The organism is Bacillus sp. RZ2MS9 (assembly GCF_001816185.2).
Taxonomy (GTDB): Bacteria; Bacillota; Bacilli; order Bacillales; family Bacillaceae_G; genus Bacillus_A; species Bacillus_A cereus.
Map to the genome: position 1 here is coordinate 4,269,408 of NZ_CP049978.1, position 57,671 is coordinate 4,327,078.

Below are 57,671 nucleotides of genomic sequence, written 5' to 3' on the forward strand. Positions count from 1 at the left end.
TCTCTATAGCTTTTTGTCCATTGTAATGAAAATGCACAACATTACCTGAAGGGTGCACTCGCACAACGCACCCTGTATTCGGCAATGGATAGCTATTCACTTCTTGCATATAATTTACTTCTTTCCAACCGCGCCTGTCGTCCTTAACCGTTACATATGTATAGAATTCATATCCTTCTTTTGTATATTTTTTCAAGAACGCATTTGCAATCTCTCTTGCCTTCTTCTCCTCTATCGCTTCCTTGCCACTTGAAAAAGGATTTTCATCATCTATCCTAAATTCAATTAAATTACCAGTATGTCTATTCAATGTAATTTGTATCGTTCTCTCCTGATCCTCTTTATGCTCCCACCATAATAGATGATACGGGTCATCAACCCCTTCTTGATCATCTACAACAAGACTATATTCATCTGGAATATTAATAATATGAGCCACTTGCTCTTTTCTTTCTTTATCTTTTTGATTCATCATACCGCTCCCTTTATTACAATTTAAGGTAATTATAACAAACAAAACCAAAGAACTATAAAAAAAGACTAGAGATATCTCTAGTCTTCTACTTCGTTTCACGATGTAACGTTACTCGCTTTAACCGTGGACAATATTTTTTTAATTCGATGCGTTCTGGATTGTTTCGTTTATTTTTTTTAGAAATGTAATTACGATCACCGCACTCCGTACAAGCTAATGTAATATTTACACGCATATTTAATTCTCCTTTCTTTCAAAAATCGCAACTAAAACGTAATGATTACGATTTATATATTATAAAACTTCATTCTATTTGTCAATTGCAAAAACAAGAAGATTCCATTTAGAATCCCCTTGTTTTTATAGTTAAATAAATTTTCTCCCGCATTAACGGGCAGTAAGACCCCCACTGATTAAAAGCTTCACTTTATTAAAACGATTCGTATGTAACAAACTCACTAATCGGCTTTCGATATCCTCGTGGGCGAGTTTTAGTCGTATCACTTTTTCCTATCGTAATCATTAAAACAGGTACTATATGCTCCGGCATATTCAATTCACTTTGTACTGCTTTTTCATCGAAACCAATCATTGGACATGTATCATAGCCATAATATTTAGCTGCGTACATAAAAGTCATCGCGCTTAACGAAGCATTTCTAATCGCTTCATCCTCCATGAAACGCTCTCCTTTTCCTTCATATAAACCTTTCGTTTGCCTAATTGTATCTTCATATTCACATTCATCAATCATTTTTAAAACTTTCATACCGAAGTAAATATTTTCAACATTTTGGTATGCTTTTTTATCACCACAAACGAGCACTACCGCTGATGCACTCGATATTTTATATTGACCAAAAGCTAATTCTTTTAATCTTTCTTTTCGCTCTTGATCACGAATTACAACATAATGTGTGTGCTGCAAATTATAGCAAGATGGAGAAAGCTTAGTTAACTCAAATATTTTTTTAAAATCCTCATCAGGGATTTCTATACCTTGTATAAATTTCATTGCAGAACGTCTAGCAATTGCTAATTCTTCAAAGTTCACCATATATCCTCCTCGATAACTGTAAATTTAAATATACATTAATTTATACAAATAGATAAATCAAATAAAAACACTTTAAATCCGAATAATAATTATGATTAACAGCAAAAAAGACAAAAAGCTGAAACAATTAGTTCATACGAAATTCACACGAATCTATTACTATAGAAACTGTACATAGTGAACTTATTAACAATCACGTTTATTTATATAAAATCTTACTCGAAAGGAGTTGAAAGTATGAAAACTAAATATCGCTTTATGATCTCATCATTTGCTGCTTGCGCTTATATGATTTGGTATTTAGTATAATAACGACCTCACTTGCAAATAGGAAAAGGTGTGTATATAAATGGAATATAATCAATCAACAGTTAACTACTGGAAAGCTTTTGTATTACCATATACATTTGCTTTAGAAGAGTTAAAAACTAAATTTGAAATTATGAACCGGGAAGCTCAATTTCTAGAGGATTACAACCCGTTTGAACATATAAAAACAAGACTAAAACAACCTGAAAGTATTATTAAAAAACTAGAGCGCAAAAGCTTATTACCAACAGTTGAAAATGCTCAAACACATTTACAAGATATTATTGGTATTCGTATTACATGTTGCTTCGTAGAAGATATCTATCATTTGAAAGAAGTCATTCAAAAACGCGAGGATATGGAAGTCATAGAAGTAAAAGATTATATCGCTAACCCAAAACGAAACGGATATAAAAGTTTACACATGATCATTAAATACCCTTTGTCACTAAATTCTGGTACAAAAGATGTATTTGCAGAAATTCAGTTACGTACACTGGCAATGGACTTTTGGGCAAGTTTAGAACACAAACTTTATTATAAATATGAAGGAAAAATACCGGAGTATTTAAAAGATGAACTACATGATGCAGCAATGAAAGCTGAAGATCTGGATAATAAAATGGCCACAATTCGTCAAGATATTGATGATATTGAGGCATGTTCAAATCAAATTATGCTACCACTATAAAAAAAGGTTCTCGCCAATGAGAACCTTTTTTATATCATTTTTTGGAAGTACGACTCCACACTTATTAAAGTTTCACGTTATTTTTTCTCTATTGTTCGAACCTCTTCAATCTTCCATTTACCCTCTTCTTTTCCAAGGGCATACTGTACTTTCTTTTGAAGAGTAATACTGTCGGCTACTTCCTTTTCTTTCGTTTCAACAATAACATACCCTACTTTACTAACTTTCATATCTATATGTTCCAATTCAATTTTCTTATTTCCCTTTTGAAATGCGGCTTCTTTTTGTGTTTTTAAGTCCTCAGCACTAGGCATCTTCTTTGAAAATAACTCCATATGTTCTGCAAGATTTTTTTCATTGGTCGTTCGCACAAATGTATGAATAACATCTTGAATAGATTTCTCTTCTTCTTTTGTTATTTGTACCTTTTCCTCAGTTTTTTTAGTAGTAGATTTTTGTGCTACATTATTCTCTTCTTGTTGACATCCAACTAGTAATACTACAAATGCTAGAAGGAATCTTAATTTCGCAAATATTTTTTTCATATTTCCAACTCCTAAAAAGAAAAGCGAGGCAGTTCGCCTCACTTTCGCTCTTAATTAGCGTCTTCCTTTATTCGGATCACCACCGCCAACAATATCAAAGACACGTTTCGCTATATTTGTATTCTCTTGAACGCCAGAGAACAAGTATTTACCTGGACCAAATGCATACACGTTCACATCTTCCCCTGTATGTCCACCTGTTGTCCAGCCTGTAACCGAGCGCTTATTGAAAATATCTTCAATTGCATTATCAATCTTTGTTACATCTTTTGACGGAGCTATATCATTTACAGCTTGAATTTCTTCTGGAGTTAATTGTAAATCAATATACTTTTTCAATGTTTCTTCTACATTTGCACCTTTTGCAATCTCATTTGCCATAAAGTCTGGTGTGCGTTTTGCAGCTTTAATTGGATCTACTTTAAAGTTATACTCGCCATTGGCACCTAAAGATAAGCCACCCGTAGCGTGATCTGCCGTTGCAACAACTAACGTATTTTTATCTTTTTTCGCAAACTCAATCGCTGCTTTGAAAGCTTTTTCGAAGTCTTCCATTTCACTCATTGCACCAACAATATCATTATCATGTCCAGCCCAGTCGATTTGACTTCCTTCCACCATTAAGAAGAAACCATTTTTATTTTTGTTCAAACGCTCAATTGCTGCATTAGTCATTTCTTCTAATGAAGGTGTTTTCTCATTGCGGTCAATCATTTTATCTAATCCACCTGGTGCAAATAAACCAAGAATTTGATCATTTTTATCATTTAACAATTGATCTCGATCCGTTACATAGCTATAACCAGATTTCTTAAACTCTTCTGTAAGATTACGATCTTTTCTAACAAAGTTCTTTACGCCGCCGCCAAGCATAACATCTACCTTATGCTTCCCTTTAATTTTCTCATCAAAATAATCATTTGCAATTGCGTCCATATTTTTACGGCTAATGTCATGCGCACCGAAAGCAGCTGGTGTTGCATGTGTAATTTCAGAAGTTGCAACGAGTCCCGTTGATTTCCCTTTTTCTTTCGCTTGCTCAAGAACTGTTTTCACTTCCGCTTTATCATTATCAACTGCAATTGCAGCATTATATGTTTTAATTCCTGCTGACATAGCTGTTGCTGCCGATGCAGAGTCTGTAATATTTTCATGTTCATCTTCTGGGTATGTTTTTTGTGTTCCTACAAGATGCTTATCAAATTCTGTAGATTCCATTTCAAAGGTTTTTGGATTATCTTTCATATAACGGTGAGCCGTCATATATGAAGGGCCCATACCATCCCCAATTAATACGATAACATTTTTAATCTTTGCATTGCTTCCGTTCTCATCTGCATTAACCTCACTAGAACGAGTAAAATTCCATGTTGCTACCGAAGTAACTGCTAATGATGCCACAACTGCAAATGGCCATGCTTTTTTCACAAACTTTTTCACTGTCTTGTCCCCCTAATTAGGTTATTCATTTCCCACTATCAAATTTAATGGAAGACTATTAAGAGAAAATTAGCTGTATGTAAATTTTTTGTTAACTTATGTAAATATCAGTTATAATTTGTATAAGTTTGTCTTTTTGTATCAATCATTCCGCCCTTTACAATTTAAATATAAACAAGTTGGATTTCATTTAACGTAAATCTCTTTTTTTACATTTTGACTCTATGTTTATGAAAATAAATAGAAATGCGGTGAGCCTTTATGAAAATAGTAAAGCTAAATGAATCTTTTATTTTTGAATTACTTAATCTTTGCAAATCTGTTGGATGGTTACACGATGAAATTTTTATGAAAAAACAATTCGAAATGTATCTTTCTATCGGCACACTTGTAGGTTACATTCATGAAAACAAACTCATTGCGACTGGAGGAGTATTTCCCTTTACAAGTAACTTCGCTTCCATTGGTATGTTAATCGTTCACCCTAATTTTCAAGGACGCGGAATAGGGCGTATGTTGCTAAATCATTGCTTGGAACAAATTCATCCAAAACAACCCATTGCACTTATTGCGACAAAAGCTGGCGAACCTCTATACACATCATGCGGATTTCAAACAGCAACAACGATTCATCGTTTTGAAAAGCAAACTATTAAGACGTACCCTTCTCACTTACAACAAGTACAAGAAGAAGACCTTATATCTGTTACTTCTCTGGATCAAATTGCAACTGGTATGAATCGTTCTCTACTTTACTCTTTGCTATTACCAAGGGCCGTACACTCTTTTAAAATTGAAAGAAATAACTGTATAGAAGCTTTTTCATTATGCATACAAAAGGGCAATATATTATGTATCAATCCACTTATCGCCAAGCAAGAAGAAGATGCTATCCAATTATTAAAAAAGATATGTGAATGTTGGAATGGTATAGTACGAATTGATGTTCCACACTCACAATTTACATTTCGTCAATTTCTTCAAACAGAAAATTTCCAAGAAACGCTCCTTTCACCTCTTATGATAAAAAATGGTAGCCAACTTCCTGGAAATCGTAATATGCTATTTGCTATGATAGATACAGCGTTATGTTAGAAAGGAGACACCTAATTGAAGCGATTTAGCTATTTTATGGTAGGTTGTCTTACTCTTACACTATTAGTAGGATGTAGTGCAGCAGAAAAGCCAGTAGAACAAGTAAAACAAGTTAAAAATACAATTACAGCGAAACTAGCTACCGAGGAAAAAATGGTAGAAATAGATGGTCAAACCATTTACTTTAAAAAGATTGGTAATGAAAAACCACCTTTACTTATGATTCATGGCTTTGGAGGGTCATCAGATGGTTTTCAAAAGATTTACTCCGATTTAGCAAAAGATCATACAATTATTTCTGTAGATGCTTTAGGATTCGGGCGCTCATCTAAGCCAATGGATTTTTATTATTCTTTTCCAACTCATGCAAATTTGTATTATAAATTAATGAAAAAACTAGGGTATGATTCATTCGCAATACTGGGGCATTCCATGGGGGGAGAAATTTCTCTAAATTTAACATATTTATATCCTGAAGCAGTTACTCACCTTATTTTAACTGATGCTACAGGTGGCCCTCATACATTCGTTAATAAACAAGGCTCACCAAAACCACAATTGTCGACTGATTTAAATGCCGTTTCTTCTATTACAGATTATGATGAAAGCAAAGTGAAATTCAAACGTAATGATGAAGAGCATTATAATAAAATGAAATTATGGCCTAGACGTCTTAAAATTAATGCAAATGAAATAAAACAGCCAACTTTAATTATATGGGGCAGAAATGATAGTAGCGTTTCCTGGAAAGAAGGAGAAACGTATCATCAATTCTTAAAAAATAGCACTTTACATATTATTGAAAAAGGTTATCATGCACCATTTCGCCAAGAACCACAAGAATTTGTCGGGTATGTAAAAGATTTCTTTAAGAACAATCCGATTAAAGTTGAAAAATAACATAAACGGGTATCTCAAAATGAGATACCCGTTTTCATATATTAAGCAGCTTGCTTTTGGCGTTTTGGAGTTTTTGATCCTAATACTTTCGGGATAACGAAGCCATCCATTCCAAATTTCCCAGCGTTCATACCGGAAACAAGAACAAACATAGATAAGATAACCATCTCAGGGTTCACACCAATTGACCCACTAAACATATAGGAAAAGTTCATTACAAGACCAAAAAAGACCGCTGTTTTTGTTAAACAGCCTACAATTAAACCAATTCCGACTAAAATTTCTCCCCATGTTACAAGTGTATTAAACAAATCTACATTTGGAATTGCAAATTCTTGTAAGAATGATGCCCACCAAGATTGAACAGCCGGTTGTGCACCTTTAGATTTTTCAATTGCCCCTTGCAAATAACCTGTTGCATCGAATCCTTTTCCTTGTAGTTTACCGATTCCAGCCATTAACCATGTGTAACCAAGATATACTCGAATTACTGCTAATGCAAAAGAAACTGCTTTGTTTTCTCTTAAAAATTGAATAACCATATCTTCCTCCTAAAGTTGTAATTAAGTTAGTTACAGATAATATAATAACATTAGTTACTTATTTTTCAAACGTTAATTATGAATAATCTGTGACATGCGTATGAAACATTAAAAACTAACGTTTATATAGTAACTTTTATTACCTGTAAAAACTTGAACATATCATACCACAAGTGATAACCATTTTCATTGAAAAAAATGTAAAAAAAATGTGAGTTAAATGTGAAACACGTTTATTCGAATATAGAATAAACGTGTTTCACACTAATTATAGAATCGAAATGTATGTGTCTCCTCATCAATTAAACTCGCTTCTTGAAACGCTTCTTCTAACGTTTTCCCATGGTTAATAACCCCATAAAATAAGCGTATAGTAAACATAAGTGCTGCATTTCCATCTACATAATCAATCGATCCAATATATGATTTCGCACCACTATGTAAAAAAGATTTTGCTAGATTTTGCTCCCCTAACGTACACCCGCTATTTACAATATGTGTATTATGCAATTTTGCATATTTATAAATTTCTTCTGTACCAAAATACCCTCTCGGTTCATCTTGTTCATATACTTCTTCGCCTAACTCTTCCATGACAAACTTCCCTTCTTCACCATGAAAGCAAAAAATAATATAATTAATATTGTTAAATAAGTTCTTTCCAGAAAGAACTTCCACAAAATCTTTCGGTCTACCAATCCAATATGTCACAACCCTTGCACCAAAATATTCAAGAGATGCTCGAATTGATTGCGCTTCTAAATCCGAATTAAAACCAACTACTAATGCAATATTCAACATACAACCCCCATCCTATAATCAGCCCTTATCAATCAGAATTTTATGGGATAAATCCATTTCATATATGCCCGTTTCTTTCAAAAAATCTGATCTAGTTAAAACGACTTTCTGTAAATATTGCCTATATGCTGTAATTGTTCCATCGTGAGATACAATGCAAATTCTTTCAGCACCCAGTTCATAACACCAAAGAAGAAATTCATCTACTATTTGCTGAAAACTATTCTCTGAAATAGTGTTTATACCTTCCTTCCATAACTGATTATTTGAGCTTTTCTCTATCGAAAAATGCGGAAATAACTTTGTTATCATTCCCTGATCTACTATATAATCGCACGGTAATGTTTTCGCTCCTTCTCGATAAGGAAAAATACGTGGGGATACATATGGATGGACTAGTTTTTGACAAGCAACTTTCGCACTCCATATTGTCGCCGTTTGCAAAGTTCTAAGTGTAGGACTAACAATTAATATATCCGCTTCTTGTAATGATATATCACGTTGAAGTAATTTAGCTTGAGCCTTTCCTACTCTCGTCAATGGTGGGTCAAACACTTGTAAACTTTCTGGTAAATCCGTTGTATGTTCACCTTCACCATGCCGAACAAAAACGATTTTCATATTCAGCCTCCTCTTACTATAAAATCCTCACACATATTTCTTCCCTATTGCATTCTTTATTCCTGCTGTATAAAAACCGATATGTAAAAAACATTTGACACTAATCTTTGTAAAATATTACAATATTACATGTAAAATACTTTTTACACCGAAAGGAGAATTACATATATGAAATGGATAATTGTCTTTATTGGAATGATTGTATGGGGATATATAAACGGCTTCTTTAGTAGTGATCAAACTGCTAATCCCTGGATTACAGATGATGAACGTGAAACAAAAATTAAACAAAAAGCAATTACGGCAAGCTGGTCCGGTGTTTTTATGTTTTGTACCATTAGCCTCTTAAATAAATGGTTAGGTTTAAGCACAAACGATAAATCACCGTACTTACCAGACCCTATCGCAGCTATTTTAAAGGAAAATGTAGAGTTACAAGTTTTACTCATGCTATTTGTTATGTATGGAATATTTTACTTACATTATCGAAGAAAATTAAGTGCCTAACTTCTAACTCATGATTATCCTCCTAAATGGTTATAGTAATTAGGACGAAATGAAAGGAGCGATAGAAAAATGAGTAACTCGAATGAATTTTTAGATACACTACATGAAAAACAAGCAAAAGATGAACAAAATAGAAAGCGCCAAGGGAACGGAAACCCAGCGAAAAAAAAGCCAAATAAAACGCATAAATAACAATAAAAAACTGCCTAAAATGATCTTTTAGGCAGTTTTTTATTGTTATTTCACCGAGATGACATTTTCCCAATTCCATTTCTCATAATACCACGCTGGTACATCTATATTTTCAATCCACTTCTTTTCCTGTTTCCCATCTTTATGAGCAAGCCATACATCCGCTTTCTTACGGTCTGAACGTATCCAAATTAATTGATTACTCTTCTTCATGAAGATCGGGTGGTAATCCCCTTGCTTGTTCTTTTTCTTTGTGATTTGATGCTGTGCATTACTTGTACTATCGACCTCATACAAAGATGGTAGTGGCCTTTTTTCTGGTGGAGTTTCTATCCCTGCCTCCTTTGCTCGTGAAACGATAATTACTCTATCGTTCTTCCATACAAAATCCCAATCAACATATCCTTTCGGCGTAAATATGTTCTGCTGAAGTGCTGGCAATTCCTTTACTTTTAAATGCTTATTTTCTAATGCAACTCTTCCGCTCCCTTCAATATAAGCTAATATATTTTTTGATGGTGCCCATTGAAACCATTGTGCGTTTAGTAACATTTGATCTACTTTTTCAAACCGACTGCCATCTGCACGAACTAAGCAAAGCGTATTACTATCAGCTGACCATGAAGCTGTCGGTACTGCTAAAAATGAAATCCACTTTTGATCTGGTGACCACTTAAAGCCACTTGCTACTAGGGCTAGGAAATCATCATGTTCATTTGGCAATGCATACAAATGCTTCATTTTGTGAGGATTCATATGTGCATCTTTTTGCACTTCATATAGCTGAGCCCCTGTCCATCCTGTTGGAAGTAAGTGCGCTTCAGAGGATACAAGAAAGTTCTTTCCATCGGGGTACCATGCATAATCCCCTACACCAGCCGATACATTTTCAAAATCTGCATTCTTTTTTTCTACATCAAATGTATTTAATGTACCTGTAAATATAAATGCAATTATATTTTCTGTTGGTGACCATTGATAATTCGATGCTTCTGAGTGAAACGGCGTAACTTTCTTTCCATCTTTCAGCCGATATAACTCAAGAATATTTTGTTTCTTCCCTTTTACATATGCCAGCCATTCTCCATCATGTGACCACTTTGGCCCTGTTATGTTCTCTCCTTTTGTAAGTTGTTTTTCTTTCCCCTCAACTTTAATCCAAAGGTTATGATGACGAATAAAAGCAACTTTCACACTATTATTTTCTGCGCTAGTAATAGTGATAGAACACAAAAACATAAACAACACTACACTACCACTTACTATTAGCCTTTTCATACCATCACTCCATTTCCCTCATAGCATTCCTCACTTTCTTCCTACAATATGTGAAAAATATCGATTCGACATAATCAGAAAAAATTTCCCAAGAAATTTTCAATTCATAGAGGATTGGTATGAATTATGTCGAAAGTATAGTTTAGCCAACATTTATATTTATAAGTTATAACTAAAATGTAAGATTTAATTTCTGAATATTAGCACTTTTTATTAGGGGGAGTATCAATGAAAAAAACTACATCTACACTATTAAGCATGGCGCTTGTCTTTTCTAGTTTTGGAGCTTTAAGCGCTCATGCTGAATCACTACAAAAGGAGAAGCAATTTAGTCCACAATTAAAAACAACGATTGAACAGTGGGGAGAACATAAAATTGCTCAAAATGTTGAAACGAAAACAACAAAAGAAATATCAGTAATTGTAGAATTGCAACATGCACCTCTCGCTGCTCAAAGTAATATTCAGCATGCTCCAGATTTACAAAATAGTAATGCTCAGTCTTATCATGCTGAGCTAAAAAAAGCACAAGAAGATACGACTAAGAAAATAAAAGAAAAAGCACCTGGTGCAAAAATTAAAGAAGTGTATAATACGTTATTTTCCGGATTCTCTATTTCAGTTCCTGGAGATCAAATTACCTCTCTTGCCTCTTTACCTGAAGTAAAAGCAGTCTATCCGAACTTAACATATAAATTGCATGAAACATCAAAAAGTACTACTAACGAAGAAGCACCAAATATCGGTGGACCGACAATTGGTGCACCTGAAGCGTGGAATTTAAAAGATTCATCTGGCAAACCGCTTGATGGAAAAGGCATGAAAGTAGCCATTATCGACTCTGGCGTAGACTATACACACCCTGACTTAAAGGCAAATTATATCGGTGGATATGACACGGTTGATGAAGATAGCGATCCAATGGATGGTAACGTACATGGTACTCATGTAGCTGGAATTATTGCGGGTAATGGAAAAATTAAAGGCGTTGCTCCAAACGCTTCTATTCTAGCCTATCGTGTAATGAATGACGGTGGAACTGGTACAACAGATGATATTATCCAAGGGATTGAGCGAGCGATTCAAGATGGTGCGGATGTGTTAAACCTCTCCCTTGGGCAAGATTTAAATGTACCTGATCAGCCTGTAACATTAACGTTAGAACGAGCAGCGAAACTTGGTGTTACTACTGTCGTTTCAAATGGAAATGACGGACCAAAACCTTGGTCTGTTGATGCTCCCGGTAACGCAAGTAGTGTCATTTCTGTTGGAGCATCTACGGTTTCTATCCCGTTTCCAACATTCCAAGTAGCTGGTTCCAGCAAAACATATCAAGGGTTACCGTTATCAAAATCCGATTTTCCAATAGGAAATGATTCCCCTCTTGTATATGTTGGTTATGGCAATCCAAGTGATTATGCAAAACAAGATGTGAAAGGGAAATTCGCACTTATTTTACAAGGTACTTCTAGTACATTAGTAAAAGCAGAACAAGCGAAGCAAGCTGGGGCACTTGGTGTGTTATTAATCTCTAACGAAAAAGAAATTAATATGATGCCGGAATATTTTTCACGTGAACATCTGGCTATCCCAGTAATGCAATTATCAAATACAAATGGGGAAGAATTAAAAACTTTAATCACAAAACGAAAGAAAAATATAAAAATTGGACAACCAAAGCAAACAGAACTTATCGGTAACTTTAGTTCAAGAGGACCATCACAAGGAAGTTGGCTAATAAAGCCTGATGTTGTTGCACCTGGAGTACAAATTACTAGTACAGTACCGCGAGGCGGCTATGAATCGCATAACGGAACAAGTATGGCTGCTCCGCAAGTAGCTGGAGCGGTTGCCCTCTTGCGTCAAATGCATCCGGATTGGACGACAGAACAATTGAAAGCGGCTCTTGCTAACAATGCAAAAACATTACATGATGTCAATGAAAATACATACCCTGTTATGGCACAAGGATCTGGTTTAATTAACATTCCGAAAGCAGCTCAAACAAATGTATTAGTAAAACCTAACAATGTCAGCTTTGGTCTTATTAAGCCAAATAGCGGAAAAGTAAAACTGACGCAAAATGTTACATTACAAAACCTTTCTAGTAAAAAGAAAAGTTTTTCAACTCGTGTGGAATTACTAGATGCCAACACAAAAACAAAAGTAAAAGCTTCTGTCCCTTCATCGATTAGCATACAACCGAATAGTAGTACCGAAAAACCATTTACTATCACGGTAGATAGCTCACTACCACAAGGTGTGTATACTGGAAATGTATATGTAAAAGAACAAGGGGCAAAAGAAGAAATTCGAATTCCATTCACATTTAGTATCGATCCTAAAGATTATAAACGTATCGATGGACTTGAAATTATTAATTCTACTTTTAGCCCAAATGGCGACCACGTACTAGATGATAATCTCATCAACTACTATTTAGTTGCGCCTGTGGATGATGTAACATTACATGCAAATTTAGTTACGAAAGAACGTGTAACGTATCAAGGGATTATCCATCAAGCTAAAAATGCAACTCCTGGATACAAACCTTTCAAATGGAATGGTACAAAAGCAGATGGCACTCCTTTAGCTGACGGGCTATATCAAATCGAAGCAGTTGCTTCTAATTCTGGTGGAGAAACAAAACAAACAGCTGCTGTATTTCTTGATCGAACTGCACCTAAGTTAACACACGAAGTTGACCAAGAAAATCTCGTAATTAGAGGAAAAGTTGATGATATTCTACTAGATTGGATGTCAGAATCTGGTTGGATAGCACCCGGTATTCCAGTGAGAATGCAATATGAAATTAACGGAAATGGTGTATGGGAACAGGCATTCCTGAACCCTTGGGAGAAAAGCTATGACATTTATTTCGATCGCACTCAATTACACGAAGAAAAAAATACTATTCACATTGTAGCAACTGATGCAGCTGGCAATACCTCTAATTTAACTGTTAATTTAGAAGTGAAATAAAGTGAAGCCTTAATCAGTAGAGATTTTGTTCATCCCCACTGATTATTAGCCTTCACCAATCGGGGGTTACGGGCAGTTATTCTCCCACCGAATTTTGAGGTAGGAATTTTACTGCTCATTAACACGGGATAAAAAATTTTTGTTGACAATTTTTTTAATATAGTTTTATAATACAAAACATAGTTTAGTTTAACGAATTATATATCGGCTTTGAAGGAATGCTAGTAGCGACTTATATCACTGTCCCAGAGAACTGATGGTTGGTGCGAATCAGTACATATACAAGCGTGAATTACAATTCTGGAGCTTCTTTCCCGTAATGCTTTTTATGCATGAAGAGAAAGACGGATCTTTCCGTTATCGTAAAGTGAGTGGTAAACAATTAGTTGTTTACAAATAGGGTGGTACCGCGATTTTTATCGTCCCTATCGGATTTTCCGATAGGGACTTTTTTGCATCCATCCTCTTACACAATTTCATATATACGCGTTGAAAGAATCGCAGTAGTATCTTATATCCCTGTTACAGAGAGCTAATGGTCGGTGGAAATTAGCACATATATAAGTATGAATTACAATTCTGGAGCTTCTTTTTCGTAGTGCTTTTATGCATGAAGGAAAAGACGGAATTTTTCCGTTATCATTAATTGAGATGTAAGTATATTTTCACTTACAAATAGGGTGGTACCGCGATTCTTTCGCCCCTATCGGATTTTCCGATAGGGGCTTTTTCTATTTATCACAGAAACATATGTTAAATAATTCCGAATCTTATGATAAAATTTTATAAGCGCTTACAAAAAATGAAAGGGGGTGATACAAGCTATACGAAATCGATATTCAATTTTATTGAAAAAAAGGAGGATGTCTAAATGACAAAGAAAACAGAAATTCCATCGCATTTAAAACCATTTGTATCCACACAACATTATGATCAATACACACCGGTGAATCACGCTGTGTGGCGTTACATTATGAGACAAAATCATAGCTTCTTAAAAGACGTTGCTCATCCAGCCTATGTGAACGGACTACAATCATCTGGTATTAATATAGATGCAATTCCAAAAGTAGAAGAAATGAATAAGTGTTTGGCACCAAGCGGCTGGGGCGCTGTAACAATTGACGGACTTATTCCTGGCGTAGCATTCTTCGATTTTCAAGGACACGGATTACTACCGATTGCAACAGATATCCGGAAAGTAGAAAATATCGAGTACACACCAGCTCCAGATATCGTACATGAAGCCGCAGGACACGCACCGATTTTACTTGATCCTACATATGCAAAATATGTGAAACGTTTTGGGCAAATTGGTGCAAAAGCTTTCTCTACAAAAGAAGAACATGATGCATTTGAAGCTGTTCGTACATTAACGATAGTAAAAGAAAGCCCTACTTCTACTCCTGATGAAGTTAAGGCTGCTGAAAATGCTGTAATTGAAAAACAAAAGTTAGTTTCTGGTTTATCGGAAGCTGAACAAATTTCACGTCTTTTCTGGTGGACAGTAGAATATGGATTGATCGGAAATATAGATGATCCAAAGATATATGGTGCTGGTCTCCTTTCTTCTGTTGGCGAAAGCAAACATTGCTTAACAGACGCTGTAGAAAAGGTTCCATTTTCTATCGAAGCATGTACAGGGACAACTTATGACGTAACAAAAATGCAACCACAACTATTTGTTTGTGAATCCTTTGAAGAATTAACAGATGCGCTTGAAACATTTTCTAAAACAATGGCCTTTAAAACAGGTGGAAAAGAAGGTTTAGAAAAAGCAATTCGCTCTGAGAACTATGCAACAGCTGAGCTAAATAGTGGATTACAAATTACAGGTACATTTAGCGAGACAATTGAAAACGATGCAGGTGAATTAATTTACATGCGAACAAATTCGCCAACGGCATTAGCGCTTCATAATAAACAGTTAGCGAATCATTCTACTTCTGTACACAGTGACGGATTTGGAACACCGATTGGATTACTTACTGAAAATATTGCATTAGAAAATTGTACAGACGAACAACTACAATCATTAGGAATTAAAATTGGAACTATCGCTGATTTTACTTTTGCAAGTGGTATTCATGTAAAAGGAACAGTAACAGATATTGTGAAAAATGATAAAAAAATTGCTCTTATTTCCTTTATCGATTGCACAGTTACTTATAACGCCCGCGTTTTATTTGATGCTTCATGGGGCGCATTTGATATGGCTGTTGGCTCACAAATCACTTCAGTATTCCCAGGTGCCGCAGATGCAGCAGCATTTTTCCCAATGGATGAAGAAGTTCAAGAAATTCCTGCTCCGCTTGTACTGAATGAACTCGAGCGTATGTATCAAACAGTTCGAGATATTCGAAGTGAGGGGATTTTACACGACGCGCATATCGATCAATTAGTAGCAATCCAAGAAGTATTAAATAAATTTTATGCGAAAGAATGGTTGCTGCGCCTTGAAGTATTAGAGTTACTTTTAGAGCATAACAAAGGGCATGAAACATCTGCAGCATTACTACATCAACTTTCTACTTTCACAACTGACGAAGCTGTAACACGCCTTATTAACAATGGTCTTGCGTTACTTCCAATAAAGGATGTGAAAAATGATGCTAAGATTAACTGAAGAAGAAGTTCACGAGGAATTATTGAAGGTAGATAAATGGATGGTAAAAGATGAGAAATGGATTGAACGAAAATATATGTTTTCCGACTACTTAAAAGGAGTCGAATTTGTCTCTGAAGCCGCCAAACTATCAGAAGAACATAATCACCATCCATTTATCCTTATCCAGTATAAAGCAGTTATTATTACTTTGTCATCTTGGAATGCAAAAGGTTTAACGAAACTAGATTTTGAGCTTGCAAAACAATTTGATGAACTATTTTTACAAAACGAAAATGCAATTATAAGAAAATAAAAAAGAGAAGCCTTTTTAGGCTTCTCCTTTTATTTGGAAATGGATACAATGTCCAAATGGATCCTCGACTTGTAATATTCCATCTTTGTACGTAGCAATCTTACCAATATTTTTTAAGCTTTCACATACTTGCTCTTTTTGTTTTTCATCCGCTAATACAATTGTGAAATATTTCAAACCAACAGAACCTGGCATTTGCGGTGGTACCCCTTCACCTTGCCATGTATTTAAACCGATATGGTGATGATAGCCACCTGCTGATACGAACAACGCTCCATTACGAGCTGGGATTGTTACTTCAAAACCAAGACCATCAACATAGAAACGTTTCGCTTCCTCTAAATCAGCTACATGGAAATGAATATGCCCCATCACAGTACCAGCTGGAAATCCACTCCATGTACTTCCTTGCTGCAATAATTCTTCACCAGCTAACGGGTTACTAACAAATGGGAGCTCTCCATTCTCATCACGCCAAACTTCTTTTTGTCGATCATGATAAATTTCAATCCCGTTTCCATCTGGATCAGCTAAATAAAGAGCTTCACTAAAGTAATGATCGGCCCCGCCATGTAGTGGATATACCATTTCTACAAGATGACGAAGAACATTCGCTAAATCCTGCCTACTTGGTAATAAAATTGCGTAATGATATAACCCTGTTCTTCCTCTTTGCTTCGGAAAAGCTTCTTTCTTTTCTTCAATGATAAGAAGTGGTTCATCATTTTCATTCCCAAATGTAACGACTGCTTTTTCTTCTTTTAGCACCTTCATACTTAGTACTTCCGTATAAAACTCTAGTGATTTCTTTACATTAGATACGTATAAATGAACAACATCCAGTGTTGTATCGGGATGAAGTTGAAAACTCATCTTGTTAGCCCCCCATTTAAATTAGTTCTTCTTTGACATTTTTTCTTTTAAGAAATTATCTACAAAACCATCAGCTTTTGCAACAAATAAGTATGCACCCATTGCTAATAATGCAAGTTCTAATTCGAAACCAGGATTTTTTCCATCTCCCAATAAACCAGCTGACCATTTCACTTTTACGATTGCTCCAACCATAACAAGTGCAAATAATAATCCAATATATCTTACACCTAAACCTAGAATTAATAATAGGCCTCCAACTAATTCAAATGTTGCTACACCGTATGCAAGTCCTCCTGGTAAACCAATGCTTGTAAACCACCCTGCAATATTGTCAATTCCTGATTGGAATTTTGTTAAACCGTGCATGAAGAATGTTACCCCTAACACGATACGAATAATTAAGTTACCAATATGTTGATTCATTTCTTTCTCTCCTTTATAGTTTTCTTATACAAAACTTTTATTCACATTACAAAACATACACTAATTTTTTTTATTCGTCAATTCATTTTCACTGGGAAAAAATATATTTTTTTTGCTATGATACAAATAGTTGTTTACAAAAAGGAGCTTGATTTTATGAATATTGGTTCTGCAATACGTGAAATTCGTCAACGTAGAGGCATAACAATCGCACAAATTTGTGAGGGAACAGGTCTTTCTAAAGGATTTATGAGTCAGGTTGAAAATAATAAAACATCACCATCTATCTCAACTTTAGAAACGATCTCCAATTTTTTAAACGTTCCCCTTCCCTATTTATTGTTAGAGCAAAAAGATCGATTAAAAATTGTCAAAAAAGAAGAACGGAAATACAGTGTATACGGCAAAGATGAGCAAAGAATTGAACATGTTGCGGAGCAAGGGGGCCTTCGCCTATCTTTAGTAGAAATCCCTACTGGATTCCCGAAAGAAAACTCACCAAATGCCCATGAAGGGGAAGAATGTCACCTTGTATTACGCGGAAAACTAGAAGTTCAGCACGGTGAAGATATTGCAATTGTAGAAGAAGGTGATTCTTTCTCATGGAATGCATGCGTTCCTCATATTGTTCGTAATATAGGAGAAGAAACTGCATTACTACTCATCTCTAGTTATGCGGAAAATCGAAAACGTGTTTACTAAATAATAAAAAAGAAGCCTGCTAAACAGGCTTCTTTTTTATCCCCTTATAATTCCATAACTTGTCCCCACTAGTACAGTCTTTTCGTGTTGATTGCGATAAACTGACTCGATTGAAACTTTTTTATAGCCTTCCATTTGCTCAACATTTGTTAAAGTTAATTCACAAGTGATTGTATCTCCTGTGAAAACTGGTCTAATAAACTCACTTACTAATTCTCTTGCTATGTAATGTAATTCTTCGCCTACTTTCGTTCCAATGCTAGCAGTCAATAAACCATGGACCATTAATCTTCCATTTTCATCATATTCCACATGGTGTCTACCTTTATCTCCGGTAATATTTGCAAATTCAAACACCTCTTCCTCAGTAAATCTTCTTTCATATTTAAATACATCCCCAACTTTTATACTCATTTTTATCCCCCTAATAATAAACAGAATTTTCTTTTATTTTATCATAAAATGTGCCTCAATCCATTCTCTATTATCAAATCCTCAAAATTACCTCGCTAAACTTTTACTTTTCATTCATTTATCGGTGACCATCTCTTTTCGCGACTTGATATCCATAATACGCACATGTTCCATTTCTCGATAGCTCTCTAACTTCAAATCCACAGCTTCTATAAAAATCAAAATTGTTCGCAGAAGTATGTGCAAACCAGTCACCATGTGGTAGCTTTTGCAAACAAAGAGCGACAAGTTTCTTACCTAATCCCTTCCCTCTATATTCACATTTCACAACTAAATTTACTATGTTCGCGACCATGATTCCATCAGAAATGACTCTAACCATGGCAATCATCTCTTCTTCATCCCAAATTGTGAATGCCCATGTTGAATTTTCAAATGCTATCGTGAATTTTTCAATTTGCCAAGAAGGGATATTATCATTGCTCCAACCGGCATCTTCGAATAAAGTCTTAATTGCATATGCAGGTACACCCTTCGTCCCCTCACGAATAATAAGTCCATTATGATAAATGTACATGTAATCCCCCCTTTATTTTTATATACCATTCTTCAAAAAATGCAATTAACCTTTTTTCATCCAACGCGCCTAATGGAATAAACGAGAACATCCATCCCATGAAATGAAGTTGTTTTCTCATAACTAAGCCCCGTTTTTCTAGCAACAAAGATTGAGGCGGGGTGGTCCGGATTAATAAGAGAAATCAATTTATTCATTCGTAACGCTTGGAAGCCATAGTCTCGAAATGCTGCCGCTGCTTCTCTCGCATAGCCTTTTCCCCAATACTGAGGTAATAACCAATAACCAATCTCAATTTCCTCTTTTCCATCTATCTGCTGCTTTACTAATCCTGCATGACCAATCCGTATCCCCGTTTCCTTTTCAATTAATACAAATAAACCGAGGCCGTTTTTATAGCTAGGAATTACCCACTCTTCCAAACTTTTTTTACATTGCATATATGTTTTTAAATTCCCATTTCCAATATAGCGCATTACTTTTTCGTTTCCCCATAGTGAAGCGTAGAACTGTAAATCATCCATTGTATATTTACGAATTTGTAAACGGTCTGTATGAAACATTCCTTCACTCCTTTCTACTAATTTCTTCTTAATTTCACAATCATATTTTGTATGCACAATAAGTGTTACCATTTATTATAAATGAATCAACCACATAACACAGAATATTCAATCTTATAGAAACAAAAAAAGCAGTAGACAAATATTGTCCACTGCATCCATATCATAACTAGCATAAAGAAAACTACAATTGAGGGGGGTGTAGGATTTTCAAATATACTAGATACTTATCCCGTTCTAACGGGCGGTAAACTTTCCAATTGTTTCAAGTGAAAAGTTTACCGCACATAAGAACTTCCTTCGTTCATTAAGATAGTATTGCTAAATAATCATATACACGCTTAGATTTCTCTCCACCCATTCGTGCATGTTGAAGAAGAGAAATACCATGAGGACCAGATGCGCGCAATGCTTCTGGTTGAGCTACTAAAATAGCTTGTACAACTTCTAATTCACCAAGCATAGCTGCTGCAAAAATATCCATCCGAGCACCCTTTTCTAGTAAATAAAGAGCAATATCTTTACGACCTACATGTGCCGATGCGCCTAACGCACTTTCCCAATCTGATCCACCCCAATTATAAGAGGCGTGAAGTAAGCTTGGTGATTCAAGCAATAGCTCTTGTACTTTCTCTAAATCCCCGTGAGCTGCCATAACAAATTCTCTTACTAATTCAATGGTAATACGCTCTTCTGTTTGCATCGCTCTTCTCCCCTTTTAGAAATTCGTTTCGGTGTAAAAAAAGGCTTGTCACTTCCCTGAAAAATATCTACATCTATGCCAAATACATGTTGAAACATTTCATGGCATAGTACTTCTTCTGGTATACCATCATACTGAATTTTTCCTCGCTTTAATACAAGTAAACGATCGCTATATTGAGCAGCTTGGTTAATGTCATGTAAAACCATTATAATTGTCATTCCAAACTCCTCATTTAATCGTTTCACAAGTTCCATTACTTCCAACTGGTGAACGATATCTAAAAAGGTTGTTGGTTCATCCAATAATAAGACATTTGTACGTTGCGCTAGCGTCATCGCAATCCAAGCACGTTGCCGTTCCCCTCCTGATAAAGAATGTAAAAGACGATATTCATACCCTTCAAGATTTGTAACAGACAATGCCCAATCAACAATTTCTTCATCTTCTTTATTTAAGTGGCTACTCCATGATTTATGTGGACCTCTTCCGAACTCAATTAGTTCTTTCACTGTTAAATCTAATTGATGATCATGCATTTGTGGTAACATTGCTAATTGCTTCGCTACATCAGCACTCTTCATCATATGAATATTTTTCCCATCTAAAATGATGTCCCCTTCGCTTTGTTTCAGTAGCCTTGCTATTAAACGAAGCAAAGTAGATTTTCCCGATCCATTCGGACCAATTAAACTAACGATTTCTCCAGCCTTAATATGTACATTCATATTTTGCATTTGAAATCTTTCAGAGTGTGCGTAAAACACTTTGTTAACGGAAATCACTTTGTTTTCCTCCTCTATGAATTAAATATAAGAAGAACGGACCACCTAAGAAGGACAGTAAAATACCAACAGGCAATTCGATTGGGTCAAACCAACTTCGAGCTATTGCATCCGCAAAAACAAGTAATACCCCGCCGCCAAGGCATGATAAAGGTAGCAAATATCTATAATCATTTCCAACTAATAAACGTAGCATATGTGGTACGACAAGACCGACAAATCCAATAAGACCAGACACACTTACTGCAATTCCAGCTAATAATGTACTTACTACGATTAAATAAAACCGACTTTTTTCCACGTTATGTCCTAATAACTTTGCCATTTCATCTCCAAGCATTAACACTCGAATATGCTTAATACCAAAGAAAGCTAATATAATGGCGAATATTGCATAATAAATAATCATATTTAAATGTGCCCAACTTACACCACCAATACCACCTGCTAGCCACGGTAACACCGATTGTACTTTGTCACTATGTAATAACATTAATGCTGACGTTGCTGCACCAATTAATGCATTGATCGACACCCCTACTAAGACGATTTTTGAAGGTGGTGCCCCTTTTTGCCATGATAAAGCATAAATAACCATCGCTGTTATGAAAGATCCTAAAAACGCCCCTAGTGGTAAAAAAGCTAGATGCTGTGGGAATAAAATCATGATGACAATTGCTACAAGGCCTGCCCCAGATGAAACTCCGATAATACCAGGATCTGCAAGAGGGTTTCTCATAACTCCTTGTAGCAGTGTACCAGATGCAGCTAAACATGTTCCTACTATAAACCCAATGAGCACTCTCGGTATGCGAAGATCCCATACAATTCGATGAACTGTCGAACCTTCATCTTGTATACCCGTTAGAATATCTCGTACAGAAAAGGATAAACTTCCTGCGAAAAGACCGTAAAAGAGACCTAGGATTGTTAATACAACTAAAGTAACTGCTATTATCCATCTTTTTTTCGCAAAAGGATGTTCCTTTTCTCTTACTACTTCACTACTTTCCATAGTATCATTTCCTTACATCTTGTATACTTTTATACATAAAGTCCATTGCTTCTGTAACTTTTGTACCAGGATTAGATCCAAATAAATCAGGTGGCAAAATAACTACGCGGTTTTGTTTTACTGCCTCTAAATTTTTCCACGCTTCATTTTTCATCATTTCGCCTTCGAATGCTTTTTTCACACTTTTTGGATCTCCGTGTGTAATTAAATAAATCACATCTGGATTCGCCTCAATAATACGTTCTACACTTAGCTGTGCATATTGCGGATATTCTTTCGTTTCTGGAAAATCAGAAGCAATATTTTTTCCGCCTGTTTTTTCTAAAATATCACCTGATAAAGATGTTGGTAATGCCGCTAAATAAGTTCCTGGTGCGCCATACACTAGCAATGCTTTCGCATCGCTCTTTTTCTCATATTTCTTCATTTGATCATTCATTTTTTGATTAATTTCTTTTGCTTTATCTTCTTTCTTCATTACCGTTCCATATAATTCAATATTTTTTTGAATATCTTGTACAGAATTCGCAGAAGAAATGATAACTTGCGTTCCTTGTCCTTCAACCGTTGGCACATTCTTTTGGAATCCATTGTTAGCAACAAGTACATCGGGCTTTAAACTAGCAATTTGCTCAAAATTCGGTTGATGTGCATTCCCAATTACTTGTGCTTTCTTTAGCTCATCTGGAAGAGTTAATTTCGTATCCGGGCGACCTACTATTTTTCCACCTAAAGCATGAATAATATCCATGTCCCCCATACTTAATGTTGCAAAACTTTCTGGTACTTTATCGAATGTTACCTTTCTTCCTGATAGGTCGGTAATTTCGATTTTCTCTTTTCCTTTTTCTGTTTTGGTTGCAGACGCTTTTTCGTCCCCTTTGGCACTGCAACCTATTAACAAGAAAAAAATAGATAAAATCGCTGTAAATAGCGTAATAGATTTTTTCATTCCTTCACCTCTAATTGATAATGATAATCATTAACTACTATTCTACTTTAATTGATAAGGATTATCATTGTCAACACGAAACGCATATATTTTCCTACAAAAAAACAAAAAGCGCGACAAAAAGATTTTTTCTTTTCGCTGCGCTCTAGTTAACAATATTATTCACATTCATTTTCCTCTAGCTGGTCACGCATCACTTTCACACGCTGAAAGAAAAAGAACGATAAGCTTAAAAATATAACGATGCTCCCCATCATAACAAAAAATTGGATTGTCTCTTTTGCTCCACTCGGAATCAATAAGCCAACCATTAACAATGTACTTACAGCGAGAAGCATTTGTCCAAACCGAGTATAATCTTCTATTTTTCCTTTTAATTCTTTCATTATATTCTCACTCCTCCATTTCACTGTATCATATTCTATGAAACTGAAAGACCAGTAAATACAGCCATTCTGGGAGATGTTTTCCAATAAAAAAAGAGCCGCTTTTACTGCGGCTCTTTTTTTATCATTATTCACCTTTATATGCTTCCATATAAATTTCTTTCAGCTCTGAAATAAGCGGTAACTTTGGATTAGCAGTTGTACATTGATCTTCAAAAGCTCTTTCTGCTAATACTCCAACAACCTCTTCAAATTGCTCTTTATCGACTCCTTGTCCCGCAATACTCATATTAATATTTAAGCTTTTTCCAAGCTCAATAATTGCTTGGACGAGTGATTCCACCCCTTCTGCTGCCGAACTTGCTGGAAGCCCGAGCATTCTCGCTATATGTGCATATCTTTCATCTGCCACAAAGTGCTCATATTTTGGGAACAATGCGTGTTTTCTTGGCTTAATAGCATTATAGCGGACTACGTGCGGCATTAGAATGGCATTTGCGCGTCCGTGCGGAATATGGAATTCTGGTCCAATCTTATGTGCTAAGCTGTGATTAATACCGAGGAAAGCATTTGCAAATGCCATCCCTGCAATTGCAGAAGCGTTATGCATTTTTTCTCTTGCTTCTTCATCATTTCCATCTTTATATGCTCTCGGTAAATATTTGAATACGAGATCAATAGCTTTTAATGCTAATCCATCTGTATAGTCATTTGCCATAACAGATACATACGCCTCAATTGCATGTGTTAAAACATCCATACCAGTATCTGCTGTTACATGTGGTGGTACTGTCATTACAAATTGTGGATCAACAATTGCTACATCTGGTGTTAATTCATAATCTGCGAGCGGATACTTTATATTATTTTTCTTATCTGTAATAACCGCAAATGGTGTCACTTCTGATCCCGTTCCTGATGTCGTTGGAATCGCAACAAACTGCGCCTTATTTCCTAATTCCGGATATTTACATGTACGTTTTCTTATATCTAAAAATTTCTGTTTAATACCATAGAATGTCGTTTCTGGATGCTCATAGAATAACCACATTCCTTTTGCTGCATCCATAGCTGAACCACCACCAAGTGCGATAATTACATCTGGCTTAAAACTTTTCATCATTTCCGCACCTTTGAAAACAGTTTCATCTGATGGATCTGGTTCGACCTCAAAGAAAACTTCAACTTTCACATCATTTGCATGCTTGTTTAAATAGTGCGCGACTGTATCGACATAGCCATGTTCAACCATTCCGGGGTCCGTTACAATAAATGCACGTGAAATGTTAGGCATATTTGCTAAATAAGCTGTAGCATGTTTTTCAAAATAAATTTTTGGTGGCAGTTTGAACCACTGCATATTCTTTTTTCTATTTGCCAGCCTTTTTATATTTAATAAATGAGTCGCTGTTACATTTTGGGAAACTGAATTCTTTCCGTATGAACCACAACCAAGTGTAAGTGATGGAATAAATCCATTATATATATCCCCTATTCCACCTTGTGATGAAGGTGCATTTACAATGAGACGGCAAGCTTTCATACGTAACCCAAATTGCTTTTGCACATCTTTATTTGTAGAATGGATAACTGCTGAATGTCCTAAACCACCGAGGTTCAACATTTCTTCGCAATATGTAAATCCTTCTTCTAATGAATTTGCCTTCACACAAGCTAATACTGGACTCAGTTTCTCACGGGATAACTGATATGCTGCTCCGATACCTTGAATTTCAGCTACAAGCATTTTTGTATGTCCAGGAACAGTGATCCCAACTAAATCGGCAATATACTGTGCTGATTTCCCTACAATATCACTATTTACTGCACATGTATTTTCATTTATAACGAGCTTTTCTAATTTTTTTCTTTCTTCTTCTGTTACAAAGTAACAACTGTTTTCAATCATTTCTGTTTTAACATCATCATAAATTTCTTTATCGACAATGATTGCTTGTTCCGATGCACAAATCATACCGTTATCAAATGTTTTTGATAAAATCAAATCATTAACAGCTCGTTTTACATGTGCTGATTTTTCTATATAACACGGTACATTACCAGGACCAACGCCTAACGCTGGTTTTCCAGTAGAGTAAGCTGATTTCACCATACCAGCGCCTCCAGTTGCTAGAACGAGTGCTACACCATCATGGTTCATCAATTGTTTCGTCGCTTCAACAGACGGTCTTTCAATCCATTGAATACAGTGTTTTGGTGCACCAGCTTTCATCGCTGCATCATATACGGTTTTCGCTGCTGCCACAGAACATTTTTGTGCGGAAGGATGAAATGCGAAAATAATTGGATTTCTTGTTTTTATCGCAATTAACGCTTTAAACATTGTTGTCGACGTTGGATTCGTTACTGGTGTTACTCCAGCTACTACACCGACAGGTTCCGCGATTTCTATTATTTCTTCATGAGGATCTTCGTGAATAATCCCTACCGTTTTATCTTGCTTTATACTATGCCAAATATATTCAGTGGCAAAAATATTTTTAATGCATTTGTCTTCATATACACCACGGCCAGTTTCTTCAACTGCCAATTTCGCTAGCGGCATATGTTGATCAACACCTGCTAATGCCATTTCATGAACAATGTTGTCAATTTCCTCTTGTGTAAAACTTTCTAATGCTTGTAAAGCTTGTTGACCATTATTTACTAGCGTATCAATCATCTTTTTTACTTCCTGCATTTCATTTACAACTTTCTCTTTGACTACCATGTGAATTTCCTCCTATTCTACTATTACGGTCCTTATATGTCCCTATAGGTCAAAATAAGTCCCAATTAACACAAAAAAATAGAGATGCTTTCCTACATGAATTTCATTGTTTGTGAAAAGTTTCACAAGTTTGTTCGTGAGTAACGTTTCCTGAATTCAATATACATGAAATCATTTCGTTTGTGTATGTCTATTTTGTGAAATGTTTCACAAAATAGACGTAATAAAAAAACGCACTGCTAATATAGAGCAGTGCATTTTTTATTATGCTAGCGCTTGTGCTAAATCTTCAATTAAATCTTCACCATCTTCAATACCGACAGAAATACGAATTAATGTATCTGTAATTCCTAATTCTTTGCGGCGATCAGCCGGGATTGATGCATGTGTCATTTGAGATGGAATAGAAATTAAACTTTCTACCGCTCCTAAGCTTTCAGCAAGTGTAAAGTATTGTAGTTTCTCAAGTACTTTATTTAATGTTTCTTCACTATCTACATCAAATGAGATAATAGCACCAAACCCGTTTGCTTGTTCTGTTGCTAATTCGTGATTTTGATGTGATTCAAGACCTGGGTAATATACTTTATTTACTTTTGGATGATTATTTAAGAACTCAGCAATAGCACGTGAATTCGTTTCATGTTCTTCCATACGAATTCCTAATGTTTTTAAACCGCGAAGTAGTAAGAAGCTATCTTGTGGCCCAAGAATACCTCCTGTTGAGTTTTGTACAAAGTGAAGATCTTCTGCTAGTTGTGGGCTATTTACAACTACTAAACCTGCAACTACATCACTATGACCTCCTAAATATTTCGTTGCACTATGAAGCACAATATCTGCTCCTAAAGAAATCGGCGACTGCCAATATGGCGTCATGAATGTGTTATCAATAATTGTTAATAGGTCTTTCTCTTTAGCAAGAGTAGATATTTTCTTAATATCAGTAATTTTTAGTAGTGGGTTCGTTGGTGTTTCCACATAAATTGCTTTCGTATTTGGACGAATCGCTTCTTCAACTTCCTCTAAGTTTGTTGTATCTACAAATGTATGCTCAATACCGAAACGGTTTAATACTTTCGTAATAACGCGGTATGTTCCGCCATAAACATCATCTGTTAAAATAACGTGGTCACCTTTTGAGAACAACATAATTGTCGCTGTAATAGCAGCCATTCCTGAACCAAATGCAAATCCAGCATGCCCATTTTCTAATACAGCAATCATTTCTTCTAAAGCTGCACGTGTTGGGTTACCTGTACGTGAATATTCATATCCTTGATGCTTACCAACTGCTTCTTGTTTGTACGTACTTGTTTGATAAATCGGTACGTTTACAGATCCAGTTGAAGGTTCTCCTATGCGAATACCATGAATTAACTTTGTCTTTGCTCTCATTTTTTATTCCCATCCTTTGTATATGTCTTTACTTAAATAGCGCTCACTGCTATCAGGAAAAATCGTTACAATATTTGTACCTGGTGCTGCCTTCTCGGCCTCAAGTAAGCTCGCATGAAATGCTGCTCCTGAAGAGCTCCCAACGAGAAGTCCTTCTTTTTTCGCTAATTCTTTCACTCGTAAAAATGCATTTCGATCAGAAATCGTATGAATTTCATCAAAATAAGATGTCTTCAAAAATGGCGGGATAAATTCCAGTCCAATTCCTTCGGTCTCATGTGAACCAGCCTTACCACCATTTAAAATAGATCCTTCTGGCTCTACGATAACTGTTTTAATATCTATATTTTTTTCTTTCAAATAAGATGCAGTCCCCATAAACGTACCGCCAGTTCCTGCTCCAGCAACAAATATGTTAATCTCTCCATTCAATGCGTCCCACAGTTCAGGTCCTAGTGTTTTAAAATATGCACGAGGATTTGCCTCATTTGCGAACTGACTTGGAGAGTATGAATTCGGTAGTTCATTTACTAACTCTTTTGCTTTAGCAATTGCACCGGTCATTCCTTGCTCAGTCGGTGTATGCACGACCGTTGCACCTAGTGCTTTCATTAATTCTTGTTTTTCAATACTAAATTTCTCTGGTACACAAACAATAACACGTAAATCATGTTCTAATGCTGCAAGTGCCAGTCCAATACCAGTATTCCCAGCAGTCGGTTCAATAATTGTTCCACCCTGGGTCACAAGCCCTTTTTCTAGCGCATCTTCGATTAATTCTCTTCCTAAACGATCCTTAACGCTTCCGCCTGGGTTATAAAATTCAAGCTTTGCAAATAAACGGACTCCTTTCGGAAGTGAAAAACGAGTAATTTCTACAATTGGTGTATGACCAATTAACTCATGAACTCCACGATATACATTCATCGTGTTCTCCCCCTTGTTTGCCAATAAAGAAAAGGCAACTGTATGTATTTTCTTTATATGAGACAGTTGCCTTTTTGTTACATTACTTTAACTCTTCTAACACTTTTACGATAAAGTTTGTAGAATGAAGAGCTGCTTGATCTAAAAACTGATCAAATGAAACATTTGATTCTTTACCAGCAATATCAGAAAGTGCGCGAATGATAACAAACGGAATTTCATATTGGTGGCATACTTGTGCAACAGCTGCTGCTTCCATTTCTACCGCATAAAGATTTTCAAATTTATCACGGATGGCTGCAACGCGGTTCGGATCACTCATAAATGAATCACCTGTTGCAATCATACCTTTTACAACTTGAATATTTTCTTCAGCCTGCATACATTTCTCAGCTAATGCAACTAACGCCTCATCAGCTTTAAATCCAGGCGGCATTCCTGGTACTTGACCATATTCATAGTTAAATGCTGTTACATCTACGTCATGGTGACGAACTTCAGTGGAAATAACTACATCACCAACGTTTAGAGAATGATGGAATCCACCAGCTGAACCAGTATTAATTACTTTTTCAGGCTTATATTTTTCTAATAAAATTGTCGTTGACATCGCTGCGTTTACTTTACCAATACCAGACTTTAACAAGATTACTTCATGCCCTGCTAATAGCCCTTTCGTAAATTCACAACCTGCAACCGTTTCTGTCTCTGCTTGTTCTAATTTGTCACGTAAAATACGTACTTCTTCTTCCATTGCTCCAATTACAGCAATTCTCAATCTAATCCCTCTTTCTATTGCTTAGTTGCCTCCATTACCCAAACGAAATGATTTAATCTCGTGAACGTTACATGGAAGCCATTGTTTTCAAAAATAGTCTGCATAACTGGAATACGTGTATAGTATTCCGTTTGCAAATCGTTTGCTAACTGGTGGAAACCTCTTTGTTTTGCTGTTTCAACAGTTTTATCATATGCATCTTGATCTGCAAATATCGTATCAGCAAACACTATTTTACCACCTTTGTTTAGCAATTGACTATACTTCGCAATCGCTACATTTTTTTCATCATCTGTTAAATGATGAAATGCATAGGTGCTTACAATGGTATCAATTGAATTTGGAACTTCAAACGAAAGAAAATCACCGTCTGTAATTGAAAATTCTTTTGGCAATTTCTCTTTTGCAATCATGCGCATTTCACGCGACGGTTCTATACCGTAAACTGTGCGGCCAGCAAGTAATAATTTATTTGTTAAATTACCTGTACCGACACCAAATTCTAATACATTACCAAATGACTTGTTAACTACATCCTCTAGAATGTCCTCATAATGGGCGAAAACTTCTTTATATTGTATATCTTCGCCTTGTACAAATGAGTCGTACGTATGAGCCCACTCATCAAATAAACCATTAAATTCTGTACCCATAAAAATTCCCCTTTTTCTTATCGGTTTTATCAGTATGATATTCCCTCTTTCTAAAAATGTCAATTGAAATGTACATGGTATTTCCTTCTTTTCTTTGTTACACTATAGTTGATTACATAGGAGAGGGGCCGTCTTCATGTCATTTACCTTTGAAATGTTAGAAGATAAAGTAGAGTTTTTTGAAGCGGGAGACTTAGCTTCTTTAGAACGAAAAATTAGTGAACAAATTGATAATAATAAAGCACTTATGCTTGAAGTTCATCACATCTCACATCAAATGGTTATGGATCCTGAAAGCAAAAGACCGTATTATAGCGCGGTTGTTCATTTTAAATTAAAGAAATTGCGTTAACAAAAAAGAGAAGCTCCTAAGGAGCCTCTCTTTTTTAGTTTAGAGTTTGAACAAGTACTGGTTTCCAGCCCTCATTGTCTACCCAATCAATATTTACATAATATCTTTTCCCACTTTGCTTATCTTGAACATCACCATAAGCTTTGCTCTTTCCAGTTTTGTCTCTTCCAACAAAATGGAATACTAATTGCTCTTTCGGTACTTCAACACCTGCAGCAATTGCACTTTGCATCTCATTCCAATCTGATGAACCCTGTTTAAACGTCATCGCTGGTGATGAACCTTGTTCTGTTCCTACAGCTTTCCAAGAAGGTTTTGTATACGCCTCTTTTGCCTTAGATACAGTTTTCTCAGCTGATACTTTCTCGTTAGCTTTCGCTTCTTCTTCAGCTTTTTTCTGTTCTTCTTCAGCCTTTAGCTTCTCTTCTTCAGCTTTTTTCTTAGCTTCTGCTTGCTCTTGTTCTTTTTCTTTTTTCTTAGCAGATTCTTTATCTTCTGATTTTCCAGCTTTCTCATTCTTTGTTGTTTGTTGAGAGACTTTCTTATCAGTAGAAGATGCTTGCTCTTTCGTACTAGGAACGAACAATTGATATGCTACAATAGCTACTAATAGTAATACAATAGCGATTGCAATATTTAAAACACCGTTTTGACGACGTTTTTGTTGTTTCTGTTGGAATCTTGATCCTCCTGCCATTCTCCAAACCTCCATGCAGTTTTTCCTAATTGCTATTGTAACATTAAATCTAGAAAGGTTGAACATTTACAATGATATTTTCATGAAATGAAGACATTTCACTATAAATTGCAAGATTACTTTTCATTCTCCAATTGATAGATTGCTCCTACCATATCTTTAAAAATAGGTGTAACTTTATTCACTTTGCTATCAGTCTCTAGATCAACAACAACTAAAGCATATCTTGGATTCTCATACGGAAAATAACCTGCAAACCAGCGATTCACCCTCGTCCCTTTCCCTGTTTGCGCTGTCCCGGATTTTCCAGCGACACTTAGTGGCAACGAACGGAATGCCGTTCCTGTTCCTTTCTCCCTTGTTACAACGCCTCTTAATAACTCTTGTAATGTTTTCACTGTTTCATACGAAAGCTGTTTTCCATTTAACGTATGGCTCTCAAATGTAAAAAAATCCGCTCCATTTTTATATACTATTTTTTCAACTGCTTTCACTTCCATCTTCTCTCCATTCCTCGCAATCGTCGCCATCATATTTGCAATTGCTAGAGGTGATATACGTACATCTTTCTGTCCAATTGCTGTTTGTTCTACCGCTTTTTTACTATTTTTATTTTCTTCATTCCCCCAAATAGTAGTACCCTTTTCTTCTGGCATTTGCTCAAAATGAGGTGTATGAAATACAGAACCTTTCCATCCAACCTTTTCATTTGCTCCTAAAGCTGCTACGTATGTTTCTAGCACCGTCTTATCCTTTTGTAATAGCTCGTTACCTAACTCGGAAAATGTCCTGTTACAGCTCCTAGCAAAGCTCTCTTTAAAATTAAGTGTACCCATCCTAACTTGCGGGTCGTTTTCACCATATAAATCTTTATTACAGTTAAATGTCCGATTAAACAAATTTACTTTTTGATCAATGACTGCAGCTGCAACTACTGTTTTAAAAACAGAGCCTGGAAAATGTGGCGTTAACATTTGATTTTCAAGTGTAGTTTTATATAAATTCTCATCCCTTACTTGTAAAGACGGCTTACTAGCCATCGCTAATATTTCATTTGTCTTTACATCAAGTAATACTAGTCCCCCCTTCTTTATTTCGTTCGCTTCAATCACTTCTTCTGCTTTTTGCTGCAACTCTTTATGTAAAGTAGTTTGAATCCTAACTGGATAAAATGGATTTCCTGGTGAAGTGTATTTCGCTTGCTTTCCGAAAATTGGTTCTCCTTGCCGATCTACTTGATATAATACTTTTGCCTCTCCATCAGTCAATAGAAATTCATCAAATGATTGCTGTAATCCTGAAATACCTATCGGCGTTTGTTTTGAGATTCTTTTCAATTCTCCATATCGCTTTTGAAACTCCCTTTCGTTCTCCCCTACATCACCAATTAAATGATTTATCTCTCCAGTTTGTTTTAATCGCACTTCAGCTGCTACAATACCTAATACATGTAATTCATTTACCTTCTCCATCTGCTCTCGTGTCACTCGAAATGGAGCAGTTTCTCCTTGTAGTGTAAATGCATTTTTATTATTTTTCATTTGTCTTCTAATCTCTTGTCTCGACACACCAATGATATGCGCGATTTTCTCTAACATGTCATTTTTTATTTGTAAAAATGGAAAAATAATTAAAACAGGATATTTTTCCTCACCTATTTTTTTACCATTACGATCTATAAACTGCCCACGTCCATCGTCTACTGTAATGGATTGTGTGCGTTGCGTAACACTTTTTTCAATTAAATTTATTTTGCGATCAGTAAATGATTCTGTATCTATAATTTGAATTTGGATTAAACGACAAAGCAATACAAACATAACGCTCATAAAACAAATTAAAACAATTGTAATTCTCCGTTTTATTTTCATAAAAAACACCTCGTCTATTGTAGTTTAGACGAGGTACTATTTTATTTATACAATCTCCAAAACAAAAACAGATATTATATAAGGCTATTATTGTTTCTTTGGCTTCTCTAAAAATTTCATAAGAAGCGATCTAAATTCAGTTTCATTCACTCCAGTGTTTTTAGCAACTTCAATTACAGTGGTTGTTACATTAGCCGCTATTTTTAAATAATCCTTACTAAGATTATCCATTTCATTTCTTTTTTCTTTTGCATTCTCAACTGTTACAGAATCAATACAAGTAATCATCTTATCTACAATATGTAAATAATTATTTTGTGCATCTATTATTTTTTGAATATCATCTTTATTACTTACTTTCGATTGTTTTAAATATGTATATGCTTGATTCACTTCATCTTTTAAAATTTTATCATTATTCTTCGCCTGTTCTTGTAACATATTCTTCATATCATCTATTGTTTTTTGATCCATCGAATCTCGCAATAAATAATCTGGATTCCCAATTGCGTAATCATACTTAATCGTTACATCTTGAAATATTTTCATGACAATTGCTAATTGATACGCTACATCAAAATCATTAAATTCCTTTTTATCTTGTGGATTTTCTAAGGCTTTTGAACTCTCAGTTGCTTTAATATCCTTTTTTTCTTCTTGCTTCACTTTTTCTCCCTTTGATGATGTAGTTTCTTCATTCGTTCCGCATGCAGCAAGTCCTAATATGGAGATACTACAAACCAATCCTGTAAAGATTTTATGTTTCATAATTAGCCCCTTTTCCCTTTTAAAACCTATGGTCTCTAATTATGATATCAAAGCTTAAAGTGTTTTTTTGACATTTTTTGTCGAATCACTCTAAGGTTTACACAATTTTTTTCATTCTACAGAAAAAAAAGATTCTCCCGATAGGAGAATCTTTTTTTTTATTTTACAGAGACAATCTCTACTTGCATTTCTCCGCCTGGTGTTTGGATTGTTACTTTCTCACCAATTTGCTTACCTAATAAGCTTTTTGCGATTGGAGAATCGTTAGAAATTCTTCCTTCGAATGGATCAGCTTCCGCGCTACCTACGATTGTATACGCTTCTTCATCTCCGTTTGGTAATTCTTTAAATGTTACTGTTTTACCTAATGTAACAACAGTAGATACTTCGCCAGTATCTTTAATGATAACTGCGTTACGAATCATATTTTCTAATTGTGTAATACGTCCTTCTACGAACGCTTGCTCATCTTTCGCTGCATCGTACTCAGAGTTCTCAGAAAGATCCCCGAAGCTACGTGCGATTTTAATACGTTCTACTACTTCTTTACGTCTTACTGTTTTTAATTGCTCAAGTTCGTTCTCTAGTTTTTGCTTACCCTCTTGCGTCATAGGGTATGTTTTTTCTGTTGACATATTTTCCACTCCTTTTATATACCAATCCCCCGAAAAAAAAGAGGAGTTCCATATGAAAACTCCTCCGCTTCCATTGTTAGCGGAGGTTTCTAGTACCCTTGCACTAGCGGAGTTGTCACATACAACCCCGTATTTCCAATTCTTCTTTATATAAAGAAGATATGTATGGAAAGTTGATATAAATATGCCCTCACCTATATATAGATGAGGTTGCATGTTTCATTGTATTCGATAAGAAGGGAAAAAATCCCTTCCTACCGTATATCTTTTACTATGCTATTACAAATTTACTTTTTGTTCAAGAATTGTTGCAATTTTTGTCACCATAATATCAATTGCAACGTGGTTTTGTCCACCTTCAGGGATAATAATATCCGCAAATTTCTTAGAAGGCTCAATAAATTGATTGTGCATTGGACGTACAACATTTACGTACTGATCAATAACTGAATCCATCGTACGACCGCGCTCTTTAATATCACGTTGCATGCGGCGCAGAATACGAAGGTCAGCATCCGTATCAACGAATAATTTAATGTCCATTAACTCGCAAAGACGTGGGTCTTCTAAAATAAGAATTCCTTCTAAAATAATTACATCTTTCGGCTCAACCGGAATAATTTCTTCTGAACGCGTATGCAATGTATAGTCATATACAGGCTTATCAATTTGCTCATATGCAAGCAACTGCTGCAAATGTTCAATTAACAGATCATTATCAAACGCAAGCGGATGATCATAATTTGTTTTTAAACGCTCTTCCATTGGTAAATGGCTTTGATCTTTGTAATAATAATCTTGCTCTAAGATTAAAATAGAATGACCTTTAAAATGGTCAAAAATCGCTTTCGTTACACTCGTTTTACCTGATCCTGAACCACCAGCAATTCCAATTACAACAGGCTTATTCGTCCCCATTCGACTATCACTCTTTCTTATTGAAGTATGCTTTTGCGCATCATATTATTCACATACACTCGTTGATCCACTTTGAATTTCACGATTTGCAACGGATGTCTCGCTGCATCTAATTCGTTTCCATCCTCATCCCAAATTTTCTCCACCGTTTGCGTAAAGTTTTCTATTTCTGGTCCAAAGAACTCCACTTCATGTCCTGGTTTGAAATGATTACGTTGCTCAATCGTTACGATGCCCGTTTCTTCATTATAATCTAACACTAAACCAGCAAAATCATACGTTGTTTTCTTACTATGATTTCCAAACATTTGCTCTTGATGTCCTGGAACCCCTTCAAAGAATGCAGGAGCTGTATCACGATTTGCACATTTATCAAGCTCATCTAACCATTCTTGTTTAAACTCAAAGTTATCTGGATCCGCACAATACGCATCAATTACTTTACGATATACAGTTGCTACAGTCGCTACGTAATGGATTGATTTCATACGTCCTTCTACCTTTAAGCTATCGATTCCGATTTCAATCATTTTTGGAATTGATAAAATTAAATTTAAATCTTTTGGACTCATCGCAAAGTGAGCATCTCCTTCTTGGAATAGAGGAAGCTCTTTTGCATCTTTATGTTGTGATACTGTTTGAACTAAATCATAATCCCAGCGGCAAGATTGGCAACAACCACCACGATTAGAATCACGTGCTGTCATATGGTTACTTAATGTACATCTTCCTGAATATGCGATACACATTGCACCATGGACGAACGCTTCAATTTCAATATCCACTTTTTCTTTAATTTCTTTCATTTCTTCATAGCTTGCTTCACGAGCTAATACAAGACGATGTAAACCTTCTTCTTTCCAATACTGTGCTGCTTTCCAGTTGGATAGTGATTGCTGTGTGCTTAAATGCACCTCAACAGAAGGCGCTACGCGTTTACAAGTCTCAATGATAAGCGGATCAGCAACGATAATTCCCGTTACGCCAGCTTTTTCAATCCCTTTTAAATATTCCTCTAGCCCGTCCATATTTTCATTATGTGCAAAGATATTTGTTGTTACGTATATTTTTGCTCCATACTTCTTTGCAAACTCAACGCCTTCTGCCATTTCTTCTAGCGTAAAGTTACCTGCATTCGAACGAAGACCAAATTCTTGTCCACCTAAATATACAGCATCTGCCCCGTAATGGATAGCTACTTTTAATTTTTCTAAGTTACCCGCAGGGATTAACAGTTCAGGTTTCTTCACAATAACACGTTTGCCATCGATCACTCGTGAAATTTCTTGTACAGTCATTTCCTACACCCTCCTCGTTTAGTAAACCGTTTCTTTAAAGAAGAATCCTGTATCTAACGGACGATTTACTGGTTGCATTTCTTCTATTTCTTTATATAGATCATCTTTCACGTCATAATATGCATCACGATCTTCTACGCATAAATCAATCGCTTGACGATATTTCTTCGTTACTTCAATAATGTATTCAGAGCTTTTTAGTACACCGTCGATTTTTAAGCTATCAACTTCAGCATCGATTAGTTCCTCTAATTCATCGATGAAACAAATGTCGTTCGGACTCATAATGTGAGTACCATTTTCATCTTCATAAATTGGATATTTATTGTTACGCTCTGGGTCATATAAGAACATATTCTCTTCATATTTTTTCTTTTCAATGTCAAGATTACGTCCTTGATACTCAAAGTAGTTTCCTACTAATGAACGCTTCGATTGGAACATACAAGTCATACCGTGAATTTGTACTTCCAGTTCCACTTCAGCATTTTCTTTTAAATCAACAATTTCATCTAAGCTAAGCTCACGAGCTAATACAGCACGCTTTGATCCTCTTTGTCCCCAGTAATTACAAGTGAACCAGTTTGTTGCTGTCGTTTCTGTATTCCAGTGCAACTGCATATTTGGTGCTACTTCACGAACAGCCATTAATACCGCTGGATCTCCGAAAACAATTGCATCTACATTTACTTCGTTTAAAAATGAAACGTAATCTGTTAATTCTTCTACTTTATCGTTGTGGAACATAGCGTTCATGGCTACGTATACTTTCACACCATTTTCATGTGCAATCTTCACAGCTTGTTTTACATCTTCACGTGAAAACTCCCCTGCTAAACGTAAACCAAACTTTTGCTCACCGATCATTACCGCATCTGCTCCTGCTTTCGCAAGTTGTTCGATATCCGCCACCGCTCTTGGCGTTACTAACAATTCAGGTTTCTTCATACCTTGGTCACCCTCTCTTTTTACTAACAGCTACTCCATCACCAATTGGGAAAATCGTTGTATCATATCCTTCATGGTTCATAAGCCACTCATTGTACGTCTTAATACGACGGATTAAACCACGTGTACGTCTGTTTTCAATTTTCTCTTTTGTCGTTACAAGACCGTGGTACATAACATTATCTGAAATAATTACGCCACCAGGATTTAATAACGGTTCATATAAGTCAAAAAAGCGACGATACTGTCCTTTTGCTGCATCAATAAAAATAACGTCAAATGTCCCGTGTTCTTTTACTTGTTCACCTGTCTCTAACGCATCACCGTAAATAACTGAAATACGATCTGTTACTGGGGAACGTTCTATATATTCAAGTGCTTTTTCATATCGCTCACGATTGCGCTCAACTGTCACAATACGTGAATTTGGAATAGCTTGCATCATACGAATACTAGAATAACCGATTGCTGTTCCAAGTTCTAAAATGCTTTTCGGTCCAATTAAACGTAAAAATTGCAGCATAAATTCCATTCCAAGTCGATCCATAATCGGCACATGATTTTCTGTTGCATATTCTTCCATTTCAAGAATTAATTTATCTTTCGGATCAATAAATGATAATAGGTACTCGTTAACTGCATCCTCCATAAATGGTCCTCCTTATTTACATGGAGAAGTGCCTCTATGACGTCTTTTCACACATAGAATGCAATAAAAATACAAGCCAGCTTTATCCTTAGCTTGTACGTCCCGTTTTGATATTAAAAACGATTCTTCTGCCAGTTTTTAACCCGATATATTTTACCACAAAAAAGAGGGATGTGCGACTTTTTTCGCTATCCCTCCCCATTTCACTATTTTTTCGTAATGTATTTTTGCTTTAATGCATTATGCTCTTCTAATGTTTTCGCATAGTACACTTCACCACTTGGTGCAGCTAAGAAATAATAATAATCTGTTTGCGCAGGTTCTAACGCAGCTTCTACTGAATGTTTACCAGAGTTTGCGATCGGCCCTACCGGTAATCCTTTTACAACATACGTATTGTACGGTGAGTTGACCTTTAAATCTTCGTATAATACACGTTGTTTATGCTTTCCAAGTGCATATAATACCGTTGGATCCGTTTGAAGCGGCATACCTTTTGCTAAACGATTATAAAAGACACTAGAGATCTTTTGACGATCTGTAAAACCAGTTGCCTCTTCTTCAATAAGTGAAGATAATGTTAAAAGCTGATGAACATCCCAATTCTTCGCTTTCATTTTCGCCTCATTTTGAACAATGATTGCATTTGTTTTCTCAAGCATTGGAATTACAATTTCTTCTAACGTCGTATCTTTCTTATAAAACGAATACGTTGCAGGATATAAATAACCTTCTAATGGGTATTTAATATTGCTATCAAAGATTTTATCCGTTAATAACTTCGGATACTTTTGCTGCATTTTTTGAATAAATGCTTTATCGTTTAATTGACGCGTAACATCATCTTTATTCCACTTTAGTTCTGTCGCAATCGTTTCTGCAATTTCAGTTACTTGCGCCCCTTCTTTAATCGTCACTTTATAAAGAGCTGGACGATGCACGTTGCCAGATGACATTTGTTCAATCACATCTTCAGCATTCATTGAAGGATTTAATAAATATGTACCTGCTTGTAAACTTTTCGATTTAGCCTTTGTATAAAAACTAAAAACTGTACCGTTTTTTACAGCGCCTTTTTCTTCTAAAATTTCTCCAATTTTACTTGTAGATGATCCTTTCGGAATTTCTACTTCAATCTCTTTTTTATTCCCGCTATCAACTGGTCCTAATGCGGATGAAATATACGCATAGACTGAACCACAAACTAAAAGCAGTGCAATAATCGAAAATAAAAAGATGCGTCTACGCTTCTTTTTCACTTGATTCTCTATCAAAACATTTCCTCCTTACTTAATTGTAGACCGTATGTACACCTTTCTATACAGCACGATGTAAAAACGCTAAAAATTTACTTATCTTTTTTAATTGACACTTTATTTTTCTACAATCCGTCTCATTATACTACAAAGACTTACACAGTTTCGACAAAAAATCTTTCATTTTACATATAAATACAAAAAAAGATGGACTGTATATCGTCCATCTTTTCAGTACTTATTATTCAGCTTCTTGCTCATCAGCAATAGTGTTAAACGTTTCTTGTACCATTTCCCACTCTTCTTCAGATTCGATTGGAAGTAAAACTCCGCCCTCTTCTTCATTTTGCTCATAAGCCATTGCATCATAAATTGGGTCTCCATCTTCATCTACTTCACCGATTGGAGAGAAGATTACGTATGATTTTTTACCAAATTTGTCAGCATCAAAAGTGAAAATAATTTCACATAAATGTTCGTTACCTTTTTCGTCTACAATTGTAATTTGACGTTCTTCCATTTTGGTCACCTCTTATTTTCTATCTAAAAATCCTTGTAAGATTACGACTGCAGCCATCTTATCGATTACTTGCTTTCGCTTCTTACGGCTTACATCGGCTGAAATGAGCAGACGTTCCGCTGCCATTGTTGACAAACGCTCGTCCCACATTACAACTTCTAATTGTAACAGCTCTCGTAGGTTTTCTGCAAATTGTTGGCACGCTTCACCACGTGGGCCAATTGTACCATTCATATTTTTAGGTAAACCTACTACTATTTTGTCCACATTGTACTGCTTTACTAACTCAGAAATACGATCAAAACCAAAGTGACCTCGTTCTTCGTTAATCTTAATTGTTTCTAATCCTTGTGCTGTCCAGCCCATTTCGTCGCTAATTGCAACTCCGACTGTTTTTGTACCTACATCTAAACCTAATATCCGCATAAACTACTCCTCACGATGATGTTTCAAGTAAGACTTCACAAGCTCTTCAATTAACTCATCACGTTCAAGCTTGCGAATGATGCTACGTGCATCTTTATGGCGAGGTATGTATGCTGGGTCTCCACTTAATAAATAACCGACGATTTGGTTAATCGGATTATAGCCTTTTTCTTGAAGTGCATCATACACAGTTAAAAGTACATCATTTACATGGACACTCTGTTTTTCATCTTGAATGCTAAACTTCATTGTTTTATCAAAACCGTCCATTTCAAGCACCTCACTTATATAGTAAGTATAGGGAGAAGAACTTCTCCTCTCCCTACCATTGTACACTACTATCTCTTTATTTTGAAACAGATTTAACGTACTCTTGTACAAATGCTAAAGCTTCTTCGACTTGAGCTGGGTTTTTACCCCCTGCTTGTGCCATATCAGGACGGCCGCCACCGCCACCGCCGCAACGAGAAGCTACTTCTTTCACAAGTTTACCAGCATGGTAACCTTGGCTAATTAAGTCTTTCGTTACACCTGCTAGGATGTTTACTTTATCGTCATTAACAGACGCTAATACAACAACTGCTGACTCTAATTTATTTTTCAAGTCATCCATCATCGTACGTAAGTTGTTCATATCTGCAACATTTACTTTCGCTGCTAATACATTCACACCATCAACTGTCATTACAGAATCAGTTAAGTTTCCAGCTTCGATATTGCTTAATTTCGCAGCAAGAGATTCATTTTCTTTTTGCAGTTGTTTCACTTCAGCAAATAGACCATCAACTCTTGTTAAAATATCTTTCGGATTTGTTTTCATTTTTCCTGCTGCTTCTTTTAATAAACCTACTTGATCGTTCATTAATTCGTATGCAGACTTACCAGTTACTGCTTCAATACGACGAGTTCCTGCACCGATACCAGACTCAGCAACGATTTTGAAAATACCGATAGAAGCTGTATTTTCAACGTGACAACCACCACAAAGCTCTAAGCTGTAATCGCCAACTTGTACAACGCGTACAACATCTCCGTACTTTTCACCGAATAATGCCATTGCGCCCATTTCTTTCGCTTCTTCGATTGCTTTTTGAGAAATCTCAACATCAATACTTTCCCAAATTTTCTCGTTTACCATACGCTCAATTTTTTCTAATTCGTCAGCTTGTACTTGACCGAAGTGAGAGAAGTCAAAGCGTAGACGTTCAGAAGTTACAAGAGAACCTGCTTGGTTAACGTGTGTTCCAAGTACGTCTTTTAATGCTTGGTGTAGTAAATGAGTTGCTGTATGATTTTTTACAACGCTACTACGATTTTTCGTATCGATAATAGCTTTTACAGCCGCATCTTTCGTTAATGTACCTTCTTCAACAACAACTTTATGCAAGTTTTGGCCGTTTGGTGCTTTTTGTACGTCTTTTACAAGAACTTTCACACCATCTGCAAGCAGGTAACCACGGTCTGCAATTTGTCCACCGCTCTCAGCATAGAATGGTGTTACATCAAGAATTAACTGTCCTTCTTCACCAGCTTGTAAGCTGTCTGTGTATTCGCCATTTTTCACAAGTGCAACAACGTTACTTTCTGTTGCAACTGTACCGTAACCAACGAATTCGCTCGCTACTTTAATTTCTCCAAGGACACCACCTTGAACTTGCATAGAATCAACGTCTTGACGAGCAGCACGTGCACGCTCACGTTGTTTTTCCATTTCATTTTCAAAGCCTTCATGATCAACTGTCATGCCAGCTTCTTCTGCATATTCTTCTGTTAATTCAATTGGGAAACCGTATGTGTCATATAGACGGAACGCATCTACTCCAGAAATAACAGTTGTTTTTTCTTCTTTTGCTTTTGCAATTACTTCAGCTAAAATCGCTTCACCATCATGAAGTGTTTCATGGAAACGCTCTTCTTCGTTCTTCACAACTTTCGCAATGAAATCTTTCTTTTCAAGTACTTCTGGATAGAAGTCTTTCATTACTTCTCCAACAACCGGTACTAATTCAAACATAAATGGACGATTGATGCTTAATTTCTTCGAATAACGAACAGCGCGGCGTAATAAACGACGTAATACATAACCACGGCCTTCGTTAGATGGAAGAGCACCGTCACCAACAGCGAATGTTACTGTACGGATATGGTCAGCAATTACTTTGAATGCCATATCTTTTTCTAAATCGCCATTACGATATTTTTCACCAGAAATTGTTTCTGTTGCATCAATCATCGGCATGAATAGGTCTGTATCGAAGTTTGTAGGCACATCTTGAACGATAGATGTCATACGCTCTAGACCCATCCCTGTATCAATGTTTTTCTTAGGAAGTGGTGTATATGAACCGTCTGGATTATGGTTAAATTGAGAGAATACAAGGTTCCATACTTCTAAGTAACGCTCGTTTTCTCCGCCTGGATATAATTCTGGGTCACTAAAGTCATTACCGTAAGCTTCTCCGCGGTCATAGAAAATCTCTGTATTCGGTCCACTTGGTCCTTCACCGATATCCCAGAAGTTTTCTTCTAAGCGAATAATACGCTCTTTTGGAACGCCCATTTTCTCATTCCAAATTGTGAATGCTTCTTCATCTTCTGGATGGATTGTAACTGATAGTAATTCTTTATCGAATCCGATCCATTTGTCGCTCGTTAAGAATTCCCAAGCCCATGTAATTGCTTCTTCTTTGAAGTAATCACCAATTGAGAAATTTCCTAACATTTCAAAGAATGTATGGTGACGAGCTGTTTTCCCTACGTTTTCAATATCGTTTGTACGAATTGATTTTTGAGCATTTGTAATACGTGGATTTTGTGGGATTACACGTCCATCAAAATATTTTTTTAATGTAGCTACACCACTATTAATCCATAGAAGAGATGGATCTTCATGCGGAACTAGTGATGCACTAGGTTCTACTGCATGTCCTTTTTCTTGGAAAAAGTCTAAAAACATTTGACGAATTTGTGCGCCTGTTAGTTGTTTCATTGTATTTTCCTCCTTAAATATAAAAAACTCCCGTCCCTATAAAAGGGACGAGAGTTAACTCGCGATACCACCCTAATTATGAATTGATTACAATAACAATCAATTCATCACCTCATGGTGCCGTAACGTGGCAAGACGGCAGTGATTAGCTGCTCTCAGGATTAGCTTTCTGTTACCCTTCATTTAAAGCTTCTTTCAGCCATATGGAAGCTTCTCTCTATAAATGGACTGTAACGTACTTGTTCCGTCATTGATTTAATGTATTATATGACTAAATATAATAGAATTCTCTTAAGTTTGTCAATGTAGATAATCATTTATATTGGATTAATTACTTATTAATCATAAGTATTCTACTATTCATTCTTAACAGCCTTTTCATATAGTATGCATTTATTAATAAATCGGAATCTCCTTATAAGAATAATTTATAAAAATTTCTAAATATTACTTTTTTTGTTACAATTAAATTATTGTTAATAAAATAAAGGAGCGATCACAATGACAACCTTACTTAGCAAAGCTAAAAACATATTAGCGACTGACGAAACGATATTATTTTACGCAGCATGTTCATTAGACATATTTATTTATCGTTCCGTCGCAAGGCCAGGATTGCTAATTTTAACGAACAAAAGGCTATTCTTTTATGGGCCAGATGTAAGTAAGAATCCAATATTTGAAGAGTACTCTTTCGCAAAAATTTCTAATCTAAAAGAACAAAAGCGTCTTTTCAACAATCAAATTGTATTTATGTATGATAACGAATGGAAAAAAATAAAACATATTCAAACAAATGATGTGAGCTCCCTCGTTCAAAAGATACACGAGCAGCTTTCTAAATAAATATATGATTAGCCCTCTATTTCTTACATAGAGGGCTTCTATACTTACACATCTTCTTTTTTCAAGAGCGGTCTCACATGAACAATGACAGTGCGAATAACTGCTAAAATCGGAACCGATATTAGCAATCCTACAATCCCAGCTACCTCTCCCCCAACTAGTAAGGCAAGCATAATAATAACGGGATGCATACGAAGTGACTTACCAACGATGTAAGGCGATAAAATGTTACTCTCCACAAATTGCAAAATCGCAATTGTGATCCCCGCCTTAATAAGTAAACTCGTTGATACTGTTGCTGCAATCATTAACGTCGGGATTGCTCCTAAAATAGGACCGAAGTACGGGATTATATCCGTTACCCCAATAATAATGCCAAGCAATAATGGATATTTCATACCAATAAACCAAAAAGAAAGAGCTGATACTCCCCCTAATACTAAACAAACAAATAACTGTCCTCGAATATAACTTCCAAGTGATTTATCAATTTCTTTCGCAAGCATTTGCCCCGTACCTCGCCATTTACTTGGGACTAGTTTCCAAAAGATATGATAAAACTCACCATAATCTTTTAATATGTAAAATACAATGAACGGTATTAAGAAAATAATGAGCAATGAATCGAGTACACCACGAGCTGTACTCATCACTTTATTTAAAAGCGCTTGAATCTTCGTTTCCACACCCACAAAAAGTTGTTTCACCTTTTCATGAATGAACGAAGGGAAATTCGCCGTTTGTTCTGTAACGCCATCCATCCACGAATCGTACATTTTTGTAAACTGCGGAAATTGTTCATTAATCTCTTGTAACTGTTTAATAACGACTGGTGTTCCTTTATAAATCCCATAACCAATTCCGCCAAAGAAAAGGATATAAATGAGCAAAATGGCAAGTGTACGGGGCATCCCTTCCTTATGAATTTTTTCAATTAAAGGGTGCAATAAATACGCAATAAAACACGCGATAAGAAACGGCGTGATTGCTACTTTAAATACAAAAATAATCGGTGCCCATAGCGGCTTAATTTTTAAAAAGACGAGCAGACAAAGAAAAACAAGTAACAATAATCCTAAACGATATATCCAAATGATTTTAAGATTCTTCACATGAAAAACCTCCTCCACCTTTATTTTGAAAATAAATGGGGTAGGTTATGTGCGAAACTTTTAAAATCTTTTCATACGGACCATACTGTTTTTTAAAGACGTACATATAAATAACATAACAAGGACAACCACCCCTGAGAATACAGCATGAATTAATATAATCAGGAGGGCTAATTATGGTTTTGTTTATGCTTGGATTATCAGCACTTTTTATGATTCTTGAATGGATTTGTATCGGGTTCGGTATTTGGAAGGGGTTCTTTATTCATTCCTCACGTAAAGAAAAAGCGAAGCAATTATGGCAGTATGGAATACTTGGCGTTGGCTGCTACGGTCTATCTTATCTTTTCTCAGAGATCGGACTTTTTTATTTACATATGGGTGCATAAAAAAACTCCCTTGTCTACAAGGGAGTTTTTCACTTTATCGAAATGATTATAAGTAAGACTTAATCATCTTACGTGCTTTTTTCATATTGCGTTTTGAAAATACATCTTGCTTACGAGCATATTGATATGCTGCAGCTCCAACACCTAATGCGATTAATGAATTGCGTAGATTCAAAGTAAATCCCCCTTTTCGTTATCCGATCGTTCTTTCATTCTCATCAAATAAATCATCAAGAGAGCTTAGTGAACCATCTTCCTCAACTTGATGCGTATGGATTTTCCCCTTTGAAACCGATAATTCGATATAACAATTCCAGCAATAAAATTGGTTGACACCTATTTTTCCAATGTCTTTCCCTTTGCAATTTGGACAAATAAACATATGGCTTTCATCTCCTTACAGTCTCCCAGATTCTATTCGCCATTATGTCCAAACTGCATTCATTTATACATTTTACTGGAGCCTTTCAACGCTATGCGTTTGAAAGTTTCACTATATAATTTCACCTTGTTACATGAAATCATACGGTGAAATGTTTTCCACGTCCATTTCCTCGCCATTAACTGTGACCATCTGTACTTCTCCTTGTGATTCTTGCAAGCGACTAGCTAAGGTTGTTTGACGCATTGCATCATCAAGGCGATTTACACCAGATTGGAAAGCTGCTTCCTCTCCGCAAATAATAAGGAACTTCTTACTTCTTGTAATGCCCGTGTAAATTAAATTACGACGTAACATACGGTTGTAACTTTTCACGATTGGCATAATAACAATCGGAAATTCACTACCTTGTGATTTATGAATGGAACAACAATATGCATGCGTAATTTGATTTAAATCGGGCTTCGTATACGTTACCTCAATTCCATCAAATGAAACGATAATCATATCTTGTTGCTCAACGTTTTCTTTCGCATAAAACACCGAAACAATTTCCCCAATATCACCATTAAACACTTGGCTCTCCGGCTGATTCACGAGTTGCAGTACTTTATCGCCTCTTCGGTACACAACATCACCGTAAGCAATTTCTTTACTCTTTTCCCTCTTCGGATTAAATACTTGTTGCAGCGCTTCGTTTAATACATTAATACCAGCAGGCCCGCGGTACATCGGTGCTAATACTTGTACATCTCTTGCGCTAAAGCCTTTTGTTTTAGCATTTTCACAAACTTTTTTCACAACCTCAACAATTTGAGCTCCTGTACATCCGATAAATGAACGATCTTTTTGATTTTGTGCTAAATCTGGTGGTAGAGTTCCATTTTTTATCGCATGGGCAAGTTGAATCACTGATGAGCCTTCCGCTTGACGATAAATTTCAGTAAGCTTCACTGTCGGAACTGCGCCTGCATTTAATAAATCTTTTAATACTTGTCCAGGTCCTACAGATGGCAACTGATCTTCATCACCTACAACGATAACTTGAATGTTCGTCGGCAACGACTTAAATAGCTGATTTGCAAGCCAAATATCAACCATTGAAAATTCATCGATAATAAGGAGCTTACCTTGGACAGGATCCGTTTCATTACGCTGGAAAGATCCTTCTGGCGTCCAACCAAGTAAACGGTGAATTGTGCAAGCTGGAAGTCCTGTCGATTCACTCATCCGCTTCGCTGCTCTTCCTGTTGGAGCTGTTAATAGTATTGGAAATGGATTATCATCACTGTATTCATTCGGATTTAACGATAACCCGTGTAGTGATGCATACATTTCAACAATCCCTTTAATAACTGTTGTTTTCCCTGTTCCTGGTCCACCTGTCAATAACATCATCGGTTTATGAAGTGCCGTTTGAATTGCTTCTTGCTGAAACGGTGCATATTGTACGTTCAGTTGTTCTTCAATTTCACCTAACGTTTTTAACACTTCTGCTTCTGGAAATGAAGGTGTTTCTTCTTGATTCATAAGCCTGCGAATAGACTTTACAACACCTTTCTCAGAGTAGAATAACGTTGCTAAATACACTCGTTCTTCTTCTATGATGACTTTCCCTTCACTTTGCATCGTTTCAATACAACCTATAATATCTTCCTCAGTCACTCTTCCTTCTTGATTGTTTAAAAGTGACATCGTTTCTCTTACAAGTTGATCTTTCCTCATATAAACGTGACCAAGTTGTAATGAGACATTCTCTAATGTGTAAAAACATCCTGCGCGTACACGGTCGTCATGATTACCCGATATCCCTAACGCACGCCCTATATCATCCGCTCTTCCAAAACCAATCCCGTCCACTTCTTCGATAAGTTGATACGGATTATTACGAATCACTTCTAATGTCATCTCTTTATATTGCTGGTAAATCTTAATAGAAAGTTTCGTTCCAAAACCGTAGCCATTTAAAAAGCTCATTACTTTCTCTAGCCCTTGATGTTCAACAATTGTCTCATATATTTCCTGAGCCTTTTGTTTATTAACGACACCATTTAATGCCTCAGGGTCATCCATAATTTTAGAAATAGCATGTTCTCCGAGATGGTCCACAATTTTTTCAGCTGTACGCTTTCCTATCCCTTTAAATAAATCACTCGCTAAATATTGCACCATACCTGCTTTTGTTTGCGGCAATTCTTTTTTAAATGTTTCAACCATATATTGTTTTCCATACTTTGGATGGTCCTTAAAATGACCTGTCAATGTAAACACTTCATCTTCATGCATGCGGGGAAAATGACCGTTTATCATTACTTTCTTTTCGTCATACGTTTCATTCGTTTCAATGACTTTCATACTGACAACGGAATAGAGGTTTTCTTCGTTGTGGAAAATGGTATGAAGAACTTGCGCTTTTATAAACTTTTTCTCTTCCTCAAACAAATCCATTGCATGTTGATTTCCCATTTTTCCTCTCCTTTCCGGTATTTTCACTTTAATGAGCAGTACATCCCCCACCTTTTTAGATGAGGGATAACTACCCATTAAACTATATTTTTATCTTATTCAGCTTCTTGCTCTAATAAACGAACGCCATTACCCGCTAAAAAGTGATCTGGCTGAATTTCAGTTGCTTTCTTAAATAAAGCGAGAGCCTTCTCATTATTTTCCTCAAATACGTACGCAACACCTAAATTGTAATACGCATCTGCATGCTCCTCATCCATTTCTAATACCTTTTCAAAATAAGGTTTCGCCTCTTGAACGTGTTCTAATCGCGCGAAGCAAAGTCCGCACTGGAATACAGCTTCTACATCGTTTTCATCTAATTCTGTTGCTCTTTGTAAGAATGGTAGTGCAAGACGATCATTTCCAAGCTGTACATGTGTGATACCTAACATAAATGTTACATCAGCTGATTGTAATCCAGCTTGCATTGCTTGTTCAAATACAGCTTTCGCTTCAGTAAATTGCTCTTGGCCATAATATACATTTCCTAAACCATAATAGGCTGCTGCAGATTTATCATCTAACTCTAGTGCACGTTTATAAAATAAAATCGCTCGCTCGCTATCACCTAATACGTCTAATAAATTTGCAAAATTAATGTACCCAAGCGCATCTTTCGGATTTTCTTCGATTGCTTCTGTAAAATTTTTAGCTGCTTCTTCCCAGTTTCCTTCTTGCATATATTGAATACCTGTTTCAAGTTTGTTTGACATGTCCTTCACCTCTACAACAAATTATAACAAAGAATGTATTTTCCAAGCGAACGAAAATTCGCTTTATGTAAAAGAAACCTCTAACCGCTAATCGGCAGAGGCTTCTCATTTATCCTAAATAATCCAATTTCTTCCCACTACGGTATACTTCATCAATTGTAGCACCGCCTAAGCACTCATCTCCATCATAGAAAACGACTGCTTGTCCTGGTGTAATTGCACGAATTGGCTCATCACAAAGAATACGAACTGTATTTTCATCAACGATTTGAACCGTTACTTTATTGTCTTCTTGACGATAACGGAATTTCGCCGTGCACTTAAATTCTGTTTCTTTTTCTTTGTTACTTACCCATCCTACATTCGTAGCAATAACTTCATCACCATATAGAAGTTCGTTATGGAATCCTTGATCAACATATAAAATGTTTTCTTTTAGATTTTTCCCAACAGCAAACCATGGATCACCATTACCACCAATTCCAAGGCCATGACGTTGTCCAATTGTATAATACATTAAACCGTCATGCTTCCCTTTCACTTCACCAGATAATGTTTGCATTACACCTGGTTGTGCCGGTAAGTAGTTACTTAAGAAATCTTTAAAGTTACGCTCACCAATGAAGCAAATACCTGTACTATCTTTTTTCGCCGCTGTCGCTAAGCCAGCTTCTTTCGCCATTTCACGAATTTGCGGTTTCTTTAATTCACCTAACGGGAACATTGTTTTTGATAATTGCTCTTGGCTTAATTGATTTAAGAAATATGTTTGATCTTTATTGTCATCAACACCGCGAAGCATTTTATATTCGCCGTCCATATAAGCAACGCGTGCATAATGGCCTGTTGCCACATAATCCGCACCAAGCGCAATTGCATGCTCTAAAAATGCTTTAAATTTAATTTCTTTATTACACATTACATCTGGGTTTGGTGTGCGACCAGCTCGGTACTCATCTAAGAAGTACGTAAATACTTTATCCCAGTATTGTTTTTCAAAGTTTACTGCATAATACGGAATACCAATTTGGTTACACACTTCAATTACATCATTGTAATCTTCTGTTGCTGTGCAGACACCATTCTCATCTGTATCATCCCAGTTTTTCATAAAAATTCCGATTACATCATAACCTTGCTCTTTTAATAAAAGTGCTGCTACAGATGAATCGACGCCACCGGACATTCCGATGACAACGCGTGTTTCGTGAGGTAGTTTGTTCATCATGTCACCTCCCATGCTAATTTTGTGTTAATCGCTTCACGATTTTCACTGTTTCGTACGCCGCTTTTTCAATTTGCTCTTTCGTATTTCCAAGTCCAAAACTAAAGCGTACGGATGAACGTATTTGATCGGAGTCTTTTCCAAACATCGCTACTAATACATGTGATGGATCAATCGAACCAGCTGTACAAGCAGAACCACTTGATACTGCAATGCCAGCTAAGTCTAAGTTCACAAGAAACGGTTCAATGTTCATTCCTGTAAAACTTACATTAAGTACATGCGGTAAGCGATGTTCTAAGTTTCCGTTTACCTCGAAAGTAATGCCTTCATTTTTGAAGACAGATACCATTATATCTTTAAACTCTTCATATTGGGCATTTTTTTGCTCACGAGTTTTTTCAGCTATAAGAATTGCATGCTGAAGCCCAGCAATACTAGGCACATTTTCCGTACCAGCACGGCGTTTTCTTTCTTGCTCTCCGCCTATTAATAACGGTTCAAATTTCACATTTGCACCAGCGTATAAGAAACCTACACCTTTTGGCCCATTAATTTTATGAGCTGAAATTGATAATAAATCAATACCAAACTCTTTCACATTAATTTCTACTAAACCGTAAGCTTGTACCGCATCTGTATGGAAATACGCTTGATGCTCTTTTAACAGCTTTCCTATTTCCACAATCGGTTGCATCGTCCCTACTTCATTATTCCCAAACATAACAGATACAAGAATCGTCTCTTCTGTTAATGCCTTTTGTATGTCAGAAACTTGAATGCGCCCTGTTTCATCGACAGGTAAATATGTCACTTCAAACCCTTCACGCTCTAACAATTCGCACGTATGCAAAATCGCATGATGTTCAATTTGCGTCGTTATAATGTGGTTACCTTTATGACGGTTCGCACGTGCTACACCGATAAGCGCTAAATTATCAGCTTCTGTACCACCGCTCGTAAATATAATTTCATTCGGATTCGCATGAATGCTGCGTGCACACACTCTTCTCGCCTCATCTACTGTGTGACGAGTTTGACGTCCATAAAAGTGAATACTAGACGGGTTCCCGAATATTTCTGTCATATATGGAATCATCTTTTCGACCACTTCTGGGTGAGTCGGAGATGTCGCAGCATGATCTAAGTAAATGCGTTCCATTAAATCTCCTTCTTTCCAAATCGTTTCACAAGGAATTAAATGTAAAACATATAGCCCCCGTGATTTTCTTCCTCATAACGTACTAAATCTTCTAACGTTGTACTATCTAACACTTCTTGCACCGCATCACGAACACGCATCCATAACTGGCGCTGCGCTGGCTCTTCTTCTTCTATCATTTCTACAACACTAATCGGTCCCTCTAATACACGGATTACATCCCCAGCTGTAATGTTAGCCGGTTGATCAGATAATACATATCCGCCATATGCCCCGCGCGTACTCTTTACAAGACGAGCGTTACGAAGTGGTGAAATTAATTGCTCTAAGTAATGCTCGGATAAGTCATGTGCCTGCGCAATTGATTTTAATGAAATCGGACCTTCACCAAACTTTTTTGCAAGATCAATCATAATTGTTAAGCCATAGCGGCCTTTCGTTGAAATTTTCATCTATTTTGCACCTCTTTTCAAATTTTCACTTCTATTGGTTATATCTTATTTATAAAAAGAACACAATTTAAAATCCTATGAAATTATAGCATAATATAGTATTATAAGAAATTTCAACTTGTGTATCAAAATGATAACATAAAATCACATTGAAAAACTCGGGAATTATTACAATTGAAAGAAAAATGAAAATATTATCCTTTATTTTTCCCATAAAACAGCATCCTATTTCAAATTTCGTAGAAAAAAATGATACGATAGAACGAGATTATATATTAAGGGAGACGGTCCAAATGAAACAACCACTCGCACATCGAATGCGCCCTACAAATATTCAAGAAATTATTGGGCAACAACATTTAGTTGGTGAAGGAAAGATTTTATGGCGAATGGTCCAAGCCAATCATTTTCAATCTATGATTTTATACGGTCCTCCAGGTACAGGAAAAACATCCATTGCCAGTGCAATTGCTGGAAGTACCGGTACCCCGTTTCGTCTATTGAATGCTGTTACTCACAATAAAAAAGATATGGAAGTTGTCGTACAAGAAGCGAAGATGCATCGACACCTCGTTTTAATTTTAGATGAAGTTCACCGTCTAGATAAAGCAAAGCAAGACTTTCTATTACCTCACTTAGAAAGCGGACTTCTTACTTTAATTGGCGCAACGACAAGTAATCCATTCCATGCAATAAACTCCGCTATTCGAAGCAGGTGTCAAATTTTCGAATTACACGCACTAACAGAAGATGATATTTTAATTGGGTTAAAAAGAGCTTTAGAAGATAAAGAAAAAGGCCTTGGAGAATATGCTGTAACGGTAACAGATGAAGCACTACATCACTTTGCAAACGCCTCTGGTGGTGATATGCGTTCCGCTTATAACGCACTTGAGCTTGCTGTATTATCTAGCTTTACTACAGACGATCAAGCGGCTGAAATCACACTCGAGATTGCAGAAGAATGCTTACAAAAGAAGAGCTTCGTTCACGACAAAGGCGGCGATGCTCATTATGACGTATTATCAGCATTTCAAAAATCAGTGCGCGGAAGTGATGTAAATGCAGCGCTCCATTATTTAGCACGCCTTATTGAAGCAGGTGATTTACAAAGTATTGGCAGACGCCTTCTTATTATGGCTTATGAAGATATTGGACTTGCTAGCCCACAAGCTGGACCACGTACACTAGCTGCAATTGAATCAGCTGAACGAGTTGGATTCCCAGAAGCACGCATCCCACTTGCAAATGCCGTTATCGAGCTATGCTTATCACCAAAATCAAATTCAGCTTATAAAGCACTTGATGCTGCATTACACGATTTACGCAACGGTCAAACAGGTGACATTCCAAGCCATTTAAAAGATAGTCATTACAAAGGCGCAGAATCGCTTGGAAGAGGCATTGGATATTTATATCCACACGACCATCCAAACGGCTGGGTAAGGCAACAATACTTACCTGATAAAATAAAAAACAAGCAATATTATAAACCGAAAACGACAGGGAAATTTGAGCAAGCACTTTCTACTGTTTATGAAAGATTACAAACTTCGAATAAAACGAAAAATAAAGGGTAACATAAACGAAAACGTCACCATTATGGAGGCTTCGCTTATGAAAACACGTCAAGATGCATGGACAAAAGAAGATGATCTCCTTTTAGCAGAAACTGTTTTACGACATATTCGCAGTGGAAGTACACAAATAAAAGCATTTGATGAAGTCGGCGATACGTTGAACCGGACTTCAGCAGCTTGCGGCTTTAGATGGAATGCTGAAGTAAGACCGAATTACGAAGATGCTGTGCAGCTTGCGAAGAAACAACGTAAAGAATTAAAGCGCTCTGAAGCTAAAATAGAAAAAAATCAGTTCACGAAAACGAAACAACTCGTAATCGATGCTGAGTTTTCTGAAGATATTACGCCAAGTAAACAAGAACTTACGATGCAAAATGTCATCTCATTTTTGCAAAACTTGGAGCATAATAACCCTTCACTCGCAAAGTTGCAAACTGAAAATGATGTATTACAAGCTCAGCTCACTTCTCTGCAAAAAACGAATCATGAACTTGAAACGAAATTAGCGGTACTCACAAAAAAACAACAAGCAATCGAAGAAGATTACGCGATGCTTGTTCGAATTATGGATCGTGCTCGAAAACTTGTTTCAGTCGAAGAGCAAGAAGAGCAAATTGCCCCGATTTTCAAAACCGATCAAAACGGGAATTTAGATATTATTTATTCTGCTGAGAATTAAAAACAGGGATGTCACTTTTTTAACTGAGTGACATCCTTGTTTGTTTTCGGTAAATCATATATATACATGTCGGTAAATGAAATTATATTAACGATTTTTCGAATATATCTATCACAACTTGCAATATATCAACGATTCAATAAAGGATATCGATTTAACGACAAAGATTGACAATAACATTCCTCCTTGTCATACAAGGAAACTCCTAAAACGGATTAGATATTTTTTACTAAAATGTTATTATAAACATATACCTTTAAAGGGGGATGGTTGCTATTTCATTAATAATCTTCAAAATAACTCTTGGCCTTCTCGTCCTAACTTTGGCTCTTTTCACCATTAACAGTTTAAAAAAGACGTCCGCCTATACATCAGATAAATATGATCATTACTTACTAGCGTTACTTACATTTGAACTAGTAGTAATGCAAATATCCATATTTCTTTAATACATAAAAAAAAGCATATATCCAAAATGGATATATGCTTTTCTTTTATTCTTGCCCTACACGTTTCACTTCTACATTTTTAATACGTTCACGTACAACGTGACTTGCCATAATTAAGCCTGCCACAGATGGTACGAATGCATTTGATGAAGGCGGTAATTTCGCCTTACGAATTTTTGCATTTTCGTCTGGTACAATTTCTTTACGTACCTCTTCACGAATTACGATTGGGTTTTCGTCAGAGAAGACAACTTTTACACCTTTTTTAATCCCCTCTTTACGAAGCTTCGTACGAATGACTTTCGCAATTGGATCTGTATGTGTTTTAGAGATGTCCGCAATACGGAAACGAGTTGGGTCCATTTTATTTGCTGCACCCATACTGGAGATAATTTTAATTTTACGACGTAAACATTGTTTAATTAAATGAATTTTGAACGTAATCGTATCAGATGCATCCACTACGAAATCCAAACCGTGCTTAAAGAACTCTTCATATGTTTCATCTGTATAAAACATTTCAAGTCCAATTACTTCACACTCTGGGTTAATGTCTGCGATACGCTCTTTCATTAATTCTACTTTTGAACGTCCTACAGTAGATACTAAAGCGTGAATTTGACGGTTTACGTTTGTAATATCTACAACGTCTTTATCAACTAATACAAGACGTCCAACGCCAGAACGTGCTAACGCTTCAGCTGCAAAAGAGCCTACGCCGCCAATTCCTAAAATACCGACTGTACTATTTTTTAATATTTCAAGTCCTTCTTTACCGAAGGCTAATTCATTACGTGAAAATTGATGTAACATTCAGCTCTACACTCCTATTACAAAAATGGTCTACCATGTATTCTAGCGTTTTTCCGACTATTTGTATAGAAAAAGTTATAGAATTCCTAAAAATACATATTTCGAAAATGAAAACATAGACCAGAATTTCATTTCTTCCTAAATACACGTTTAAAAAGGAGGATTTAGAGAACCGAGCAGATCGAGGCGCTGAAGCCAGGAGGAGCGCAGTGTAGAAAAATACTACTCGAGCACCGGACTGGCGAAGCAACGATGAGATGCGACAGTTATCTAAACCGGACTTTTTAAACTTCCTTTCAATACACGTTTAAAAAGGAGGATTTAGAGAACCAAGCAGATCGAGGCGCTGAAGCCAGGAGGAGCGCAGTGTAGAAAAATACTACTCGAGCACCGGACTGGCGAAGCAACGATGAGATGCGACAGTTATCTAAACCGGACTTTTTAAACAACCTCTCAAAAAAAGTCTAGATGGTATTAGTATAACCATCTAGACTTTATTCTTACTTCTCTTCTTTTAAGCTTAATTTTAAGTTTAACTCTTCAAGCTGTGCTTCTGCAACTGGGCTTGGAGCTTCTGTTAATAAGCAGCTTGCGCTTGCTGTTTTCGGGAATGCAATTGTATCACGAAGGTTCGTACGACCTGCAAGTAACATAACAAGACGGTCTAAACCTAATGCAATACCGCCGTGTGGTGGTGTACCGTATTCGAATGCTTCTAATAAGAATCCGAATTGCTCTTGTGCTTCTTCTTGTGAGAATCCAAGCGCTTTGAACATTTTTTCTTGTACGTCACGCTCGTAAATACGCAGTGATCCACCACCAAGCTCATAACCGTTTAATACAAGGTCATATGCTTGTGCACGTGCTTTTTCTGGTGCTGTTTCTAATAGCTCAACATCTTCACGGAATGGCATTGTGAATGGGTGGTGAGCTGCGAAGTAACGATCTGCATCTTCATCGTACTCAAGAAGTGGCCAATCCGTTACCCATAGGAAGTTAAATTTACTTTCATCAATTAACTCAAGCTCTTTACCTAGACGTAAACGAAGTGCACCTAAGCTGTCTGCAACAACGCTCTTCTTATCTGCTACGAATAGTAATAAGTCGCCAGCAGTAGCTTCTAGTGTAGTCATTAACACGTTTGCATCTTCTTCACCGAAGAATTTCGCGATTGGTCCTTTTAAACCGTCTTCTTCCACTTTAAGCCAAGCTAAACCTTTTGCACCGTATACTTTTACGAATTCAGTTAATGCATCAATGTCTTTACGAGAGTATTTGCTCGCAGCACCTTTTGCATTAATTGCTTTTACTTGTCCGCCGCTTTCTACAGCACTTGTAAATACTTTAAAACCACAACCTGCTGCAAATTCAGATAGGTCTGTTAGTTCCATTTCAAAGCGTGTATCTGGCTTATCAGAACCGTAACGAGCCATTGCATCAGCATATTTCATACGAGGGAATGGTGCACTTACTTCTACACCTTTTGCATCCTTCATAACTTTCGTCATCATGCGCTCCATCATATCTAAAATTTCATCTTGTGTTAAGAATGAAGCTTCAATATCGATTTGCGTAAATTCTGGTTGACGGTCTGCACGTAAATCTTCGTCACGGAAACAGCGTGCTACTTGATAGTAACGTTCAAATCCACCGACCATAAGAAGCTGTTTAAATAGCTGTGGAGATTGTGGTAATGCATAGAATTCACCATCATGTACACGACTTGGTACTAAATAATCACGAGCTCCTTCTGGCGTGCTCTTCGTTAAAATTGGTGTTTCCACTTCTAAGAACT

General features: G+C 36.3%; 61 protein-coding genes and 3 other annotated features (2 of these 64 cut by a window edge). Of the genes, 14 read left to right on the forward strand and 47 right to left on the reverse strand.

The features are described from left to right. The 3 genes from BHV55_RS21760 to BHV55_RS21770 form a co-directional block, all read right to left on the reverse strand. A protein-coding gene (locus BHV55_RS21760) for a YcdB/YcdC domain-containing protein (protein WP_070756957.1) crosses the window boundary here: on the reverse strand, positions 1–472 show its 5' end (the start). Its footprint begins 1,022 nt before the window's first position; 472 of the gene's 1,494 nt are visible here — the first part of the coding sequence; its start codon is at positions 470–472; its stop codon lies off the left edge, out of view. 88 nt (positions 473–560) lie between these two features. Continuing rightward, positions 561–710 carry a 50S ribosomal protein L33 gene (gene rpmG, locus BHV55_RS21765; protein ID WP_001265617.1) on the reverse strand — a complete coding sequence of 50 codons (150 nt, stop codon included), beginning with the start codon at positions 708–710 and terminating at the stop codon, positions 561–563. 195 nt (positions 711–905) lie between these two features. After that, complete coding sequence (locus BHV55_RS21770) at positions 906–1,532, reverse strand: nitroreductase family protein (RefSeq protein WP_000245976.1); 627 nt, start codon at positions 1,530–1,532, stop codon at positions 906–908. A 349-nt stretch (positions 1,533–1,881) separates the two neighbouring features. Here BHV55_RS21770 and BHV55_RS21775 point away from each other — a divergent pair, with 349 nt between their 5' ends. Continuing rightward, a complete protein-coding gene (locus BHV55_RS21775; RefSeq protein WP_000456230.1) occupies positions 1,882–2,532 on the forward strand; it encodes a GTP pyrophosphokinase in 651 nt (216 codons plus the stop codon). Positions 2,533–2,609: 77 nt separating this feature from the next. Here BHV55_RS21775 and BHV55_RS21780 read toward each other — a convergent pair whose 3' ends face one another. Together BHV55_RS21780 and BHV55_RS21785 are read right to left on the reverse strand one after the other, a co-directional pair. Continuing rightward, positions 2,610–3,077 (reverse strand): lipoprotein, encoded by a 468-nt coding sequence (locus tag BHV55_RS21780; protein ID WP_048567735.1) that lies wholly within the window; start codon positions 3,075–3,077, stop codon positions 2,610–2,612. Positions 3,078–3,131: 54 nt separating this feature from the next. Then, on the reverse strand, positions 3,132–4,517 hold the full coding sequence (locus BHV55_RS21785; protein ID WP_000714912.1) for an alkaline phosphatase: 1,386 nt from the start codon (positions 4,515–4,517) through the stop codon (positions 3,132–3,134). A 261-nt stretch (positions 4,518–4,778) separates the two neighbouring features. Between BHV55_RS21785 and BHV55_RS21790 the strand changes: the two genes are divergently transcribed. Together BHV55_RS21790 and BHV55_RS21795 are read left to right on the forward strand one after the other, a co-directional pair. Then, on the forward strand, positions 4,779–5,612 hold the full coding sequence (locus BHV55_RS21790; RefSeq protein WP_000706696.1) for a GNAT family N-acetyltransferase: 834 nt from the start codon (positions 4,779–4,781) through the stop codon (positions 5,610–5,612). A gap of 15 nt (positions 5,613–5,627) precedes the next feature. Beyond that, on the forward strand, positions 5,628–6,512 hold the full coding sequence (locus BHV55_RS21795) for an alpha/beta fold hydrolase (protein ID WP_000819810.1): 885 nt from the start codon (positions 5,628–5,630) through the stop codon (positions 6,510–6,512). Positions 6,513–6,553: 41 nt separating this feature from the next. Here the strand turns inward: BHV55_RS21795 and BHV55_RS21800 are convergent, their stop codons facing one another. The 3 genes from BHV55_RS21800 to BHV55_RS21810 form a co-directional block, all read right to left on the reverse strand. Further along, on the reverse strand, positions 6,554–7,054 hold the full coding sequence (locus BHV55_RS21800; protein WP_000236592.1) for a DoxX family protein: 501 nt from the start codon (positions 7,052–7,054) through the stop codon (positions 6,554–6,556). Between the two features lie 264 nt (positions 7,055–7,318). Continuing rightward, complete coding sequence (locus BHV55_RS21805; protein ID WP_000931929.1) at positions 7,319–7,855, reverse strand: hypothetical protein; 537 nt, start codon at positions 7,853–7,855, stop codon at positions 7,319–7,321. An 18-nt stretch (positions 7,856–7,873) separates the two neighbouring features. After that, positions 7,874–8,476 (reverse strand): histidine phosphatase family protein, encoded by a 603-nt coding sequence (locus BHV55_RS21810; RefSeq protein ID WP_000706246.1) that lies wholly within the window; start codon positions 8,474–8,476, stop codon positions 7,874–7,876. A 168-nt stretch (positions 8,477–8,644) separates the two neighbouring features. Here BHV55_RS21810 and BHV55_RS21815 point away from each other — a divergent pair, with 168 nt between their 5' ends. Both BHV55_RS21815 and BHV55_RS21820 read left to right on the forward strand, forming a co-directional pair. After that, positions 8,645–8,983 carry a hypothetical protein gene (locus BHV55_RS21815; RefSeq protein WP_000871153.1) on the forward strand — a complete coding sequence of 113 codons (339 nt, stop codon included), beginning with the start codon at positions 8,645–8,647 and terminating at the stop codon, positions 8,981–8,983. A gap of 69 nt (positions 8,984–9,052) precedes the next feature. Further along, a complete protein-coding gene (locus BHV55_RS21820; protein ID WP_000071866.1) occupies positions 9,053–9,175 on the forward strand; it encodes a DUF4023 domain-containing protein in 123 nt (40 codons plus the stop codon). Between the two features lie 45 nt (positions 9,176–9,220). Here the strand turns inward: BHV55_RS21820 and BHV55_RS21825 are convergent, their stop codons facing one another. Next, complete coding sequence (locus BHV55_RS21825; RefSeq protein ID WP_000825724.1) at positions 9,221–10,453, reverse strand: TolB family protein; 1,233 nt, start codon at positions 10,451–10,453, stop codon at positions 9,221–9,223. A 228-nt stretch (positions 10,454–10,681) separates the two neighbouring features. Between BHV55_RS21825 and BHV55_RS21830 the strand changes: the two genes are divergently transcribed. The 3 genes from BHV55_RS21830 to BHV55_RS21840 all read left to right on the forward strand — a co-directional run bounded on the left by BHV55_RS21830 (position 10,682) and on the right by BHV55_RS21840 (position 16,356). Then, positions 10,682–13,435: a S8 family peptidase gene (locus tag BHV55_RS21830; protein ID WP_070756958.1), complete on the forward strand. Its 2,754-nt coding sequence runs from the start codon at positions 10,682–10,684 to the stop codon at positions 13,433–13,435. Between the two features lie 201 nt (positions 13,436–13,636). Further along, positions 13,637–13,865: a binding site (T-box leader), on the forward strand. Positions 13,866–13,915: 50 nt separating this feature from the next. After that, positions 13,916–14,143: a binding site (T-box leader), on the forward strand. A 163-nt stretch (positions 14,144–14,306) separates the two neighbouring features. After that, positions 14,307–16,061, forward strand: coding sequence for an aromatic amino acid hydroxylase (locus tag BHV55_RS21835; RefSeq protein WP_025709765.1), 1,755 nt, complete (start codon positions 14,307–14,309; stop codon positions 16,059–16,061). After that, on the forward strand, positions 16,042–16,356 hold the full coding sequence (locus BHV55_RS21840; protein ID WP_000979538.1) for a 4a-hydroxytetrahydrobiopterin dehydratase: 315 nt from the start codon (positions 16,042–16,044) through the stop codon (positions 16,354–16,356). The genes BHV55_RS21835 and BHV55_RS21840 overlap by 20 nt, the downstream gene beginning before the upstream one ends. Positions 16,357–16,371: 15 nt before the next feature. Here BHV55_RS21840 and BHV55_RS21845 read toward each other — a convergent pair whose 3' ends face one another. Together BHV55_RS21845 and BHV55_RS21850 are read right to left on the reverse strand one after the other, a co-directional pair. Next, complete coding sequence (locus BHV55_RS21845) at positions 16,372–17,229, reverse strand: VOC family protein (protein WP_000009844.1); 858 nt, start codon at positions 17,227–17,229, stop codon at positions 16,372–16,374. Between the two features lie 21 nt (positions 17,230–17,250). After that, the gene (locus tag BHV55_RS21850) at positions 17,251–17,655 is read right to left on the reverse strand and encodes a DoxX family protein (protein WP_001071553.1); all 405 of its coding nucleotides are present in this window, start codon (positions 17,653–17,655) and stop codon (positions 17,251–17,253) included. Positions 17,656–17,811: 156 nt separating this feature from the next. Between BHV55_RS21850 and BHV55_RS21855 the strand changes: the two genes are divergently transcribed. Continuing rightward, positions 17,812–18,357: a helix-turn-helix domain-containing protein gene (locus tag BHV55_RS21855; RefSeq protein WP_001020693.1), complete on the forward strand. Its 546-nt coding sequence runs from the start codon at positions 17,812–17,814 to the stop codon at positions 18,355–18,357. Positions 18,358–18,393: 36 nt separating this feature from the next. Here BHV55_RS21855 and BHV55_RS21860 read toward each other — a convergent pair whose 3' ends face one another. The 13 genes from BHV55_RS21860 to BHV55_RS21920 form a co-directional block, all read right to left on the reverse strand. Further along, positions 18,394–18,771, reverse strand: a complete 378-nt coding sequence (locus BHV55_RS21860; protein ID WP_000025015.1) for a hotdog family protein — start codon at positions 18,769–18,771, stop codon at positions 18,394–18,396. Between the two features lie 118 nt (positions 18,772–18,889). Then, the gene (locus BHV55_RS21865) at positions 18,890–19,348 is read right to left on the reverse strand and encodes a GNAT family N-acetyltransferase (RefSeq protein ID WP_070756959.1); all 459 of its coding nucleotides are present in this window, start codon (positions 19,346–19,348) and stop codon (positions 18,890–18,892) included. 56 nt (positions 19,349–19,404) lie between these two features. Further along, entirely contained in the window at positions 19,405–19,983 is a 579-nt protein-coding gene (locus tag BHV55_RS21870; protein ID WP_000258037.1) for a GNAT family N-acetyltransferase, read from the reverse strand. Between the two features lie 235 nt (positions 19,984–20,218). Beyond that, on the reverse strand, positions 20,219–20,614 hold the full coding sequence (locus tag BHV55_RS21875; protein ID WP_070756960.1) for a hypothetical protein: 396 nt from the start codon (positions 20,612–20,614) through the stop codon (positions 20,219–20,221). Next, a complete protein-coding gene (locus BHV55_RS21880; RefSeq protein ID WP_000626525.1) occupies positions 20,581–21,399 on the reverse strand; it encodes an ABC transporter ATP-binding protein in 819 nt (272 codons plus the stop codon). Before BHV55_RS21880 ends, BHV55_RS21875 begins: the two co-directional genes overlap by 34 nt. Then, complete coding sequence (locus BHV55_RS21885) at positions 21,386–22,414, reverse strand: FecCD family ABC transporter permease (RefSeq protein WP_000445963.1); 1,029 nt, start codon at positions 22,412–22,414, stop codon at positions 21,386–21,388. Before BHV55_RS21885 ends, BHV55_RS21880 begins: the two co-directional genes overlap by 14 nt. A 4-nt stretch (positions 22,415–22,418) precedes the next feature. Beyond that, positions 22,419–23,366: an ABC transporter substrate-binding protein gene (locus BHV55_RS21890; protein ID WP_000748453.1), complete on the reverse strand. Its 948-nt coding sequence runs from the start codon at positions 23,364–23,366 to the stop codon at positions 22,419–22,421. 158 nt (positions 23,367–23,524) lie between these two features. Further along, entirely contained in the window at positions 23,525–23,752 is a 228-nt protein-coding gene (locus BHV55_RS21895) for a YrhC family protein (RefSeq protein WP_000661265.1), read from the reverse strand. A gap of 127 nt (positions 23,753–23,879) precedes the next feature. Beyond that, on the reverse strand, positions 23,880–26,483 hold the full coding sequence (gene adhE, locus BHV55_RS21900; protein WP_070756961.1) for a bifunctional acetaldehyde-CoA/alcohol dehydrogenase: 2,604 nt from the start codon (positions 26,481–26,483) through the stop codon (positions 23,880–23,882). A 264-nt stretch (positions 26,484–26,747) separates the two neighbouring features. After that, positions 26,748–27,881 (reverse strand): bifunctional cystathionine gamma-lyase/homocysteine desulfhydrase, encoded by a 1,134-nt coding sequence (locus BHV55_RS21905; protein ID WP_001201908.1) that lies wholly within the window; start codon positions 27,879–27,881, stop codon positions 26,748–26,750. A gap of 3 nt (positions 27,882–27,884) precedes the next feature. Next, the gene (locus BHV55_RS21910) at positions 27,885–28,808 is read right to left on the reverse strand and encodes an O-acetylserine dependent cystathionine beta-synthase (RefSeq protein WP_001103880.1); all 924 of its coding nucleotides are present in this window, start codon (positions 28,806–28,808) and stop codon (positions 27,885–27,887) included. An 82-nt stretch (positions 28,809–28,890) separates the two neighbouring features. Further along, positions 28,891–29,586, reverse strand: a complete 696-nt coding sequence (gene mtnN / locus BHV55_RS21915; RefSeq protein WP_001217024.1) for a 5'-methylthioadenosine/S-adenosylhomocysteine nucleosidase — start codon at positions 29,584–29,586, stop codon at positions 28,891–28,893. A gap of 14 nt (positions 29,587–29,600) precedes the next feature. After that, positions 29,601–30,239, reverse strand: a complete 639-nt coding sequence (locus BHV55_RS21920; protein WP_000536315.1) for a class I SAM-dependent methyltransferase — start codon at positions 30,237–30,239, stop codon at positions 29,601–29,603. Positions 30,240–30,375: 136 nt separating this feature from the next. On the opposite strand from BHV55_RS21920, the gene BHV55_RS21925 reads away from it, so the two are divergent. Continuing rightward, positions 30,376–30,591 carry a YrzA family protein gene (locus BHV55_RS21925; RefSeq protein WP_000010984.1) on the forward strand — a complete coding sequence of 72 codons (216 nt, stop codon included), beginning with the start codon at positions 30,376–30,378 and terminating at the stop codon, positions 30,589–30,591. Between the two features lie 34 nt (positions 30,592–30,625). Here BHV55_RS21925 and BHV55_RS21930 read toward each other — a convergent pair whose 3' ends face one another. The 13 genes from BHV55_RS21930 to alaS all read right to left on the reverse strand — a co-directional run bounded on the left by BHV55_RS21930 (position 30,626) and on the right by alaS (position 43,566). Continuing rightward, positions 30,626–31,288 carry a YrrS family protein gene (locus BHV55_RS21930; protein ID WP_000897099.1) on the reverse strand — a complete coding sequence of 221 codons (663 nt, stop codon included), beginning with the start codon at positions 31,286–31,288 and terminating at the stop codon, positions 30,626–30,628. Positions 31,289–31,404: 116 nt separating this feature from the next. Continuing rightward, positions 31,405–33,159, reverse strand: a complete 1,755-nt coding sequence (locus tag BHV55_RS21935; RefSeq protein ID WP_000695155.1) for a peptidoglycan D,D-transpeptidase FtsI family protein — start codon at positions 33,157–33,159, stop codon at positions 31,405–31,407. An 87-nt stretch (positions 33,160–33,246) separates the two neighbouring features. Further along, a complete protein-coding gene (locus BHV55_RS21940; protein WP_000680878.1) occupies positions 33,247–33,927 on the reverse strand; it encodes a hypothetical protein in 681 nt (226 codons plus the stop codon). 158 nt (positions 33,928–34,085) lie between these two features. Continuing rightward, positions 34,086–34,562: a transcription elongation factor GreA gene (greA, locus tag BHV55_RS21945; RefSeq protein ID WP_000102591.1), complete on the reverse strand. Its 477-nt coding sequence runs from the start codon at positions 34,560–34,562 to the stop codon at positions 34,086–34,088. A 279-nt stretch (positions 34,563–34,841) separates the two neighbouring features. Beyond that, positions 34,842–35,480, reverse strand: a complete 639-nt coding sequence (gene udk, locus BHV55_RS21950; protein ID WP_000537078.1) for a uridine kinase — start codon at positions 35,478–35,480, stop codon at positions 34,842–34,844. A 17-nt stretch (positions 35,481–35,497) separates the two neighbouring features. Then, complete coding sequence (locus BHV55_RS21955) at positions 35,498–36,778, reverse strand: peptidase U32 family protein (protein ID WP_000217974.1); 1,281 nt, start codon at positions 36,776–36,778, stop codon at positions 35,498–35,500. A gap of 18 nt (positions 36,779–36,796) precedes the next feature. Further along, positions 36,797–37,726, reverse strand: coding sequence for a peptidase U32 family protein (locus BHV55_RS21960; protein ID WP_000742807.1), 930 nt, complete (start codon positions 37,724–37,726; stop codon positions 36,797–36,799). A 7-nt stretch (positions 37,727–37,733) separates the two neighbouring features. Continuing rightward, a complete protein-coding gene (locus tag BHV55_RS21965) occupies positions 37,734–38,375 on the reverse strand; it encodes an O-methyltransferase (protein WP_000389102.1) in 642 nt (213 codons plus the stop codon). Between the two features lie 206 nt (positions 38,376–38,581). After that, complete coding sequence (mltG, locus tag BHV55_RS21970) at positions 38,582–39,649, reverse strand: endolytic transglycosylase MltG (RefSeq protein ID WP_000572137.1); 1,068 nt, start codon at positions 39,647–39,649, stop codon at positions 38,582–38,584. Between the two features lie 223 nt (positions 39,650–39,872). Then, the gene (locus BHV55_RS21975) at positions 39,873–40,151 is read right to left on the reverse strand and encodes a DUF1292 domain-containing protein (protein ID WP_000392730.1); all 279 of its coding nucleotides are present in this window, start codon (positions 40,149–40,151) and stop codon (positions 39,873–39,875) included. A 12-nt stretch (positions 40,152–40,163) separates the two neighbouring features. Beyond that, positions 40,164–40,577 carry a Holliday junction resolvase RuvX gene (ruvX, locus tag BHV55_RS21980; protein WP_048567732.1) on the reverse strand — a complete coding sequence of 138 codons (414 nt, stop codon included), beginning with the start codon at positions 40,575–40,577 and terminating at the stop codon, positions 40,164–40,166. Between the two features lie 3 nt (positions 40,578–40,580). Then, the gene (locus tag BHV55_RS21985; RefSeq protein ID WP_000348590.1) at positions 40,581–40,847 is read right to left on the reverse strand and encodes an IreB family regulatory phosphoprotein; all 267 of its coding nucleotides are present in this window, start codon (positions 40,845–40,847) and stop codon (positions 40,581–40,583) included. Positions 40,848–40,923: 76 nt separating this feature from the next. Beyond that, positions 40,924–43,566, reverse strand: a complete 2,643-nt coding sequence (gene alaS / locus BHV55_RS21990; protein WP_070756962.1) for an alanine--tRNA ligase — start codon at positions 43,564–43,566, stop codon at positions 40,924–40,926. Between the two features lie 40 nt (positions 43,567–43,606). Further along, positions 43,607–43,826: a binding site (T-box leader), on the reverse strand. A gap of 241 nt (positions 43,827–44,067) precedes the next feature. Between alaS and BHV55_RS21995 the strand changes: the two genes are divergently transcribed. Then, positions 44,068–44,412: a PH domain-containing protein gene (locus BHV55_RS21995; RefSeq protein ID WP_000209579.1), complete on the forward strand. Its 345-nt coding sequence runs from the start codon at positions 44,068–44,070 to the stop codon at positions 44,410–44,412. Between the two features lie 44 nt (positions 44,413–44,456). On the opposite strand, the gene BHV55_RS22000 is transcribed toward BHV55_RS21995, so the two are convergent. Further along, the gene (locus tag BHV55_RS22000; RefSeq protein WP_000793128.1) at positions 44,457–45,524 is read right to left on the reverse strand and encodes an AI-2E family transporter; all 1,068 of its coding nucleotides are present in this window, start codon (positions 45,522–45,524) and stop codon (positions 44,457–44,459) included. A 176-nt stretch (positions 45,525–45,700) separates the two neighbouring features. Here BHV55_RS22000 and BHV55_RS22005 point away from each other — a divergent pair, with 176 nt between their 5' ends. Beyond that, a complete protein-coding gene (locus BHV55_RS22005) occupies positions 45,701–45,913 on the forward strand; it encodes a hypothetical protein (protein WP_000242535.1) in 213 nt (70 codons plus the stop codon). Positions 45,914–45,959: 46 nt separating this feature from the next. On the opposite strand, the gene BHV55_RS22010 is transcribed toward BHV55_RS22005, so the two are convergent. From BHV55_RS22010 to cymR, 7 genes are all read right to left on the reverse strand, one after another. Continuing rightward, entirely contained in the window at positions 45,960–46,088 is a 129-nt protein-coding gene (locus tag BHV55_RS22010) for a YrzQ family protein (protein WP_001053553.1), read from the reverse strand. Positions 46,089–46,106: 18 nt separating this feature from the next. After that, positions 46,107–46,295 carry a hypothetical protein gene (locus BHV55_RS22015; protein ID WP_000469281.1) on the reverse strand — a complete coding sequence of 63 codons (189 nt, stop codon included), beginning with the start codon at positions 46,293–46,295 and terminating at the stop codon, positions 46,107–46,109. Between the two features lie 129 nt (positions 46,296–46,424). Further along, positions 46,425–48,761, reverse strand: a complete 2,337-nt coding sequence (recD2, locus tag BHV55_RS22020) for an SF1B family DNA helicase RecD2 (RefSeq protein WP_000528086.1) — start codon at positions 48,759–48,761, stop codon at positions 46,425–46,427. Between the two features lie 95 nt (positions 48,762–48,856). Further along, the gene (locus BHV55_RS22025) at positions 48,857–49,516 is read right to left on the reverse strand and encodes a tetratricopeptide repeat protein (protein ID WP_000066409.1); all 660 of its coding nucleotides are present in this window, start codon (positions 49,514–49,516) and stop codon (positions 48,857–48,859) included. Positions 49,517–49,625: 109 nt separating this feature from the next. Then, positions 49,626–50,741, reverse strand: a complete 1,116-nt coding sequence (mnmA, locus tag BHV55_RS22030) for a tRNA 2-thiouridine(34) synthase MnmA (protein WP_001038010.1) — start codon at positions 50,739–50,741, stop codon at positions 49,626–49,628. Between the two features lie 16 nt (positions 50,742–50,757). Beyond that, positions 50,758–51,903, reverse strand: coding sequence for a cysteine desulfurase family protein (locus tag BHV55_RS22035; RefSeq protein WP_000439892.1), 1,146 nt, complete (start codon positions 51,901–51,903; stop codon positions 50,758–50,760). A 35-nt stretch (positions 51,904–51,938) separates the two neighbouring features. Next, entirely contained in the window at positions 51,939–52,355 is a 417-nt protein-coding gene (cymR, locus tag BHV55_RS22040) for a cysteine metabolism transcriptional regulator CymR (RefSeq protein ID WP_000704116.1), read from the reverse strand. A 293-nt stretch (positions 52,356–52,648) separates the two neighbouring features. On the opposite strand from cymR, the gene BHV55_RS22045 reads away from it, so the two are divergent. Then, the gene (locus BHV55_RS22045; protein WP_000812919.1) at positions 52,649–53,935 is read left to right on the forward strand and encodes a replication-associated recombination protein A; all 1,287 of its coding nucleotides are present in this window, start codon (positions 52,649–52,651) and stop codon (positions 53,933–53,935) included. A 37-nt stretch (positions 53,936–53,972) separates the two neighbouring features. Then, entirely contained in the window at positions 53,973–54,614 is a 642-nt protein-coding gene (locus BHV55_RS22050) for an RsfA family transcriptional regulator (protein ID WP_000857722.1), read from the forward strand. A 494-nt stretch (positions 54,615–55,108) separates the two neighbouring features. Here the strand turns inward: BHV55_RS22050 and BHV55_RS22055 are convergent, their stop codons facing one another. Together BHV55_RS22055 and aspS are read right to left on the reverse strand one after the other, a co-directional pair. Then, positions 55,109–55,876, reverse strand: a complete 768-nt coding sequence (locus BHV55_RS22055) for a tRNA threonylcarbamoyladenosine dehydratase (RefSeq protein ID WP_000903177.1) — start codon at positions 55,874–55,876, stop codon at positions 55,109–55,111. Positions 55,877–56,376: 500 nt separating this feature from the next. After that, on the reverse strand, positions 56,377–57,671 hold the 3' portion of the coding sequence (gene aspS, locus BHV55_RS22060; RefSeq protein WP_000840901.1) for an aspartate--tRNA ligase. The gene runs 481 nt beyond the window's last position; only the last 1,295 of its 1,776 coding nucleotides appear in the window; its start codon lies off the right edge, out of view; the stop codon is at positions 56,377–56,379.

What these genes read in the sequence shown, in the direction of transcription:
- rpmG (WP_001265617.1), bottom strand. Translation starts at nt 710, where the DNA reads ATGCGTGTAAATATTACATTAGCTTGTACGGAGTGCGGTGATCGTAAT.
- BHV55_RS21770 (WP_000245976.1), bottom strand. Translation starts at nt 1,532, where the DNA reads ATGGTGAACTTTGAAGAATTAGCAATTGCTAGACGTTCTGCAATGAAA.
- BHV55_RS21775 (WP_000456230.1), top strand. Translation starts at nt 1,882, where the DNA reads ATGGAATATAATCAATCAACAGTTAACTACTGGAAAGCTTTTGTATTA.
- BHV55_RS21780 (WP_048567735.1), bottom strand. Translation starts at nt 3,077, where the DNA reads ATGAAAAAAATATTTGCGAAATTAAGATTCCTTCTAGCATTTGTAGTA.
- BHV55_RS21790 (WP_000706696.1), top strand. Translation starts at nt 4,779, where the DNA reads ATGAAAATAGTAAAGCTAAATGAATCTTTTATTTTTGAATTACTTAAT.
- BHV55_RS21800 (WP_000236592.1), bottom strand. Translation starts at nt 7,054, where the DNA reads ATGGTTATTCAATTTTTAAGAGAAAACAAAGCAGTTTCTTTTGCATTA.
- BHV55_RS21805 (WP_000931929.1), bottom strand. Translation starts at nt 7,855, where the DNA reads ATGTTGAATATTGCATTAGTAGTTGGTTTTAATTCGGATTTAGAAGCG.
- BHV55_RS21810 (WP_000706246.1), bottom strand. Translation starts at nt 8,476, where the DNA reads ATGAAAATCGTTTTTGTTCGGCATGGTGAAGGTGAACATACAACGGAT.
- BHV55_RS21815 (WP_000871153.1), top strand. Translation starts at nt 8,645, where the DNA reads ATGAAATGGATAATTGTCTTTATTGGAATGATTGTATGGGGATATATA.
- BHV55_RS21820 (WP_000071866.1), top strand. Translation starts at nt 9,053, where the DNA reads ATGAGTAACTCGAATGAATTTTTAGATACACTACATGAAAAACAAGCA.
- BHV55_RS21825 (WP_000825724.1), bottom strand. Translation starts at nt 10,453, where the DNA reads ATGAAAAGGCTAATAGTAAGTGGTAGTGTAGTGTTGTTTATGTTTTTG.
- BHV55_RS21830 (WP_070756958.1), top strand. Translation starts at nt 10,682, where the DNA reads ATGAAAAAAACTACATCTACACTATTAAGCATGGCGCTTGTCTTTTCT.
- BHV55_RS21835 (WP_025709765.1), top strand. Translation starts at nt 14,307, where the DNA reads ATGACAAAGAAAACAGAAATTCCATCGCATTTAAAACCATTTGTATCC.
- BHV55_RS21840 (WP_000979538.1), top strand. Translation starts at nt 16,042, where the DNA reads ATGATGCTAAGATTAACTGAAGAAGAAGTTCACGAGGAATTATTGAAG.
- BHV55_RS21845 (WP_000009844.1), bottom strand. Translation starts at nt 17,229, where the DNA reads ATGAGTTTTCAACTTCATCCCGATACAACACTGGATGTTGTTCATTTA.
- BHV55_RS21850 (WP_001071553.1), bottom strand. Translation starts at nt 17,655, where the DNA reads ATGAATCAACATATTGGTAACTTAATTATTCGTATCGTGTTAGGGGTA.
- BHV55_RS21855 (WP_001020693.1), top strand. Translation starts at nt 17,812, where the DNA reads ATGAATATTGGTTCTGCAATACGTGAAATTCGTCAACGTAGAGGCATA.
- BHV55_RS21860 (WP_000025015.1), bottom strand. Translation starts at nt 18,771, where the DNA reads ATGAGTATAAAAGTTGGGGATGTATTTAAATATGAAAGAAGATTTACT.
- BHV55_RS21865 (WP_070756959.1), bottom strand. Translation starts at nt 19,348, where the DNA reads ATGTACATTTATCATAATGGACTTATTATTCGTGAGGGGACGAAGGGT.
- BHV55_RS21870 (WP_000258037.1), bottom strand. Translation starts at nt 19,983, where the DNA reads ATGGTAACACTTATTGTGCATACAAAATATGATTGTGAAATTAAGAAG.
- BHV55_RS21875 (WP_070756960.1), bottom strand. Translation starts at nt 20,614, where the DNA reads ATGCAAACAGAAGAGCGTATTACCATTGAATTAGTAAGAGAATTTGTT.
- BHV55_RS21885 (WP_000445963.1), bottom strand. Translation starts at nt 22,414, where the DNA reads ATGGAAAGTAGTGAAGTAGTAAGAGAAAAGGAACATCCTTTTGCGAAA.
- BHV55_RS21890 (WP_000748453.1), bottom strand. Translation starts at nt 23,366, where the DNA reads ATGAAAAAATCTATTACGCTATTTACAGCGATTTTATCTATTTTTTTC.
- BHV55_RS21895 (WP_000661265.1), bottom strand. Translation starts at nt 23,752, where the DNA reads ATGAAAGAATTAAAAGGAAAAATAGAAGATTATACTCGGTTTGGACAA.
- adhE (WP_070756961.1), bottom strand. Translation starts at nt 26,483, where the DNA reads ATGGTAGTCAAAGAGAAAGTTGTAAATGAAATGCAGGAAGTAAAAAAG.
- BHV55_RS21905 (WP_001201908.1), bottom strand. Translation starts at nt 27,881, where the DNA reads ATGAGAGCAAAGACAAAGTTAATTCATGGTATTCGCATAGGAGAACCT.
- BHV55_RS21910 (WP_001103880.1), bottom strand. Translation starts at nt 28,808, where the DNA reads ATGAATGTATATCGTGGAGTTCATGAGTTAATTGGTCATACACCAATT.
- BHV55_RS21920 (WP_000536315.1), bottom strand. Translation starts at nt 30,239, where the DNA reads ATGGGTACAGAATTTAATGGTTTATTTGATGAGTGGGCTCATACGTAC.
- BHV55_RS21925 (WP_000010984.1), top strand. Translation starts at nt 30,376, where the DNA reads ATGTCATTTACCTTTGAAATGTTAGAAGATAAAGTAGAGTTTTTTGAA.
- BHV55_RS21930 (WP_000897099.1), bottom strand. Translation starts at nt 31,288, where the DNA reads ATGGCAGGAGGATCAAGATTCCAACAGAAACAACAAAAACGTCGTCAA.
- BHV55_RS21935 (WP_000695155.1), bottom strand. Translation starts at nt 33,159, where the DNA reads ATGAAAATAAAACGGAGAATTACAATTGTTTTAATTTGTTTTATGAGC.
- BHV55_RS21940 (WP_000680878.1), bottom strand. Translation starts at nt 33,927, where the DNA reads ATGAAACATAAAATCTTTACAGGATTGGTTTGTAGTATCTCCATATTA.
- greA (WP_000102591.1), bottom strand. Translation starts at nt 34,562, where the DNA reads ATGTCAACAGAAAAAACATACCCTATGACGCAAGAGGGTAAGCAAAAA.
- udk (WP_000537078.1), bottom strand. Translation starts at nt 35,480, where the DNA reads ATGGGGACGAATAAGCCTGTTGTAATTGGAATTGCTGGTGGTTCAGGA.
- BHV55_RS21955 (WP_000217974.1), bottom strand. Translation starts at nt 36,778, where the DNA reads ATGACTGTACAAGAAATTTCACGAGTGATCGATGGCAAACGTGTTATT.
- BHV55_RS21960 (WP_000742807.1), bottom strand. Translation starts at nt 37,726, where the DNA reads ATGAAGAAACCTGAATTGTTAGTAACGCCAAGAGCGGTGGCGGATATC.
- BHV55_RS21965 (WP_000389102.1), bottom strand. Translation starts at nt 38,375, where the DNA reads ATGGAGGATGCAGTTAACGAGTACCTATTATCATTTATTGATCCGAAA.
- BHV55_RS21975 (WP_000392730.1), bottom strand. Translation starts at nt 40,151, where the DNA reads ATGGAAGAACGTCAAATTACAATTGTAGACGAAAAAGGTAACGAACAT.
- ruvX (WP_048567732.1), bottom strand. Translation starts at nt 40,577, where the DNA reads ATGCGGATATTAGGTTTAGATGTAGGTACAAAAACAGTCGGAGTTGCA.
- BHV55_RS21985 (WP_000348590.1), bottom strand. Translation starts at nt 40,847, where the DNA reads ATGGACGGTTTTGATAAAACAATGAAGTTTAGCATTCAAGATGAAAAA.
- alaS (WP_070756962.1), bottom strand. Translation starts at nt 43,566, where the DNA reads ATGAAACAACTAACAGGCGCACAAATTCGTCAAATGTTTTTAGACTTT.
- BHV55_RS21995 (WP_000209579.1), top strand. Translation starts at nt 44,068, where the DNA reads ATGACAACCTTACTTAGCAAAGCTAAAAACATATTAGCGACTGACGAA.
- BHV55_RS22005 (WP_000242535.1), top strand. Translation starts at nt 45,701, where the DNA reads ATGGTTTTGTTTATGCTTGGATTATCAGCACTTTTTATGATTCTTGAA.
- BHV55_RS22015 (WP_000469281.1), bottom strand. Translation starts at nt 46,295, where the DNA reads ATGTTTATTTGTCCAAATTGCAAAGGGAAAGACATTGGAAAAATAGGT.
- recD2 (WP_000528086.1), bottom strand. Translation starts at nt 48,761, where the DNA reads ATGGGAAATCAACATGCAATGGATTTGTTTGAGGAAGAGAAAAAGTTT.
- BHV55_RS22025 (WP_000066409.1), bottom strand. Translation starts at nt 49,516, where the DNA reads ATGTCAAACAAACTTGAAACAGGTATTCAATATATGCAAGAAGGAAAC.
- mnmA (WP_001038010.1), bottom strand. Translation starts at nt 50,741, where the DNA reads ATGAACAAACTACCTCACGAAACACGCGTTGTCATCGGAATGTCCGGT.
- BHV55_RS22035 (WP_000439892.1), bottom strand. Translation starts at nt 51,903, where the DNA reads ATGGAACGCATTTACTTAGATCATGCTGCGACATCTCCGACTCACCCA.
- cymR (WP_000704116.1), bottom strand. Translation starts at nt 52,355, where the DNA reads ATGAAAATTTCAACGAAAGGCCGCTATGGCTTAACAATTATGATTGAT.
- BHV55_RS22045 (WP_000812919.1), top strand. Translation starts at nt 52,649, where the DNA reads ATGAAACAACCACTCGCACATCGAATGCGCCCTACAAATATTCAAGAA.
- BHV55_RS22050 (WP_000857722.1), top strand. Translation starts at nt 53,973, where the DNA reads ATGAAAACACGTCAAGATGCATGGACAAAAGAAGATGATCTCCTTTTA.
- BHV55_RS22055 (WP_000903177.1), bottom strand. Translation starts at nt 55,876, where the DNA reads ATGTTACATCAATTTTCACGTAATGAATTAGCCTTCGGTAAAGAAGGA.